Below are 57,327 nucleotides of genomic sequence, written 5' to 3'. Positions count from 1 at the left end.
ATTATGTTAGAGCAACTTTCACAACTCTTTGAATTTCTATGGGGTGGCCCATTATTTTTGTGTGTCATCGGCATTGGTTTTTATTTTACAGTACGCCTCAAATTTTTCCAGATTATTAATTTAAAAGACATTTACCGTAATACAATTGGTACACTTGCCGGAAAAAATAAACAAAACACTACTGGCGAGGTAGCGTCTAAAAAATCCTTAAAATCAATAGAGGTGGCTGCCACTGTGCTATCCGGCTCATTAGGCGCGGGAACGATCGCAGGTGTTGCTGCGGCTATTGCGGTTGGCGGGCCTGGGGCAATTTTCTGGATGTGGATCATTGCGGTCGTGGGTATGATGACCAAAATGGTTGAAGTGACGCTGGCGGTGAAATACCGAAGTAAAGGTGAGAATGGCGAATATTATGGCGGCCCAATGCATTATATTAAGAAAGGGCTCAATAAAAAATGGCATCCCCTGGCAGGATTATATGCGTTTGCATTAATGATTCTGGTTATTACGGATGCCTGTTTTGTGCAAACTAATACGATGGCGGCGGTCATTCACTATACGTTTGACATCCCAACAAGCGTCATCGGAGGATTTATTGTCATCGTAGGCGCGTTGGTTATTTTAAAAGGACTCTCCAGTCTTGGTAAATTCTGTACGATTGCACTTCCACCGATCACCATTGCCTATTTCATTGGTGCCGCTGGTGTAGTGGTATTGAATATCGAGGCTATCCCACAGGTTATAAAAAGTATTTTCTATTATGCCTTTGCCCCTGCGCCAGCAGCCGGTGGCTTTGTCGGGTCAACCATCATGATGGCCATCAGTAAAGGAGCCAGTCGCGGAATATTCACTAACGAAGCCGGCATGGGTACCTCGGCCACAGTACATGCTACTGCCAACGTGGATTACGCTTTCCGTCAGGGAATGTGGGGGGCAGTGGAAGTTTTTTTTGTCTCAATGATTACCTGTAACTTTACTGCATTTGCTGTACTTGCTTCTGGTATGTGGACAGACGCCAGTTATCAAGGTATTCAGATTATCTTTGCCGCCTTAAAAGAAACATGGCATCCGATTATTGTTCAGGTTCTCTGTCTCGGTGTGGCGTTGATTCTGTTTACTTCTTATCTTGGCTCATATATTAAATTTCGCACTTCGATAAACTATATTTTTGGCGATAAGCTAGAACGCATCATTAAATGGCTATATTTTTTGCCGCCACTGATTGCCGTTAATATGGAAATCCCGGTAATCTGGTTAATGGCTGATATTGCTGTCGGTTTTCTGGTTATCCCCAACGTAATTGCTCTGTTCTTGCTGCGTAAAGAATTTATTAGCGAATTCAATTTATTCAGAACGCGTACACAGCGGGACACTAATTCTGAAAAAACAACGCAAATTACGCACGTAAATATGTCGAAGAGTGAAGGGGAAGAATAGTCACCATCGCGGCCAGAACAGGTAAGATGGTCAGGAGAGTAACAAAGCGCCCACTTTCCGGGCGCTTCGCACAGGCATGGTTAACTTGCTTTACGCACCTGCGGGAGATCGAACGCTTTACGCAGCGCGCGCACAAACGCTTTATCATGACAGATCGTTTTACCGGGGCTGTCGGAAAGTTTAGCCACCGGCTTTCCGTTACATTCCACGAGTTTAATCACGATATTGAGCGGTTTTACCTGAGGGATATCGCAGGTCAGGCGGGTACCGATGCCGAAGCTTAACTGCACGCGAGACGCGAAATGGCGATAGAGCTCGACCGCCTTTTGCAGATCAAGGTTATCTGAAAAGACCAGCGTTTTTGTCAGCGGATCAATCCCCAGCTTTTCATAATGGGCAATCGCCTTTTCGCCCCATGCGACAGGGTCTCCTGAGTCGTGGCGTAACCCCTGATAACGGCTGGCGAATTCAATGCCGAAATCGCGTAAAAACGCATCCATTGTAATGCAATCTGTCAATGCGATACCAAGCTGGTCCGGATATTCGTTAAGCCAGGCGGCCAACGCGGCACGCTGGCTAGTCGCCAGGTCCGGACTGATTTGTTGATGCGCCTGGAACCATTCGTGCGCCTGAGTGCCCATCGGCGTCAGCGCCAGGCGACGCGCGAGATCATAGTTGCTGGTGCCGACGAACCATGACTCCTGCTGGAGACGTTTAACTATCGCCTGCTGCACTTCACGAGAGAAACGGCGGCGGGTGCCGAAGTCCATCAGGTGGAAGCGGGACATATCGAGATCGGCGGTTAACGCAGTGAAATCAACCAGCTTACTTTCCAGCGCGTCGAGCGCCTGATCAACGCCCGCGTTTGGCGAGCGGTAGTGATGAACCAGCTCACTGATCACGGCCAGCAGCGGCACTTCCCACATAATGACTTCACGCCACGGGCCGGTTAAGCGAATATGCAGCTTGCCGTTATCGTTGGTGACACAGACTTGATCTGGGTTATAGCGAAACTCGCGTAACCAGTTCAGATAATCCGGTTTAAAAAAGGGCAGGCCGGAGAGCCACTGGAACTCGTCCTCCTGGAGGCGCAGGTGCTGCATCGCGTCCACCTGCTCGCGAATAGCATCGGCATAAATACCCAGCAGGTCGTCGCCACGGCAACGAAACTCAGCCGCTACCTGCACATCATAGTAGTGGTGAAAAACGGCTTGCTGCATATGCAACTTATAAGCATCTGTATCCAGCAACGAGTGCAGAACAGGAGAAGCGAATTGTGTCATAGGTGCGCTGTTGCGTCCTCTCACGGGAGCGTTTAGTACAATAAACAACTAAGAAAACCGCTGGAGTATACCTTGTTTAGCGATTTATTGAACCCCGATCACACCATAAGCTGTCTTTAGGGTCGAGCGCATTTCGTGCCCCATGTTATAAAAATGTAGCAAATAGGCCGTTTGTGCCTGAAAAGATGAACATTCTGCGTAGCGCGATTTGCGCAACAGGAATAGACTGGAGTCGACACTCTACACAAAGATGCGAAAGGTTTTTTATGACACAACAGCCACAAGCCAAATACCGCCATGACTATCGCGCGCCGGATTACCAGATTACTGATATTGACTTGACCTTTGACCTCGATGCCGAAAAAACCGTGGTCACCGCAATAAGCCAGGCTGTTCGTCATGGCGCGCCTGATGCGCCTCTTCGCCTTGATGGGGAAGATTTAACGCTGGTATCTATCCACGTCAACGATGCGCAGTGGACAGCATATAAGGAAGAAGAGGGCGCGCTTATCATCAGCGACCTGCCAGAGCGTTTTACGTTACGCATTGTCAACGAGATAAGTCCGGCGGCGAATACGGCGCTGGAAGGATTGTACCAGTCCGGCGATGCGCTCTGTACCCAGTGTGAAGCGGAGGGCTTCCGCCATATTACCTGGTATCTTGACCGCCCGGACGTACTGGCGCGATTTACCACCAAAATTATTGCGGATAAAAGCAAATATCCGTTCCTGCTTTCCAATGGCAACCGTGTTGCGCAGGGTGAACTGGAGAATGGCCGTCACTGGGTTCAGTGGCAAGATCCGTTCCCGAAACCGTGTTATCTGTTTGCGCTGGTGGCCGGTGATTTTGACGTGCTGCGCGATACCTTTACCACCCGCTCCGGGCGTGAAGTCGCATTAGAACTGTACGTTGACCGTGGCAATCTGGATCGCGCGCCGTGGGCAATGACCTCGCTGAAAAATTCCATGAAATGGGATGAAGCGCGTTTTGGGCTCGAATATGACCTCGACATCTATATGATTGTCGCGGTGGATTTCTTTAATATGGGCGCGATGGAGAATAAAGGTCTCAATATCTTTAACTCCAAATACGTGCTGGCGCGAACCGATACCGCGACGGATAAAGATTATCTCGATATTGAGCGCGTGATAGGCCATGAGTATTTCCACAACTGGACCGGCAACCGCGTCACCTGCCGCGACTGGTTCCAGTTGAGCCTTAAAGAGGGGCTAACCGTGTTCCGCGATCAGGAGTTTAGCTCTGATTTGGGGTCACGCGCGGTGAACCGCATCAGTAACGTGCGTACCATGCGCGGTTTACAATTCGCGGAAGACGCCAGCCCGATGGCGCATCCTATCCGCCCGGATAAAGTAATCGAAATGAATAACTTCTACACCCTCACCGTTTATGAAAAGGGTGCGGAAGTCATTCGCATGATCCACACGTTGCTGGGTGAGGAAAATTTCCAGAAGGGGATGCAGCTTTATTTTGAGCGCCATGACGGCAGCGCCGCGACGTGTGATGACTTCGTACAGGCGATGGAAGATGCTTCTAATGTCGATTTGTCCCATTTCCGCCGCTGGTACAGTCAGTCCGGCACGCCGATTGTAACGGTAAAAGATGATTATAATCCGGAAACCGAGCAGTACACGTTGACCATCAGCCAGCGCACTCCGGCGACGGCGGATCAGGCGGAGAAGCAACCGCTGCATATTCCATTCGCCATCGAACTGTACGATAACGAAGGCAACGTCATTCCGTTGCAAAAAGGCGGTCACCCGGTCAACGCCGTGCTGAACGTCACGCAGGCGGAGCAGACATTTACCTTCGATAATGTTTACTTCCAGCCTGTTCCGGCCTTGCTGTGCGAGTTTTCAGCGCCGGTGAAACTGGAATATAAATGGAGCGATCAGCAGTTGACGTTCCTGATGCGCCATGCGCGCAATGATTTCTCCCGTTGGGATGCGGCGCAAAGCCTGCTGGCCACATACATTAAACTGAATGTGGCGCGTCATCAGCAGGGGCAACCGCTATCGCTTCCGGTGCATGTCGCTGATGCGTTCCGCGCAGTACTGTTGGATGAGAAAATCGATCCGGCGTTGGCCGCAGAAATTTTAACGCTGCCTTCGGCCAATGAAATTGCGGAGTTGTTTGAGGTCATCGACCCAATCGCCATTGCGCAAGTTCGTGAAGCGCTAACGCGTACGCTGGCGGCAGAACTGGCGGATGAGTTCCTTGCTATCTATAACGCCAATCATCTGGATGAGTATCGTGTTGATCACGGCGATATCGGTAAGCGCACGCTGCGCAATGCTTGCCTGCGCTTCCTGGCGTTCGGCGAAACGGAGCTGGCTAATACGCTGGTCAGCAAACAGTATCGCGACGCCAATAATATGACCGATGCGCTGGCGGCCCTGTCTGCTGCGGTGGCGGCGCAGTTGCCGTGCCGCGATACGCTGATGCAGGAGTATGACGATAAGTGGCATCAGGACGGCTTGGTGATGGATAAATGGTTTATCCTGCAATCCACAAGCCCGGCGGAAAATGTACTGGAAACCGTACGCGGCCTGCTCAAACACCGTTCTTTCAGTATGAGCAACCCGAACCGCATCCGTTCATTAATTGGCGCGTTTGCTGGCAGCAACCCGGCGGCGTTCCATGCGCAAGACGGTAGCGGATACCAGTTCCTGGTCGAAATGCTGACCGATCTGAATAGCCGTAACCCGCAGGTAGCATCTCGCCTCATTGAACCGCTGATTCGTCTGAAACGTTATGATGATAAGCGTCAGGAGAAAATGCGCGCGGCGCTGGAGCAGTTAAAAGGGCTGGAGAATCTTTCCGGCGATCTGTACGAGAAGATAACTAAAGCGTTAGCCTGACAGTATCCGTTATAAAGAGGTAAGACATGCCCGGTAAGCGTTAGCGCTGCCGGGCATTTTTTTGCCGGACGATGACGCTCGCTGGCGAAACGTGAAGTGAGAATGAAGGAAAACGATTGCTATTTATTGCCGTAGGTCAATTCCCTTTTGCTTTGTTATCGCCCATAATACGCCCCCGGTTTGCACACCGGGAATCCAGGAGAGTTCATGTACTATCCCTTCGTTCGTAAAGCCCTTTTCCAGCTCGATCCAGAGCGCGCTCATGAATTTACATTTCAACAATTACGCCGCATTACAGGTACGCCGCTGGAAGCGCTGGTGCGCCAGAAAGTACCGACAAAGCCGGTTACCTGCATGGGACTTACCTTTAAAAATCCACTGGGGCTGGCTGCCGGTCTGGATAAAGACGGGGAGTGCATCGACGCGTTAGGCGCGATGGGGTTTGGCTCCCTGGAAATCGGCACCGTGACGCCGCGCCCACAGCCGGGTAACGATAAGCCGCGTCTTTTTCGTCTGGTGGATGCTGAAGGTCTGATCAATCGGATGGGCTTTAATAATCTGGGCGTCGATAACCTGGTCGAGAATGTTAAAAAAGCCCATTTTGATGGTATTCTGGGAATTAACATCGGTAAAAATAAAGATACGCCTGTCGAAAATGGCAAAGATGACTACCTGATTTGTATGGAAAAAGTCTATGCTTATGCGGGTTATATCGCCATTAATATTTCTTCGCCGAATACGCCAGGGCTACGTACGCTCCAGTATGGCGATGCGCTGGACGATCTGTTAACTGCCATTAAAAATAAGCAAAACGATCTTCAGGCGATCCACCATAAATATGTGCCGGTGGCAGTAAAGATCGCGCCGGATCTTTGTGAAGAAGAATTGATCCAGGTTGCCGATAGCCTGCTTCGTCATAATATTGATGGGGTGATTGCGACAAATACCACCCTCGATCGTTCTCTGGTACAAGGAATGAAAAATTGCCAGCAAACGGGGGGATTAAGTGGCCGGCCATTACAATTAAAAAGCACAGAAATTATTCGCCGTTTATCCCAGGAGTTAAAAGGACAATTGCCTATTATCGGCGTCGGCGGCATTGACTCAGTTATCGCCGCGCGCGAGAAGATAGCGGCAGGAGCTACGCTGGTACAAATTTATTCCGGCTTTATTTTTAAAGGCCCGCCATTGATTAAAGAAATCGTAACGCACATCTAAACTTTACCCTTTATCAGACAACCAGGGCTTTATTTCCGGCGCTGGTTGTTTTATATTTCTCCACTGTTGCTTATTTAGACATTTTAGGCTTTTATTATTGGGGTAATAAACGAAGCGGCAAAAGGACAATGCTGTTACGAGTTGCTTAAAAGCGGGAGAGAGGTAATGCGAATTAAACCTGACGATAACTGGCGCTGGTATTATGATGAAGAGCACGATCGTATGATGCTCGATCTCGCCAATGGTATGCTTTTTCGCTCGCGCTTCTCTCGTAAAATGCTTACGCCGGACGCGTTTTGCCCGACCGGTTTTTGTGTGGATGACGCTGCGCTCTATTTTTCCTTTGAAGAAAAATGCCGGGATTTCGAATTAACCAAAGAGCAACGCGCGGAGCTGGTGTTGAATGCGCTGGTGGCGATTCGCTATCTCAAACCGCAGATGCCAAAAAGCTGGCATTTTGTGGCGCATGGCGAAATGTGGACCCCAGGAACGGGCGATGCCGCAAGCGTCTGGTTAAGCGATACGGCGGAACAGGTTAATTTGCTGGTCGTTGAGCCGGGAGAAAATGCCGCGTTGTGTCTGCTGGCCCAGCCGGGCGTGGTGATAGCAGGCCGAACCATGCAGCTTGGCGATGCGATTAAAATTATGAACGACAGGCTGAAACCGCAGGTTCACTGTCACAGTTTCAGCCTTGAACAAGCGGTTTAATTCTCCAGTCGTAACGCGGTCTTAGGCACGCAGCTACAGCTCAGAATCGTACCATCGTCACCCATAGCCGATTTTTTCAGCGGACTTACTTCGCCTTCCAGCAAACGTATCCGGCAGCAACCACAGATACCAGCCCGGCAAGAATACGGAATACGAATTCCCTGATTCTCCAACTGTTCCAGTAGCACCTGTTGATTATTCCCGCAGAAGGTTTGCCCCTGCCAGTCGATGGTTACACTCCCGTCCGGATGTTTCTCTGGCGTAACGCTGTCGTCGAGCGTTGTGGCGCCATAAGCTTTTGCCGGCGCTGTCGCCAGTATCTCCACCTCATCGCCGACGCGAATGACGCCGCTATTGCGGGCAATCAAATTCTGACCGAAATCCACATCGCCATTGTCCTGGGCGGTACGAAAAGCTTGCAGTGTCGCCAGCGGTTCGCCGGAAGGATGTTTTTGCCCCTTTTCAGGGCTGACGGTCGTAAAAATACAGCGGCTACAGGGCTTCACGACGTCAAAAATCACATCGCCAATGCGAAGCACTTTCCAGCTATCTTCCTCCCAGGCCGCTACGCCGGAAACCACTAAGTTTGGGCGAAATTGTTCCATTTGTACGCCTGCCGGACAACGCTGTTGCAGATCGCGCAGCGAGGCTTCGTTGGTCAATAAATACGGGTAGCCATCGGCAAATCCCAGCGGCACCGCGTTATGTCGTTTGACCCGGCGTGTCAACTGCGGCCCAACCCAGCGCAACTGGACATCGCGGGAGAAAAAGCCGCTCAACCATTGATTAATCGCCGTCGGGGCGACGCGAGCGGTAAAATGGTTTCCCCAGACCTCGGTCGGCGCATCCTGCGGGGTGAAATCCGTAAAGCGAACCAGCGCGCTACTGCCGTCTGGCGCGGTCAAATGGAGGCCGTCGTGTAAGGGAGAGGGGGTAAAACGTACCATTTGTGGAAACTGGCGGGCGGTAATAAATGTGCCGTCAGGCTCGGTCACCATGAAGATGCGATCAAAAGCCAGGCCGCTGATATCTGCCAGCGCATGAGTCAGGCCAATGCCGCGCATGGATTTGACCGGATGAATAAAGAGCCGTGATAACGTCGCCACCGTACAGTCCCTCAAATGAAAATAAGCCTTCAACTTTATGACATGGGCGTGAGATTAGCTATAATGCGCAACAATTTTCTTAGCGTAAAAGTGACAATATGAATTCTCTGTTTGCCAGTACGGCCCGCGGGCTGGAAGAGCTGTTAAAAACTGAACTGGAAAAACTGGGCGCCGTAGGGTGTCAGGTTGTTCAGGGTGGGGTCCATTTTCAGGGCGACACGCGGCTTATTTACCAGAGCCTGATGTGGAGCCGCCTGGCCTCGCGTATTATCCTGCCGATGGGTGAGTGCAAGGTCTACAGCGATCTCGATCTTTACCTCGGCGTTCAGGCGATAAACTGGACAGAGATTTTTAATCCTGGCGCGACGTTTGCGGTGCATTTCAGTGGCCTGAACGACACCATCCGTAATAGTCAGTATGGCGCGATGAAAGTTAAAGACGCGATTGTCGATGCGTTTACGCGGAAAAATCTTCCGCGTCCAAATGTGGACCGCGAATCGCCGGACCTCCGTATTAACGTCTGGCTGAATAAAGAAACTGCCAGCATTGCGCTGGATCTCAGTGGTGATGGCCTGCACCTGCGCGGTTATCGCGATCGCACCGGGCTGGCGCCAATTAAAGAGACGCTGGCGGCAGCGATTGTTATGCGTTCCGGCTGGCAACCCGGTACGCCGCTGCTCGACCCTATGTGTGGTTCGGGGACACTGTTGATTGAGGCCGCGATGTGGGCGACCGATCGCGCGCCGGGACTGCACCGTGGTCACTGGGGATTTAGCGGCTGGGCGCAGCATGACGAAACTATCTGGCAGGAAGTGAAAGCCGAAGCGCAGACCCGGGCGCGTAAGGGACTGGCGGAGTATTCCTCTCATTTCTACGGTTCCGACAGCGATGCGCGCGTCATTGAGCGGGCGCGCAGCAACGCCCGTCGCGCCGGTATCGGCGAGCTTATCACCTTTGAAGTGAAAGATGTGGCGCAACTGAGTAATCCATTGCCGAAAGGCCCGTATGGTACGGTGATCAGTAACCCGCCTTACGGCGAACGTCTGGACAGCGAACCGGCGCTGATTGCGTTGCACAGCCTGCTGGGCCGTACCATGAAAAATCAGTTTGGCGGCTGGAACCTGTCGCTGTTCAGCGCTTCGCCCGATCTGCTGGGCAGCCTGCAATTACGTGCCGACAAACAGTTTAAAGCCAAGAATGGCCCGCTGGACTGTGTGCAGAAAAACTATCATATTGCGGAAACCACGGCGGACAGTAAACCGGCGACGGTGGCGGAAGATTACGCTAATCGCCTGCGTAAAAATCTTAAAAAGCTGGAGAAATGGGCGCGCCAGGAAGGGATTGAATGCTATCGCTTGTATGATGCCGACCTGCCGGAATATAACGTGGCGGTAGACCGTTACGGCGACTGGGCGGTGATTCAGGAATATGCGCCGCCGAAAACGGTGGATGCGCAAAAAGCGCGGCAACGTCTGTTCGATATTATTGCGGCAACCTTGTCAGTGCTCGGTATTCCGCCGAATAAACTGGTGTTAAAAACCCGCGAACGGCAAAAAGGAAAAAACCAGTATCAGAAAATGAGCGAGAAGGGCGAGTTCCTTGAGGTCAGCGAATATAATGCGCGCTTATGGGTAAATCTGACGGATTATCTCGACACCGGTCTGTTCCTCGATCACCGTATTGCCCGCAGAATGCTGGGAGAAATGAGCAAAGGCAAAGATTTCCTGAATCTTTTTTCTTATACCGGCAGCGCCAGCGTACATGCGGGTCTGGGCGGCGCGCGCAGCACCACAACGGTGGATATGTCCCGTACCTATCTGGAGTGGGCCGAACGTAATTTGCGTCTGAACGGACTGAGCGGCCGCGCGCATCGCCTGATTCAGGCCGACTGCCTGGGCTGGCTGCGCGAGGCGAATGAACAGTTCGATTTGATCTTTATCGATCCGCCGACGTTCTCTAACTCAAAACGTATGGAAGAGTCGTTTGATGTTCAGCGCGATCATGTCGCGTTAATGAAAGATTTAAAACGCCTGCTGCGTAAAGGCGGCACCATCATGTTCTCAAATAATAAGCGCGGATTCCGTATGGATCTGGAAGGGCTGGCGGAACTGGGGCTTACCGCACAAGAAATTACGCAAAAAACGCTCTCCCCGGATTTTGCCCGTAACCGTCAGATTCATAACTGCTGGCTGATCCGCGCCGCCTGAAAGGAAAAGTAAATGTCATTAATCAGTATGCATGGCGCATGGCTGTCGTTCAGCGACGCGCCGCTTCTCGATAACGCAGAGTTGCATATCGAAGATAACGAACGCGTCTGTCTGGTGGGGCGTAACGGCGCCGGGAAATCCACCTTGATGAAGATCCTCAACCGCGAACAGGGTCTGGACGATGGGCGTATTATTTATGAGCAGGATCTGATCGTCGCGCGTCTGCAACAGGATCCGCCCCGTAATATTGCGGGCAGCGTCTATGACTTTGTCGCCGAAGGTATCGAAGAACAAGCGGAATACCTCAAGCGCTATCATGAGATTTCCCGTCTGGTGATGACCGATCCCAGCGAGAAAAACCTCAATGAAATGGCGCGCGTACAGGAACAGCTCGATCATCATAATCTGTGGCAGCTGGAAAACCGTATTAATGAAGTGCTGGCGCAGCTTGGACTCGATCCTAACGCCGCGCTGTCGTCGCTCTCCGGCGGCTGGCTGCGTAAAGCCGCGCTGGGTCGGGCGCTGGTCAGCAATCCGCGCGTATTGTTACTGGATGAACCGACTAACCATCTGGATATCGAAACTATCGACTGGCTGGAAGGGTTTCTGAAAACCTTTAACGGAACGATTATTTTTATCTCTCACGATCGTTCGTTTATTCGCAATATGGCGACCCGCATTGTCGATCTCGATCGTGGCAAACTGGTCACCTATCCGGGAAATTACGATCAATACCTGCTGGAGAAAGAAGAAGCGCTGCGCGTAGAAGAGTTACAAAACGCGGAATTTGATCGCAAACTGGCGCAGGAAGAAGTCTGGATTCGCCAGGGGATCAAGGCGCGCCGCACCCGTAATGAAGGGCGCGTGCGGGCGTTAAAAGCGATGCGTCGTGAACGCAGCGAGCGCCGGGAAGTGATGGGCACGGCGAAGATGCAGGTCGAAGAGGCGACGCGCTCCGGTAAAATCGTTTTTGAGATGGAAAACGTCGATTACCAGGTAGAAGGAAAACAACTGGTAAAAGATTTCTCCGCTCAGGTACAGCGCGGTGACAAGATTGCGTTAATTGGCCCGAACGGCTGCGGTAAAACCACGCTACTGAAACTGATGCTGGGACAGCTTCAGGCTGACAGCGGGCGCATCCACGTAGGAACGAAGCTGGAAGTCGCCTACTTCGATCAGCATCGCGCCGAACTGGATCCGGAAAAAACCGTGATGGATAACCTGGCGGAAGGCAAGCAAGAGGTGATGGTAAACGGTAAGCCGCGCCATGTACTGGGCTATTTGCAGGACTTCCTGTTTCACCCCAAACGGGCGATGACACCCGTCCGCGCGCTTTCCGGCGGCGAACGTAACCGTCTGTTGCTGGCGCGACTGTTCCTCAAGCCGAGCAATCTTTTAATTCTCGATGAACCAACGAACGATCTTGACGTCGAAACGCTGGAACTATTAGAAGAATTAATTGATGGCTATCAGGGCACGGTACTACTGGTCAGCCACGATCGGCAATTTGTCGATAATACCGTGACGGAATGCTGGATTTTCGAGGGCGGCGGCAAAATCGGACGTTATATCGGCGGCTACCATGATGCGCGTGCGCAGCAAGAGCAGCATCTGGCGACGAAACAGCCGATGGCGAAAAAAAATGAGGAAGTTATTGCCCCTAAAGCAGAAATTGTAAAACGTGGCAGTAGCAAACTAAGCTATAAACTGCAGCGCGAGCTGGAGCAGTTACCCGGTCAGCTTGAAGACCTGGAAGCGAAGCTGGAAGCGCTACAGGCGCAGGTTGCGGATGCGGCCTTTTTTAGCCAACCCCATGGGCAAACGCAAAAAGTTCTGGCCGATTTGAGTCAGGCGGAGCAAGAACTTGAGCAAGCCTTCGAACGTTGGGAGTATCTTGAAGGCCTGAAAAACGGGGCATAACGAAAGGAGCGCCTATGTGTGAACATCACCATGCTGCGAAGCACATATTGTGCCCGCAATGCGACATGCTGGTGGCTTTACCCCGCCTCTCGCATGGGCAAAAAGCAGCATGTCCACGATGCGGCGCAACGTTAACGACCGAGTGGGACGCGCCCCGGCAGCGTCCTACCGCCTATGCGTTAGCGGCACTATTTATGTTGCTGCTTTCTAACCTTTTTCCCTTCGTGAATATGAATGTCGCGGGCGTCACCAGCGAAGTCACGCTTCTGGAAATCCCCGGCGTCATGTTTTCTGAAGATTACGCCAGCCTCGGCACGTTCTTTTTATTATTTGTCCAACTGGTGCCGGCATTTTGCCTGGTGACTATTCTATTACTTGTCAACCGCGCCAGTCTGCCGTTGTCGGTAAAAAAAACGCTGGCAAGGATCTTTTTCCTCCTCAAATCGTGGGGAATGGCAGAAATATTTCTCGCCGGGGTGTTGGTCAGTTTTGTTAAGCTGATGGCTTACGGCGATATCGGCATCGGCAGCAGCTTTATTCCCTGGTGCTTATTTTGTCTCGTTCAACTGCGGGCGTTCCAGTGTGTCGATCGCCGCTGGTTGTGGGATGATATCGCCCCGCAGCCTGCACTGGCGCAGCCGTTAACGCCGGGGATTACCGGTATCCGGCAGTCTTTGCGTTCTTGCGCCTGCTGTACGGCGATCCTGCCTGCGGAGAGTCTCGTCTGTCCGCGTTGCCATACGAAAGGCTATGTCCGGCGTAAAAACAGTTTGCAGTGGACGCTGGCGTTATTATTTACCTCGATCATGCTTTATCTGCCCGCCAATATTTTGCCGATTATGATTACCGACTTACTGGGCTCGAAAATGCCGTCGACCATTCTGGCTGGCGTGATTTTGCTGTGGAGCGAGGGGTCTTATCCGGTGGCGGCGGTTATCTTTCTCGCCAGTATTATGGTGCCGACGCTAAAAATGATCGCCATTGCCTGGCTTTGTTGGGATGCGAAAGGCCACGGTAAGCGCGACAGTGAACGGATGCATTTTATTTATGAAGTAGTGGAGTTTGTGGGGCGCTGGTCAATGATTGATGTCTTTGTCATTGCCGTACTCTCTGCGCTGGTGCGTATGGGAGGGTTAATGAATATTTATCCTGCGATGGGTGCGTTGATGTTTGCTTTAGTCGTCATAATGACAATGTTTTCTGCGATGACCTTTGATCCGCGTCTGTCGTGGGATCGTGAGTACGAACCAGGCCATGAGGAGTCCTGATAGCATGGAACCTAAAAAAGGGGAAGCCAAAGTACAAAAGGTGAAAAATTGGTCGCCTGTCTGGATATTCCCGATTGTTACTGCGCTTATCGGAGCCTGGATTCTGTTTTATCACTACAGCCACCAGGGACCGGAAGTTACCTTAATTACCACCAATGCGGAAGGCATTGAAGGCGGAAAAACGACGATCAAAAGTCGCAGCGTGGATGTCGGCGTGGTTGAAAGCGCGACGCTGACTGACGATCTGACCCATGTACAAATCAAAGCGCGGCTTCATTCCGGTATGGAAAAGTTGCTGCATAAAGACTCGGTATTTTGGGTCGTAAAACCGCAGGTGGGGCGTGAAGGCATCAGCGGGCTTGGGACGCTGCTATCAGGCGCGTATATTGAACTACAACCAGGAAGTAAGGGCAGCCAGCCGGAAAGCTATCAGCTTCTTGACTCACCGCCGTTGGCGCCGCCCGATGCCAAAGGTATTCGTGTGATTCTGGACAGCAAAAAGGCCGGTCAGCTCAGTCCTGGCGATCCCGTTCTGTTCCGGGGCTATCGGGTAGGATCCGTTGAAACCAGCTCTTTCGATCCGCAAAAACGGACAATGAGTTATCAGTTGTTCATTAAGGCGCCAAACGATCGGTTGGTCACCAGTAATGTCCGATTCTGGAAAGATAGCGGTATCGCTGTGGATCTGACATCGGCGGGAATGCGCGTGGAAATGGGATCGTTGACGACGTTGTTTGGCGGCGGCGTGAGTTTTGATGTGCCGGAAGGACTTGAGCAGGGGCAACCCGTCGCCGAAAAAACGGCGTTTAATCTCTACGACGATCAAAAAAGTATTCAGGATTCGCTGTACACCGATCATATCGATTACCTGATGTTCTTTAAAGATTCGGTGCGCGGATTACAACCTGGCGCGCCGCTGGAGTTCCGCGGTATTCGTCTGGGGACGGTAAGCAAAGTGCCTTTCTTTGCGTCTAAAATGCGCCAGGTATTTAACGATGATTACCGTATTCCTGTGCTGGTGCGCATTGAACCGGAGCGTCTGAAAGCGCAACTGGGAGAAAATGCGGATGTTGGCGCGCATTTGACGGAACTGCTTAAGCGCGGTTTACGCGCTTCGCTTAAAACCGGTAACCTGGTGACCGGGGCGCTGTATGTCGATCTGGACTTTTATCCTAAGGAGCCGCCGATTACCGGGCTACGCGAATTTGATGGTTATGAAATTATTCCCACCGTCAGCAGCGGCCTGGCGCAAATTCAACAGCGACTGGTGGAAACGTTGGATAAGATCAACAACCTGCCGCTGAATCCGATGATTGAACAAGCGACCAATACGCTGTCTGAAAGCCAGCGTACTATGCGTCGGCTGCAAACCACGCTGGATAATATGAACAAGATTACCTCCAGTCAGTCGATGCAGCAGCTTCCGGCGGATATGCAAACGACGTTACGCGAACTTAACCGCAGTATGCAAGGCTTCCAGCCTGGATCGGCGGCGTATAACAAAATGGTGGCGGATATGCAGCGTCTCGATCAGGTGCTTCGTGAGTTACAACCGGTGTTGAAAACTCTGAACGAGAAGAGCAACGCGCTGGTATTTGAAGCGAAGGATAAAAAAGATCCTGAGCCTAAGAGGGCGAAACAATGAAAAAATGGCTAGTCGTGATAATGGCGTTCTGGCTGGCGTCATGTAGCTCCGGCGGAGAGAATAAAAGCTATTATCAGCTCCCGATAGCGCAAAGCGGTGTGCAAAGCACCGCAAGCCAGGGCAACCGTCTCTTATGGGTAGAGCAGGTTTCCGTACCTGACTATCTGGCAGGTAACGGCGTGGTGTATCAAACCAGTGATGTTCAGTATGTGATTGCCAATAACAATCTGTGGGCCAGCCCGCTGGACCAGCAATTACGTAACACGCTGGTGGCGAATCTTAGCGCCCGGCTTCCTGGCTGGGTCGTCGCTTCCCAGCCGTTGGGAACCACCCAGGATACGTTAAACGTTACCGTAACCGGATTCCATGGACGCTACGATGGTAAGGTTATCGTCAGCGGGGAGTGGTTATTAAACCACAATGGACAGCTGATTAAGCGGCCTTTCCATATTGAAGCCAGTCAGCAGAAAGATGGCTATGATGAGATGGTCAAAGTACTGGCAAGCGCATGGAGTCAGGAAGCAGCCGCTATCGCAGATGAGATAAAGCGCCTTCCCTGAGATAAAAGTAATGTAAATTTAACCGCTTCAGGTCGTGCGCCTGAGGCGGTTTTTTTATTTTTGACGCCGGAAAAATAGTTGTTATGGCTCACATTTTTTGTACAAATGATTTACCGTATAGCTCACAAATATGACATTGGTGTGAATTTTGCGCATTGACGGGCGATCCATTTAGAGGTATTCGTGTAGTGTGATTGCACATTTTGTAATCACTGTTTTCTTTTCCACCAGATACAAATATGAGGGAAACGAGGCATGAAGAGACAAAAACGAGATCGCCTGGAACGGGCACATCAACGTGGATATCAGGCCGGCATCGCCGGACGATCAAAAGAAATGTGTCCCTATCAGACGCTGAATCAACGGTCATACTGGTTGGGAGGTTGGCGACAAGCCATGGAGGACAGGGCGGTAATGGCCTGATTCTGTCTCTTTAGAAAAAGAAACCTCCGCAGTGCGGAGGTTTCGCCTTTATGGGCTTTGCAAGCATGATACCGATAGCGCGGAATATCAATTCAACACTTAGAACGCGGAAGTATCCTGGAACAAACCGACTTTCAAATCGTGTGCGGTATAGATCAGACGACCATCCACCAGAACCTCACCGTCCGCTAGGCCCATGATCAGGCGACGGTTTACGATACGTTTGAAATGAATACGATAGGTGACTTTCCTGGCTGTCGGCAGAACCTGGCCGGTAAATTTCACTTCGCCCACGCCCAGAGCGCGGCCTTTGCCTTCGCCGCCCAACCAGCCCAGGTAGAATCCCACCAATTGCCACATAGCATCCAGCCCCAGACAACCGGGCATCACCGGATCGCCGATAAAGTGGCATCCGAAGAACCATAGATCCGGATTGATATCCAGCTCGGCTTCGACATAGCCTTTGTCGAAATTGCCGCCCGTTTCGGTCATCTTAACGACGCGGTCCATCATCAGCATGTTCGGCGCAGGGAGTTGCGGCCCTTTAGCGCCAAACAGTTCACCACGACCAGAGGCAAGAAGGTCTTCTTTTGTATAGGATTCGCGTTTATCTACCATGTTTTATGTAAACCTTATTTTATTGAAGCACGCAGGATAGCTAACACGTGTACGCTGAACAAGTCCGATCAGTTCGGAATAAAAGCGTTCAGCCAACGTAATGGCCACGGGAAACGATGACGGCCTTCCTGTTGCGTCGCCTGCGCGATACGCTCCTGGATAGTCTGCATCAACGTCGTTTGACCTTCGCCATCCCACACCAGATTTAACAGTAGCGGTAAGGCGTCGGTCACGTCGTCTACCGCCCAGATAGTGAACTTCTCTTCTTTAACCGCTTGCAGCAGTTCAGATTTAAGACTGAGATGGCGGACATTGGCGGCAGGGATAATCACGCCCTGTTTACCGTTTAATTCCCGCTGTTCGCAGATGGCGAAGAAACCTTCAATTTTTTCGTTTAGCCTACCCACCGGTTGCGCGCGACCAAACTGATCGACCGAGCCGGTAATCGCAATGTTTTGATTCACTGGCACATTGGCCAGCGCGCTGATGAGCGCACATAATTCCGCCATTGAGGCGCTATCGCCATCCACTTCGCTGTAGGACTGCTCAAAGGTTAACGAGGCAGAGAAGGGAATTTGTTGCTCCAGCTGCAACTCCGACATCAGGAAGGCCTGCATAATCATCATTCCCTTAGCGTGGATATTCCCGCCAAGTTCGGCCTTGCGCTCAATATCGTTAAATTCGCCATCGCCAATATGCACAACACAGCTAATTCGCGACGGTTCGCCAAAGGCGCGCGGATGTCCGGGAAACTCAATGACGGAAAGCGCATTGATTTGTCCAACACGTTCGCCTTCGGTTTCAATCAGGATCTGCTCTTGCAGAATCTCATCCTGCATCCGCTCCGCCAGAAAGCCTTCTCGCCATTCGCGTCGGGCAAGCATCAGGCTGAGCGCTTCTGCGCCGCAGGTATCGCCTTCGCATAAAGGCGACGCCTCCTTAAACTGGCGGGCTATCCACAGTGGGCAAAGAGGCAGAGTATCCTGTTCGCCGGTATAGCGCACAGCCTCGCGTATCAGAACGGGCCAGGCGTCCGGTGCCGGGGGCGGCAAATTATCGCGTAAAGCGATACGCGTCACCCATTGACACCACAGGGTCATAGCTTCTGCGTCCGCTATCTGTAAATTGTCTTCAAATTCACTGTAGATAGCCTGTTCCGCGAGCTCCGGTTCCATCTCCTGAAAATCAGCCAGTGATTCACGTTCGCCAACCAGAATCACCTTCAGTTTGAGCGGCATTGATGGCACGGAGACCGGTAATGGACGCGACTCGTCAAAGGCCACCCAGTCAAAACGCTCGCGGCTAACGATGGCTTTCAGACGCATCCATAGTAACGGCTGCGCCAGAAGGGTTCGTAAGGAAATAATCAGCACGCCGCCGTTTGCCTGATGAACCAGTCCCGGCTGCAGGGTAATGTCGCCGTTATACTGCCGCAGGCAACCAAAGAGCTGTTCGGCTTCGACCCAGTCCGCGCTGACGACTTGTGTGACGGTGGCAAAGTTGTCTTGCGCATTCTGCGCGGCGCGGTAATGAACAGTATGCCCGGAAACGTCATAATGTCCGCCGGTTAATTGTCCGGCATCGGTTTGCAGAGCGCGGACGGCATCTGAAAGTAAAGTGAGATACTCTTGCTCTTCAGGCGCTTTAGTCAGCATAAAAGAGGATGATGCCCACGGCTGTATAAGTTGCTCAAGCGCAAATTGCAGTCGTGGCTGAGTATCACTGAGTAAGGTGTCGTTTTCGTCAGTCGCGTGTGGCTGTGCAAATATCTCCTGATAGCTTTCGCTATCCGGAACCAGATCACGCCATGCAAGTTTCGTAATGGTCAAAGTTGAGGTTTTTTAGTCTGTTGTAAAAGGGGGGATTATAGCCTAACCCGTCACGCTGCACACGCGGAAAGCGAATGCAAAGTAATATGAAGACGTGTAACCATTCACAGGTTCGAGATTCTTTTCTTCAGATGGCTAAAAAACTGATATTCTGATAACAGTTACACGGTAACATTGGGATCACAATGAAATATCAACAACTTGAAAATCTTGAAAGCGGTTGGAAATGGAAATATCTGGTGAAAAAGCACCGCGAAGGGGAGCTGATCACCCGCTACGTGGAAGCCAGTGCTGCCCAGGAAGCCGTCAATTTGTTGTTGGCCCTCGAAAATGAACCGGTGCGGGTAAATGTCTGGATAGACAGGCATATGAATCCTGCCTTGCTTAATCGGATGAAACAAACCATTCGGGCAAGACGCAAACGACACTTCAATGCGGAACATCAGCATACGCGCAAAAAATCTATCGATTTAGAGTTTATGGTCTGGCAGCGTCTGGCGGGCCTTGCGCAGCGACGCGGTAAAACATTATCCGAAACGATAGTGCAACTGATAGAAGACGCGGAGCATAAAGAGAAATATGCCACGCAAATGACCACGTTAAAGCAGGATTTACAGGCGTTATTAGGCAAGAAGTAACGCTGAAAGGCGTTGTCACCCAGACCAGAGCAAAAAACCCCGCGACGCGGGGTTTTTTATCAGACGGAAACTTAAGCCTGCGGCTGAGTTACCACGTCTTTAACGCCTTTAACTTCGATCTCTACGCGACGATCCGGAGCCAGGCAATCGATCAGGGCAGCGCGAGGTTTCACGTTGTCACAGGTGTTGCCGGTAACCGGGTTAGATTCGCCCATACCACGTGCGGAGATTTTGTCAGACGGAATACCTTTGGAGATCAGGTAATCAACAACAGACTGAGCACGTTTCTCGGACAGACCCTGGTTGTAAGCGTCAGAACCGATACGGTCAGTGAAGCCCAGAACGACAACGGAACCGTCTTTCGGATCCAGGTTGCTCAGCTGGCTGTACAGCTGATCCAGAGCCTGCTGGCCTTCCGGCTTCAGGGTAGATTTGTTGAAGTTGAACAGTACGTCAGACTTCAGAGTGAAGTGCTTGGTCTGTACTTCCGGAGCCGGTGCCGGTGCCGGAGCTACTACCGGAGCAGCTTCTTGCTGGCCGAAACGGTAGGAAACACCTACGCTCAGCAGGCCGTTGTCCGGACGGGTGCCGATGGTGTTGGCATCACCGATGTTGTTAGTCCACTGGTATTCCAGACGGGTTGCGATTTCAGGGGTGATAGCATACTCGATACCGCCCGCGAATACCGGGGAAACGCCGGTGTCGTGGTCTTTAGTAGACGGGCCGCCAGGGACGTTAGACTTGGTGTCTGCACGCCATACCATACCACCCAGACGGGTATAAACGTCCAGATCGTCAGTGATTGGATAACCCAGTTTAGCGGTCAACTGAACGCCCTGAGCTTTATAAGCGCCATTGATGTTGTCGCCTTTGTACGGCATACGGCCTAACCAGTCGTAGCCCATTTCAAAGCCAACGTACGGGTTAACTTGGTAACCACCAAAAGCACCTGCGCCCAGTTGGTTTTCATGAGTTGGGCCATCATTGTTAATGAAGCCGGTGTCATGGTACTGAGACCAGCCCAGTTTAGCACCAGCGTACCAGGTGTTATCTTTCGGAGCGGCCTGCGCTACGGTAGCGAAACCAGCCAGTGCCACTGCAATCGCGATAGCTGTCTTTTTCATTTTTTGCGCCTCGTTATCATCCAAAATACGCCATGAATATCTCCAACGAGATAACACGGTTAAATCCTTCACCGGGGGATCTGCTCAATAGTTACTCTACCGATATCTACGGCTTATGCTGAGCACCCCTGGCGATGTAAAGTCTACAACGTAGTTGGAAACTTACAAGTGTGAACTCCGTCAGACATGTGAAAAAAACATGACGGATATACACATCATTTAACAGTTTCAGATGATAAATCGTACAGCAAAAATTGCGGAAACCGCTTCTGGCAAGCGTTCTCGCAAAAAAAACGTTAGCACTCAAAGGAGATACGTTCGCGTAAAAAAAAGTCCAGGATAAATCCTAATTTTACTTAATGATACAAATTAGAGTGAATTTTTAGCCCGGAATGCTGTCTCCTGGGTAAAGCGTGCGCACGTACAGGGCGCATGATAAACCCTACCGCATTACCTACCTTCGCTGCTTCAACCAGGCTGGCATGTTCTTCTTCTGTCAGTTCTTCAGTCATCCAACCAATTACCACGCTGTAATTTCCTGTACGCAAAGCGCGGATCATCGACTCCAGCGTATGACGAGGTGCAAGCTGGCTAATTTGCATCACTTTCGTTAATGGCAAACCTGAAGACTGTACCCATTCACGGCTGAGCTTTTGCTGCGGCGTGAGCCAGAGCTGCCAGCGTGATTGTTGGCCTAACTGACGGAGTAAAGGCAAAAGCAGGAGTTGCGCCATCATGGGCTGGTCTTCGTGGTAGACAACTTCACTGACCAGTCCTGCCGCGGCATTTTCCGTAGCGGTGCGCGCAGCGTTGTGGGTAGTGGTAGGAAATGACGAAGAACGATTTGCATAACCTGAAGTGTACATAATCAATCCAGCCCTGTGAGTTACTGTATATTCATACAGTACCCCTGTGGCGATGAAAGATCAACTCTATTTTCGGAAACTGTCTCGCAATTTTTATTCTTAGTGGCGCCAAAAATAAAAATCATCTTGCTCGCGGAGTATAAGTTGCCTATTTTCGTCATTAACGGATCCGTTACTGCAAATCATTCTTTTACTTTATGATTTAAAAGGAATTTTATGAGAGCACTCTCTTATGACAGGATCTATAAATCGCAAGAATATTTGGCCTCTTTGGGGACGATCCAGTATCGATCTTTATTCGGTAGCTATAGTCTGACCGTGGAGGATACCGTCTTTGCGATGGTGGCTAATGGCGAGCTTTATCTCCGCGCCTGTGAAGAAAGCGTACCCTACTGTGTGAAGCATCCTCCCGCCTGGCTCATGTTTATGAAATGTGGACGTCCCGTTATGCTCAACTATTACCGGGTGGATGAAAGCCTGTGGCGCGATCAGCAGCAGCTGGTACGTTTATCGAAGTATTCTCTTGACGCGGCAATGAAGGAAAAACACAGCCGTATTTTACAGCACAGACTCAAAGATCTCCCCAATATGACCTTCCATCTGGAAACATTGCTCAATGAGTCAGGGATAAAGGACGAAAATATGTTACGCATACTGGGCGCGAAAATGTGCTGGCTAAGGTTGCGACAAAGCAATCCCTTGCTGACGGTGAAAGTTTTGTATGCCCTGGAAGGCGCAATTGTCGGCGTACATGAAGCGGCGCTCCCGGCGAGTCGTCGCCAGGAGCTTGCCGACTGGGCTCATTCGCTTACGGCTGGGTAATTAATGTAGAAGTCGGCGGTGAAATTTGCCGTTGCAAGCGTCCAATCTCGGGCAGTAAGGCAATGAGCAAACCAATTTGTTGAACAACCAGAGGTTCTTTGCTGTCCGGACGTGTTTCCAGTGACTGAACTCGCTGCTTTAAACCCTCCAGCGCCTGGTGTACGCGCTGTTCGTCTTCAGGTTGATGATGAAGCGCATCATCAACGTAGCAGACCGCGTCATCCAGAAGCCCCAACACGTCCGGATTGCTGAGTTTTTCGCGGTGCGCGCCGAGGGCGGAGATATAGCTGGTAAAAGTGTGATTGAGGCAAAGCAGCCTGAACGCCGCCTCCCGGGTTTCGGCCGTGACGTCGGGTTCGCTCGACATATTAGAAACTACGGATGCCAGTTCTGCATCGCGGTTGTGCGCGTCGCGTCTGGCAATGCGATAGGCCAGGCGGTTATCCCGTCCCTGGTGATATTGCTCAAGGATCGCGTCAAGGTAGCGGCAATTAGCATCGGTGGCGCGCTGGAGTACCCGGGGAAGGTTGCGAAAGCGCCAGTCCGGCCAAATAAAGCTGACCGCAGCCCAGGCGATAGCGCAGCCAATTAACGTGTCGACGACGCGCGGTAACGCTACCTCAAAGCCTTCGCCCAGGAGGTTAAAGCAGAGTAATACCAGCAGGGTGATGAACATCGTCGCATGGGCATACTGCACATTACGGAATGCGAAGAAAAGCACGCCGGTAATCACCAGCAGAACTAACTGTCCTTCAAGCGAAGGGACAAACCATAAAATCGGCAGGCCGATCGCAACGCCTACCAACGTACCGATAATCCGGAGCGCAAGGCGATGGCGGGTCGCGTTATAGTTAGGCTGGCAAACGAACAGGCTGGTGAGCAATATCCAGTACCCGTGGCGCATCCCGGTAATTTGGATGAGAGCATAACCGATGCACAATACCAGCGACATGCGTACCGCATGGCGAAAGAGAGCGGACTCCGGGGTAAAATTACGGCTCAGACGCAGCCAGATGTCGCTAAACCCGTGCAGGCTATCATCAGCCAACTGGTTTTCTGACTCATTGCGCGGCATTGCCTGGGCCTGCTCCGACTCGATCGTCGCCAATTGCGCATCAATGGCGCGTAGGTTGGTTAATAAGAATCCAAGCGTATTTAACAGCTCTAAAGAAGCGCCGCTGGCGCGCATACGTTCAAGCGCGGCGTCAATGTGGGTAAAGACGCGTTCAAAACGCGGATCATGCTGGTACGGCGTACGCAGTAAGATACAGCGCGCCAGCTGCGTACAGGCCTGCGCCTGCATCGACATCAGACGCTGAAAGCGGAACATGACGTCGCTATGGCGAAAATAATCGCGCAGCGTCTGGTATTGAATATGCGAAGAACTGGCGCGTTCATGAATATCCTGCGCCACAAAATAGTAATGGAGGGTGCGGCGCGTACCGCGTTGACCGCGATCGCCGCGCAGGCGACTCAATAACGACACTTTCGTTTGGTTCAGCGTCGCCATTAACTGCCCGTTCGCTAACGCTAAATCATAGAGCGGCGCCTGGCTTTCATCTTCAATATCAGGATCAAACAGACGTGATTTCAGTTCCAGATAGTGCGCTAACTGTTCGTAACTGCGTGCCAGATTATCCTGCAACGGACGGATCGGAAATAGCAGATGCCCGGTTAGCGTCAGTAGGTTATACCATACTGCGCCTGCCAGCAGGAGCAGTGGTTGCTGATACCAGTGATCGTATAAAGAGGTACCCAGCATCGTATAGATGGCAATGAGTAACGCGCCGAACGCGATGGTGGCATAGCGTTGCCCCAGTCCTCCCAACAAAATAAACCCGCTGGTGGATAACGTTAAGCCCAACGCAAATAGCCACGGCCAGGGAAAGAGCAGCTCCACAGAAGCCGACGCGATAAAAAAGCAAATTAAGGTAATGATTAAATTACGCAAGCGTCCGGCAAGGCGATCGTCGAGATCGGTTAGCGCCGCGGCAACCATACCAAGCGTGAGCGGGATGGTCAGTTTGACGTCGCCCAGCCACCAGGGCAGGGCGGTGGTGCCGCACAGAGCGATAAAAATGCGGATGTAATACAGCCAGGTACTGTTCCAGGTATAACGGCGAATCAACGGACTTAACATAAAGGCTATTTGTCCCGATCATTCAAAACGGCGGCGCGCGTTAGCTTCTCGCGCGGCGCGAGCGGTTTCTACAGAGACGACGCGGCGACCGACAGGCCAAAGCGCAATCGCGGCAATTTTAAAGTTCGCAATACCGACAGGTATCCCGATGATAGTGACACACTGAGCGATACCGGAGGCAATGTGCATCAGGCATAGCCACCAGCCGAAAAAAAGTAACCAGAAAATATTCAGCAAGGTACCGCCAGTATTCATTAATACGCTTTTCGCCGCCGGATTAAGTTCGTCAACGTGAATGGCTTCATTACCGTAAGGGAACAGGGACAGTTTGGTTATCTCCCAGCAGGAGCGGGTCAACGGCAGGGTAAAAATAAGCACAATACTGACAAGCGTCGCCAGCAGCCAGGCCAGCGTAGTGGCAAAGCCGCCCAGTACAAAGTTTAAAATATTCAGAACGGTACGCATAAACCCTCAGTTCATTCCGGTTTTCTATCACTGCGGGCAATTGTAACGTTTTTTTAGACTGGAGCACGTTTTCTCTGGCGGTTACACTGATAAGCACATCTTTACGTCTGGATTCGCTGAGTCATGGAACTGAAAGCAACTTCTCTTGGAAAACGTCTGGCGCAACACCCGTATGATCGTGCCGTGATCCTCAACGCTGGGGTGAAAGTGTCTGGCGACAGGCATGAATATCTTATTCCATTCAATCAGTTATTGGCGATTCACTGTAAGCGTGGGCTGGTATGGGGCGAGCTGGAGTTTGTCCTCCCCGAGGATAAAGTCGTGCGTTTGCACGGTACCGAGTGGTCGGAAACCCAGCAATTCCATCGCTATCTGGACGCGCACTGGCGTCGCTGGAGCCAGGAGATGAGTGATGTCGCCGCGCAGGCATTACAGGAGCAATGGGCGCGTATTAGTGAGCGAACGGGCGAAAACCAATGGCTTACCCGTGAACGCGTTCGGGGGCTGGAACACGAAATTCGCCAGACGTTTGCCGCCTTACCGCTGCCGGTCTCACGTCTGGAGGAGTTTGCTCACTGTCGCGAGATATGGCGTAAGTGTCTGGCATGGTTACAGGATAGCGAGGGAAGTCGGCAGCAGCATAATCAGGCGTATGCCGATGCCATGCTGGAAGCGCATGCCGACTTTTTTACGCAGATAGAATCCTCTCCGCTTAATCCTTCCCAGGCCAGGGCGGTGGTTAACGGCGAATCATCGTTACTGGTACTGGCGGGCGCGGGAAGCGGTAAGACCTCGGTGCTGGTGGCGCGCGCGGGTTGGCTGTTGGCGCGTGGACAAGCCGATGCGGGGCAAATTCTTTTACTGGCGTTTGGTCGCAAGGCGGCAGAAGAGATGGATGAGCGTATCCGCGAGCGCTTACATACGGAAGAGATTACTGCCCGTACGTTCCATTCGCTGGCGCTGTATATTATTCAGCAAGGTAGTAAAAAAGCGCCGGTTGTCAGTAAGCTGGAAAGTGACGCCACCGCGCGGCATCAGCTATTTCTGCGCACCTGGCGTCAGCAGTGTAGCGAGAAAAAAGCGCAGGCCAAAGGCTGGCGTCAGTGGCTGGAAGAGGAGATGCAGTGGGCGGTGCCGGAAGGTAATTTCTGGGACGATGAGACATTGCAGCGGCGTCTGGCCCCTCGCCTGGATCGTTGGGTCAGTTTGATGCGTATGCACGGCGGCGCGCAGGCAGAAATGATCGCTGGCGCGCCAGAGGAGTGCCGCGAGCTGTTTGGCAAACGCATTAAGTTGATGGCGCCGCTGCTGAAGGCCTGGAAAAGCGCATTGAAAGCGGAAAATGCCGTTGATTTCTCCGGGCTGATCCATCAGGCAATGGTGATCCTCGAAAAAGGGCGTTTTATTAGCCCGTGGAAGCATATTCTGGTCGATGAATTTCAGGATATTTCCCCGCAACGGGCGGCGCTGTTAGAGGCGCTACGCAAGCAGAATAGCCAGACTACGCTGTTTGCCGTTGGCGATGACTGGCAGGCGATTTACCGTTTTAGCGGGGCGCAGCTCTCCTTAACGACGGCGTTTCATCAGACGTTCGGCGAGGGCGAGCATTGCCACCTGGACACCACGTACCGTTTTAACAGTCGGATTGGCGATATTGCCAATCGCTTTATACAGCAGAATCCGCACCAGCTTAAAAAACCGTTAAATAGTCTGACCTCAGGCGATAAAAAAGCGGTGACGTTATTGGATGAAAGCCAGTTGGACGCGTTACTGGATAAATTATCCGGCTATGCGAAGGAGGATGAACGTATCCTGGTGCTGGCGCGCTATCACCATCTGAAACCCGCGAGTCTACAAAAAGCGGCGACTCGCTGGCCGAAGTTACAGATAGACTTCATGACTATCCATGCCAGCAAAGGCCAACAGGCCGATTACGTGATTCTTGTCGGATTGCAGGAGGGTAACGACGGTTTCCCCGCCCCGGCGCGAGAATCCATTATGGAAAGTGCGCTTCTTCCTCAGGTTGAGGATTTTCCGGACGCTGAAGAGCGGCGTTTGTTATATGTGGCGTTGACGCGCGCGCGTGCGCGGGTCTGGCTGCTTTTTAATAAAGATAATCCCTCGCGCTTTGTGGAGGCGCTTAAACAGCTGGATGTGCCGGTGGCGAGGAAGCCCTAAAGCGCGGGCGGTACAGCATCCCGCCCGCGTAGCGTTTATTTCAAGCGCTCGGCCAGATAACGCGCATAATCCGGAATAAGAATATCTACAGCGTCATTAAAATGCGGGGACTGGATGATAAAGTCCGCCGTTGAGACGTTAGTGGCGACAGGGATATTCCATACGGTGGCCAGACGCAGTAGCGCTTTGACATCGGGGTCGTGCGGTACCGCGTTAAGCGGGTCCCAGAAGAAAATCAACACGTCGATTTTCCCTTCTGAAATGAGTGCGCCAACCTGCTGGTCGCCGCCCATCGGGCCGCTCAGCATCGCATTAACGTCCATACCGGTTGCGCGCTGGATCAGATTCCCCGTGGTGCCGGTTGCATAAAGAACGTGTTTTTCCAGCAACGGCTGATGGCGTTCCACCCAGTTCATTAACATCTGTTTGCAGTGGTCGTGAGCAACCAACGCGATATGTTTGCGCGTCGGCAAGGTGCGAGTCGTCAGTTCCATAATTCGATTCCGTAGTTAACCTGTCTACAGATTACTGGAAGCGCTTGATGCTGCAAGAGAAAGAGAAAAAAATTGCGCGCTGGGACAACTCATATCAAGAGGGCGGCTGTTTTTCCGCCCATTGCAGAAAATGATGGCGTGTCTGCGGGTCGGCCAGTCGGAACCAATATTTCAGCCGCTGTTCTGTCAGAGTTTGTGATTGCGGCGGTACGGTATCAAGCTCTGAGACGTCGGAAAGTAATGTGCTGTCGTCTGCCATCATCGTGGCGAACTGAGGAAGCGAGGCGCGTTTCGCCGATTTATTATAACGCTCGGTCTCTATTTCATAATCGACCACTTTAGCCGTAGAAGTAATGGCCAGAATATCGAGTTTTACCGGAATGGGCATGGCGTCGCCGTCCAAAAGCGCCAGACGCGGCGCCGCGTTAAAATGCGAGGCTTCGCGCTCGTTTTCCAGCCGCGGGAGCTGGAAATTGACCTGACTTATCAGTTGGGTATCGAAACTTATCACCAGCGGCGGAGAAATATAAAGCCGCTCTTCATTACCGGGCAGGCGGATGGTTTTTTCCACCCGGAAAACGAGTTGATGCGGCCCGTTTTCCAGTTCAATGCTCTCTGCGCCGCGTAATAAAGAGCTGGACACCTTTTTGCCGTCCAGCACCAGCAGATCAACCTCATTAGACAAACGGAGCGTTGTGGCAAAAACAGTCACCGGCAAACAGAGAGCAAGGAAGGTGGCTAGCGCGCCGGTTTTCATAAGGTTCTCCTGTCCAAAGGCCGTCTGGCTAATAATGTATCGAAATTTTTCTTAGATCATGTTTACTAACATATAGACATATTTTGGCGTTTTGCTCTCATACATCGGTATGGGATGAATGGTTGCTATGTCAGGTTTGTCGTACACTTTGCAAAACAGCCAGGAGAAAGATGATGAAAGAGACCGATATTGCTGATGTTTTGACGTCCACTCGCACTATCGCGCTGGTAGGTGCGAGCGATAAACCCGATCGTCCAAGTTATCGGGTAATGAAATACCTGCTTGAACAGGGCTACCATGTGATTCCGGTTGCGCCAAAAGTCGCGGGTAAGACATTGCTGGGGCAACAGGGGTATGCCACGCTGGCGGACATTCCCGAAAAAGTCGATATGGTGGATGTTTTTCGCAACTCTGAAGCTGCATGGGGCGTCGCGCAGGAAGCTATCGCCATCGGCGCAAAAACGCTATGGCTACAGCTTGGCGTGATCAACGAACAGGCGGCGGTGCTGGCGCGGGATGCAGGCATGACCGTGGTGATGGATCGCTGCCCGGCGATTGAGATCCCTCGCCTGGGGCTGGCGAAATAAAAGTTTAAATGGCCGGATATCGCTTTCCGGCCTTTTAAATACAATCAGTTACGTAGTCGCGGCGCCTGAAGCTGCTTGCGAATGGTACGCGCCAGTTCATCCATCGATGGCTGTTCTGGATGCTCGTCCCGCATTTCGCTTCGCAACTGGGCCTCGGCCAGATAAGTATGCACTGGCTGACCATCATCATCTTCCATTACCACGTGGTACCACGGAGCGGCGCGAAGTTCGTCGTTAACCGCCAGTTCATCAGGCGACGGCTCATCAAGCGAATATTCCGGGTCGATATCGACGACCACTCCGAGGTAACCTAACAGGGAATGGCGGACCTGTTGGCCGATACCGAATTTGCTGGCTATCATAGTCACCTCCCGGGAAATAGATACCCTTTATATGAGGATACTATTCCACTTTTCAAGTTACATGACGCGACAGGCAAACCCTTTCAGATACAGCCCTTCCGGGTAGGTGGCGATCACCGGGTGATCGGCGGCCTGACGGAACTGCTCTATAAATTGTACATCACGACCGGCATCTATTGCGGCATCGGCAATGATTTTCTGAAATAAATCGCTGGTCATCAGTCCGGAGCAAGAGAATGTCAGCAGTATGCCGCCCGGATTGAGCAGTTGAATCGCTAACATGTTAATGTCTTTATAGCCCCGGCAGGCGCCCATTAACTGGCTTTTATTTTCAACGAATTTGGGCGGGTCCATGATGATGACGTCGAATTTTTCGCCGTGTTCACGGTAAGCGCGCAGCAACTTAAACACGTCGTCGCGCACGAATTCGGCTTTGCTCAAGTCCAGTTGGTTCAGTTCAACGTTTTGCCTGGCGATATCCAGCGCATCCTGTGAGGTATCCACGCTGACAACCTGGCGACAACCGCCCATTAACGCCGACACGGCAAAACCGCCGGTATAAGAGAAGCAGTTCAGTACCCGCTGATTTTCCACGTAGCGGCGCGTCGCCAGACGACTGTCGCGCTGATCAAGATAATAACCGGTTTTGTGGCCGCCCTGGATATCGACCAGCAATTTCATACCGTGTTCTTCAATTGGCAAAAGCGCAGGCGGCAGTTCGCCAGTGACCGGACCTTGCGTCAGCGCCATCCCTTCTTTTTTCCGCACGGCGACGTCGCTGCGATCGTAAATAGCGCAATCCGGATAGCATGTTTGCAGCGCACTAATTAATGCGGCGCGTTGATATTCGGCCCCGGCGCTGAGCAGTTGCAGCACCAAAAAATGACCAAAACGATCGATAGTGACGCCAGGCAGGCCATCGGACTCACCGGCGATCAGACGATAGCTATCCAGGCCGTCTTTTTTCGCCAGCCAGTCGCGCCACTGCTGCGCCTGGCGCAGGCGGCGGGTGAAAAACGCAATATCAATGGATTCTGCTTTATCAAATGTCCAGACGCGCGCGCGGATCTGGGAGGCTGGTGACCAGGCGCCGCGTGCTAACCACTTTCCCTGATGGTCGACGATATCGATAGTTTCACCGAGGTTGGCTTTGCCTTCCAGACGGGATACGGCGCCGGAAAAGACCCATGGGTGGCGGCGGAGTAAAGATTTTTCTCGCCCTTTGCTGAGGACTAAACGGGGATATTGCGGAAATGTAGATTCAGTCATGCGGAGTAACCTCTCACAAACAGTGACGCGGGCCGGATGATAGTTCCAGCCTGGGACCGTGAAAACGAAATGGCGCGTAGGGTAGCACAGATGAGAGGGGCAATCACCAGCGTATGGTGGTGAGCGTTTCTGCACAAAATAGAATCGTAAAGGCACAGTTTCTTCAGCGGACGCTTTTTATAGTGTTATTTCTTTACATGAAGAAGGAAATACAATGAAAACAGTCTTCTCTTTGACCGCAGCCGCAATGATGGCATTGAGTGGCGGCGTATCTGCCGCGTCGGCGTTTAGCCTCAGTAGCGCGGATATTCCGGCGGATTTTCGTTTAACGCAACAGCACGTCTTTAAAGGATTTGGTTGTAGCGGAGAAAATATTTCGCCGCAGCTGAGCTGGCGCAATCCGCCTGCCGGAACCAAAAGCTACGCTATTACCGTCTTCGATCCTGATGCGCCCACCGGAAGCGGCTGGTGGCACTGGACGATGGTGAATATTCCTGCGCAGATTCACGACCTGCCGACGGGGGCTGATAAAAAAACGTTACCCGCTGGAGTGGTGCAGGGACGGAATGATTTCGGTTATGCTGGTTTTGGCGGCGCCTGTCCGCCGCCGGGCGATAAGCCTCATCGCTATCAGTTTACTGTGTGGGCGCTGAATACGGCAACACTGCCGCTCGACAGTGAGTCGAGTGGCGCGTTGGTAGGGTTTATGCTTAACGCGCATGTGATTGCGAAAGCAAAATTCACGGCCACATACGGAAGATAAAACAGAGGACGGCACGGTGCAGGAGATGCATATTCGACATCAGGATCTTACGACGGCAGAGGTGCGTTCCAGTCATCTGCACCGTTTGCATCGTGTTACGCTTTTTTCCGCCGCTATCTGCCATATTACGCAGGGCAGTAAAGTCATCATTCAGGATGATAGCCGCCTTGTCGCCGGGCCGGGCGAGTTGATTATTATTCCGGCGAACACGCCGCTGGAGATTATTAATCAGCCTGCGCAGAACGGTTTTCGCTCCGACCTGTTGTTACTTTCACCGGAGATTATTGCTCGCTTTAAAACGATGTACGTTCAGGATTATCCACCGGCAAACCTGACATCGCTGTGTACCCCGATGAGCCGTAGCCTGACATTTATGTGGGAGAACGTGTTGGATGCTGTGCGCCAGGGCTTACCTGTCGGGCTACAGGAACATCAGGCGATGGGGTTACTGTTAGCGCTTTTGCATGATGGCGCGGCGGGACCGCTGCTTATTGAACGGCGTTACACCCTCACGGAGCAGGTGCGGCAACTGATTATGCTCTCACCTGCTAAGCTATGGACAGCCCAGGAGATAGCCCGCCGTCTTGCTATGGGAACATCGACGCTGCGTCGGCGTTTGCAGCGCGAATCGCAGAGTTATCGGCAAATTATTGAAGAGGTACGCATGTCCTGCGCGCTTTCTCAACTGCAATCGACGACGCTGCCGATCGGCGAAATAGCGCTACGGTGCGGCTACCTGTCGGGGTCGCGATTTACGGCCAGATTCCGCCAACATTATGGGTGTCTGCCTAGTCAGGTACGTTAAGTATGTCCTGTATGCGTCTTCACCGTTGATTATGAAAGGAGAACCATCATGTCGAACGTCTGCATTATCGCCTGGGTTTATGGTCGCGTTCAGGGCGTCGGATTTCGTTATACCACGCAGCATGAGGCGCAGCGACTGGGGTTAACCGGCTATGCGAAGAATATGGATGACGGAAGCGTAGAAGTGGTGGCCTGTGGCGACGCGGCGCAGGTGGAAAAGCTCATCAAGTGGCTGAAAGAAGGCGGACCGCGCTCTGCTCGTGTGGACAAAATCCTCACTGAACCGCACAGCCCTCGCGAGACGTTAACAGACTTTAGTATTCGGTATTAAATACATTTTACCGGCTTGGGCAGACCGGCGATTTTGGTCGCTTGCTTTGCCGGGCCTTTCGGGAACAGACGATACAGATAGCGGCTATTGCCTTTTTCTTCGCCGAACTTATTCGCCATCGCTTTTACCAGCATTCGGATGGCGGGAGAGGTATTAAACTCCAGGTAAAATTCGCGCACGAAGCGCACGACTTCCCAGTGTTCCGCAGAGAGCTCAATGCCTTCATTGGCGGCGATAGCGACTGCCAACGCTTCACTCCACTGCGTCGTCTCTTTCAGATAGCCTTCGCTATCAGTACTGATTTCTTTACCTTCAAAGATCAACATAACGTTTCACTGCGTAATCAACACGGACGGCAGTGTAGCAAAAAATAAAGCCCTGCATAAGCAGGGCTGGAAGAGGGGAATGTCGATTAGTCGCGGCTGGCGAAGCCCAGAATGCTGAGCAGGCTGACAAAGATGTTGTACAGCGAAACGTACAGGCTGACGGTCGCACGAATATAGTTGGTTTCACCGCCGTGAATGATGTTACTGGTTTCATACAGGATAGCGCCCGAGGAAATCAGGATAAACACCGCGCTAATCGCCAGGTGCAATGCAGGCAGTTGCAGGAAAATATTCGCCACCATACCAATCAGCACGACGACGATCCCGGCCATTAACATACCGCCCAGGAAAGACATATCCTTACGGGTGGTCAAAACGTAAGCGGAGCAGCAGAAAAATACTAACGCGGTACCACCCAGCGCCAGGCCAATCACATCGCCCATGCCTGCTGACAGATAGGCGTTAAGAATCGGGCCCAGGATATACCCGAGGAAGCCGGTAAACGCAAAAGCAGACAGGATACCGACCGGCTTATTGGCGGTTTTATAGGTCAGGAACATCAGCCCATACATACCGACCAGCGTCAGAATCAGGCCGGGGGAGGGCAGCATCAGTACCGTACTGGCTGTCGCGGTAATTGCGGAGAAAGCCAGCGTCAGGCTCAACAGAAAATAGGTGTTGCGCAGTACTTTGTGCGTACTCAGTAGCGAGCTACGATCACGCGATGATGTAATGATACGATCCATTAGTCACTCTCTTATGACAGATGTAATTAATAAAGGAGAATAATAAAAACAGTCACTGTCACCCAGTGGTTTTACCCATCTTTACGCATTCGTTTACGTTTAGTTTCCTTAAGAGATTTCAGGTGATTACCGTCGTTAAAACGGTCTGCTCATGCCTGGCGCTACGCCATAAAACAGGCGGCAGCGCCAACCACGCGTTACCGATAAAAAATTGATAATCACAGCGGTAAAACAGTGGGGACGATCAACACGTATTAAGCCAGTTTTTGTGTTGAAGAAATGGTCAATGTGCCGCTATTTCAGGCAATTAACGAAAATTTGCCTGTTTTTCACGCAAACGAACACATTCGGTCTTTACATGACGCACCGGGATGTTTATAGTGCGCCTCATTCCGGAAGTGTGGCCGAGCGGTTGAAGGCACCGGTCTTGAAAACCGGCGACCCGAAAGGGTTCCAGAGTTCGAATCTCTGCGCTTCCGCCAGATTAAACAAGGGGTTAGCTAAACGCTAACCCCTTTGTTTTTTGGGCGCTTAGAATATAGTTAGAAAATACTGCCAGAACATTTCCCGAAAAAACGGACTACGTGGGTTTTTAGTTTCTTTTCGTTTCCTGATGTGTCTATTTATTGAAGATGTAGACCATTCTGGGAGGTGAAGGATGCCCCATCTCTTTCAGAATAATGTTGGTATTTTCGACAACAGGGCCTCTTGGATGATTTTCTTCTTTATCCTGAAGATGGGTCAGTGCATGTACAACTTCATGAATAAATGAACGTTTTGTGTCAAAAAGTTGTCTTCCTTCGTTACTTTCATAATGTTCGGTATATGAATCATCAGAATCGTCCAGATTGAGACAAATAACTTTCCTGCCTTCTGAAAGTTTGAAGTGTTCCTGAGCCACGGTAGTTTCAAAGGCTTCGCCTGCCCCCAGTAGCCAGCGCTGCTCCACATCATGTAGTTCTTTTTCATATGCGTAATTCATCAGTCTGCGGAATGTTTCGCTTTGGGTATACGCATTTTGAAGTACGGAGGATAGTTCATCGTAGCATTCGTCATAAGTGTCGTCATCAATTTCTGTATCAGGGTCTATTCCACCCGCGCCTGAGATAAGGTACTCCACCACACACTCTGGCTCCAGACGGAATTCACTGTTTATGGCAAGGCTGTCATGAGCAAGGCGTAGCCATGAGGGGTTTGGTGCATGTTCGGGAATATCGGGGAAAACAGGTGTATCTGCGGTATTTAATCCATATGTGGATACTCCGCTTTGAGGTATTAATCTGTAGGTGACCGGAAGCATAACTTCTTATTTCCTGACTACAATTATGAATTATTTAAATTAAACAATAATAGTGTTTTTAGTTAATGTGCCACATACAGATAACGCTATGATTCAGACAAAGCCAACAAGTAATACGCTGAAAATGTTATTTATAATGAAACTTAGGGGCGGGGTTTATTTAATAAAACAAGGGGGCCTCTGTTTGAATACTTCTTGTTTATAAAATCCCTTTATCTCGACTAAAATATCGGATGGGGGAAAAGAGTTCTATCATTGTAATCCGGGAGTGGAGTAGGGGTATGTTGACTACCTGTCAGATCGGCTCCTGTTAATGCTTTCGCTAAAGTTAGAGCTATCTTATCTAATTTCGCACCATTTAGTTTGGTGTCAGTTAAGTCTGAGCCGAATAGAATTGCAGCGGTTAAGTTTACACCGGACATGTTAGCGCAAGTCAGGTCTGCGTGAGTCAGGTTTGCTTTAGTCATGTTTGAACCCATTAGATTTACAGCGTGTAGATTTGCACAACACAAATTTGCACCGACTAAATTTACATTAGATAGATTTGTTTCACGGAAATCTGCATCAGAAGCATCTATGTCTGACAAATCTTCCCCCTGGAAATCTTTATGAGCCAGGTTTACTCCGCGCAGGTTCAGAAAACCATCCTCGGTTATAAGTGAATCAGGCTGTTGTATATTATGTTGACTCATCAGTTTTAACATTCGACATACATTCCAAAATCTCTCGCTATCAACGTTATCCGTTACAGTTTTTCCATTTTTGTTCACTTCAATAATGACCATGGGAGCCGTATTTTCGGATGCTGCTCCACATGACAGACATATAGTACACCCGTTGACATCCTCCAGAAATATTTTATTACCATCGAAGAAAGCATCTTTATTTACATATAATAATGATGTGGTCAGTTTTCCAATTACCTCCTGAAAGCATCTTTCATTGCTTCTTCTTACTCCACCACAGGTAAAAAAATTGACAAACCATTCCAGTATACCGCGTGGTGAAGTTGCACTTTTCATTGCTTCTTTCGTACCGGTACCGGCCGCATGCAAATATCTTAATATATTTTCTGGGGACGCGTTAGTTATTGGCATTTTGATTCCTTCTTATGGAAGTGAGTCGACTCCTTATAGGTGTGAGTCAAGTCACATTTATACAAGGAATAATAAGAAAAGATATAAGGTGATTTTTGTATTTAGAGCTTTGGTTGAGTATGAGTAGGTGTCTGGCATCTGACAAGAGGCGATGATATCTGCCATAACGGTGAAGCAGAAGTAATATCACCCGTGAATAATAAGATTATCCTTGCTATTGACTTCCTTCATTTCCAGCATAGCTTACGCTTCATCATCATTGAATAAACAATCAAGTTTGTTGAGCGAAAATTTACCTAAAGAAAAAATAATAAGCTTTAATATTTTTTGCAGCATTTCAACTTATAGCAGAATAAATGTGCGTAGATGGCGTAAAAACCTGATGAGCAGGAATACTTACACACTAAAAATGCTCCTGCAAACAGAGCAAAATGAGAAAGAGGAACGTTTGCCCCTTACATTTCCACCAAAGATTCTGGTTTTGTCTCTTGTAAAGGGCATACGTATCGCGTTTTATCTCATTAAGAAAGTATGTTGACGTATTAAATTATGCATAATGCTCTTTCAATTGCTTCACGTTTGAAATGAATAATTCAAAACCAGTGAGCGCCTCTTCTTCGGTACTGGTTTGCGGCAAGCGATAAAGCGCCACTAAAGCAGTATTGTCTGCGTCAGCGCCGATAGTGACGGCGCTGGTGTAGTTAAGACGTAAAAAATGCTGCAAAGTCAGGATGTCGTCAGGCAATGGCATAAAGGGACAGCACATTTCCAGTGTATGATCGGATTCATTAAAATAAACCTGTATCCCATCATCAATGATAAGCAGTGGCTCATCTTCTGGCGCATCCAGGCCTAACGCGGCATATAAACGATTTAATAGACTTTCCATATAGTTACCTCAAGACTCAAGATGTGATTAATGAAGAAATGCCTTTTACTGACTGCCAAATATTTTCATCCCCAACTCGTTTTTGATAGGAAAGATTGAGCACCTCTGGCGATAAATTTTTCATTACTTTGTTTCCCGCCCCGCCCGTATTTTGTTTCTGAATCTCCAGGTTACCGCTATTCAGTAATACTTTTTGGAAAATTTTCTGTCCACCGCTATCCGGAAGACTACCAGGCGCACTTAACATATGGGTCTGATGTAAGGAAATGATCTCTCGCTTGATTTCTGAATCCATCATCCCTGTACGATCTTTGCCGCTTTTACAATTCCAGGCGGGTACCGCGTCAATTTCATGGGCTAACATGGCAAGGCGTTGTGCGAGTTTATAGGGTTCGCCGCCATCTTTATGATGTTGGTTATTTTTCCATATATCCTTAATCTGGCGCGCTAATGTATTGACGACCTCATAATTATCCGGGTATTGCGCCAGCCATTCGCCAACCCAGCCACCTGGTCTGGCTTCAGGGCGTAAATCATTGCCTAATAACTGATGTAGCGCCTCGGCATTATAGCTATCCGATGCCTTAAGGCCAAAGCCGAGCTTGAGCGCCAGCTCATTAACACCCACATTAAATGCGGCGACGTCCGGTTTTATTTTTACCGTCTGTAGATCGCCATCTTTATTGCGGATTTTTAAATGAATCATTTTTCCCGGCTGGGTCAACGATTGCCATGCGCGCATTTGGTCCTCGACCATCGTTCCCTCTTTGCCGAAAATATTCGACGCGGTGAGTAACCCGACGGATACCAGTTTCAGGCTTACCGCCTCGCCCGCTAAGGCTTTGTTAAGCAACTCAGGTTTACTAAAAAGTGCCGCAGTTAATACTTCTTTGGCTTTGTTTTCAGCGCCGACGTGACGCAGAAGCGGATCTTTTTCATGATAGGGGGAAAGCACGCCATGACGTATCCCGCAAAAAAGCGTTTTATCTTTACCGTCCTCATGCACACTCACCGTGGACATCCACAAATTATTGGCGTGATGAATATTCTTGGTATCCCAACTGCATACGCCCTTTCCCTCATAAGCACTGGGAAAGATATCTTTTGCGCCGATTTTCATCTCTGCGGCAGGGAGCTGCGTGTTGGTATAGTGATGCCCGTTATGCGTGAGTGTATTTTTTATGGTTTGCCAGGGCTGGTTATTAAGCTGCTTGACCTGAGCATCTCTAAACGCTACTGCCGCAAAGCGATGAGCTTCTTTTGCAGGTAAGCCATCCTGCTGCTGAGTGCGTGCTGCAATAAGTTCGATAAGATTTTTCTTCAATGCTTTTGCCGCGGCTTCTTCTTGTTTTGTTGCTGGCCGGTCCGCTTTAACTTTGGCTAACTCCATTTGGTTTGCCATTGACGTTAGAACCGGGTCTTGTTTACCCAGAACGGTTGCCGCGACGGTAAGAAGATCGCGCTGTAAGTTATAGAGGTTATGCAGCGAGTGGTTAGACGTCTTCTGATGCTGTAGATAATTCCCCCATGTCGCGCCAGGTTCTCGCAGGACAATAATTTCCGGGCGAGCGTCGGGCGCTTTAGCCGGCGCTTTGCCCTGGCCTGAGAGAATCTGCATTCCGTTGTATAAGGTTTTTTGTAGGCTTTTAAAAGCCTCCTGGGTTTTTAGTGAAGCTGAGTGATAGAAGCTCTGTATTTGCATAGCGTTTTTAATATTCCTGAATAGGGGAGTGGGAACATTCAACAGGATTAACAACCCTTTAAAAGGATGTGACTTTTATGCACCAGGAACTTTAAAAAAATGTCCTTTTTAATGAGGAAACGCTTCTGATCAGGCGGGGAGGCATCCTGACGTCCATACGTAGTGGCGATCATGGGGGAGATCGGTACATCAAATGTTCATAAAATCTACAAACTTCACAATTTAGGGCACAACTTTTATTGAAAACCCACCTTCTTGATTCAGATCAAATTCACCGATTTACTCCTGCGTAAAGTAACGGCGTTACATCAAATGTTATACAGGTGTGTGTATGCCAGCAAAGCCCCGGACAAGTAAGACCGTGACGAAGAATATTCGTTTTTCCTATTCCATGCTTGAACAGATAGAATTCGCGTTGAAATCTGAAAAGACGCGGAATTTTTCAGCATGGGTAAAAGAGGCCTGTCGGGAAAAGTTATGTAACACGGGACATAAGCTGTAGTTATCGTCTTATGTAAGAGGGGGCGGCCATTTTGAAAAGAACAACGTGCTTATATACCTCTTGGGTTTTTGCCGCTTTTGTCTCTCTGCTGATATTTGCCTGGAGTGTCATAAACTATCCTCTCTATGAATCCATAATAATTATTGTCTTTTATATCTGGCTAATTCTGGTACCGCTTTATCTTATTGTGTATGAGTGGCTAATAGATTGTCATTAAATTTATGGTTGCGTACTTGAAAAGTGATATTTCATATCTGTACGGTAAGTCATTGTCGTAATAATATTATTGGTCAGGCGACGGGCGAGCGTCTGCGCATTTTGCATCGTTTTATCTTCAAAAATTTGCAGTAAGCGTTGCGCTTCTTTCGGATGCGACGCATATAATCTCAGATAGCTCTGCTCCATCTTATACTGCTGCTTAGCTGTTTGCTGTTCAAATGTTTTCCAGGCGTGTTGCACATCTGGCGCAAACGCATTGTAGTCCTGCATAACCAGCGTTTGCAGCGTGCGGAATGTCCAGTAGGTAGAGTCGTTGCTCGCCCGATCGGTTCCTTTATCATCTCCGGGTTGATAATGACGCATCCCCTGATAATAGGGGAGATAGACGCTAAGAGATGGCATTCCATAGGCGATGTATTCTACGTTGCCGATAGCCTGCGGTAATTTCGGTCTGACCTGTAAAATATGTGACTCCTGGGTACGAAAAACGGATATAGGTCGCCATGGTTCTTGTGGATTATGACTGGCATAAGGGTCGTGCGACGTTCCCTGATAGTGATTGCGTAGCGCGTTTTTTACTGCCGCCACGCTGATCTTCGTTATTGGCGTTAAAAAAACAGGAAATGTTTCCCCTTCGCTAACGACCGTATCCAGATGCGGATTAAACTGGTGTTGTAGCGTCCAGACGCGCGGATAATTATAGGTGGTATCGTTTTTGTTATCCTGCGAATAGGCTTGATGAAAGTCGAATTCGCCGCGGGCCGGATCATATAATCCCTGCTTTTTCGCAAAGCTTACTAACGTTGGTGACGCCATATAATTCGCGTTATCATTCGGATCGTAATGGCGTAAACGTCCCTGATTGGCGGAAACGAAATAGCTATCTGCCGGAAGTCGTACTGCCAGCCATTGATGACCGCTTCCCGTCTCCAGATACCATATCTCTTTGCTATCAATAAACGCGACGCCGAAACCTTCGCCCGCGCCTTTTTGTTCAATAATGTCTCCCAGTAATTTGGCGCCCTGACGCGCCGATTGCGCCACTGGCAGGATCACGGACTCAATGGCGTCTTCCGTGATTCCTGTTTTTGTCACGTAAGGATCGGCAGCCAGCGCCGCTCTGCCGTTATAAATGGTTTCCGTTGCGCTCATTCCGACGCCCGCCGAATTGAAACCGGCTTCACCCATGGCGTTATCGTTAGTATCAAAGTCATGAATCGCCGTATAGCGCATCGCTGTCTCCGGAAGCGGCCAGCTAAAATTGTTGCGATGTGCTTTATACTCGCCTTGTTGATGAAACGCGACGGGATGAATAACCTTATGCTTGGCGTTATTTGCCGAGCCATCTTCGTTGCGCGCGATAATGAAGGAGCCGTCAGCCGAAGCCTGATTGCCTACCAAAAGGGTAGTACAGGCGATGACTTTACCCATACCCAGCAGCGTAACGGCGAATGCAAGATACTTTTTCATAAAGGTTCCCACTGAATAACGCGTTATGGGATGAATTGACCCTGGATTGGAAACCGAGAAAGTGATCGAGCCAGCAATATTCTTTGCCGGCATCCTTTATTTTCTCTTTATTGAGGTTGTATTGATAACCACAGCCCTGTGGCAGGGAAGGGGAACAGAACCTGTACTGACCTTAGCTATCACCGCTATCGGGTAGACGAACCGAAAAGATATTATGTTCATCGGCATAGCGGTAAGATGCCGAACCACCGTGTAATAGAGCAATCGCGTTAACTAACGATAACCCCAGGCCGAAACCGGCAGTGTGGCGGGCATTATCTCCTCGCCAAAAACGCCGGAAAAGCTTATCCGCATCGGCTGGGTGGCTGCCCGGATTAGCGACCCGAATTTCTGCAACGTTATCATCATAAGCGCTTTCAATACGTATCACGGCGTTTTCATCAGAATAACGGATGGCATTCGTCAGCAGGTTTGAGAGCACTCTTTGTAATAATATTTCGTCAGCCCATACCGTTCCCTGACATTGATTTATAAAACAGATGCGCTTCTCCTCGGCAAGGGGGCTAAGATAATCCAGCATATTTTCGACCAGCGCATTGAGCGAAACAGGCTGTTTTTTTACCGCTATATTCTGGTGCTCCGCGCGTGCCAGAAAGAGAATATTTTCTGTCAGTCGCGACAGTCCCTCCAGCTCTTCAATATTATCGACAAGGGCTTGTTGATACTCTTCGGCGCTGCGTTCCTGACTCAGCATCACCTGATTCTTCCCCAGTAAAATATTAACCGGCGTGCGCAGCTCATGCGCCAGATCGTCGGCAAATTGGTTCAGGCGTTCAAAATCGTCGGAAAGCTTCTGGCGCATGGTATTTAGCGCTTGTCCAAGCGGCCTGAGCTCAACGGGTAACGCCTGTTCCGCCAACGGCTGGCGAAGTGTGCCGCTATCTGTCGCCGCGGTGAGTCGGCTGAGCGACGTAATGGCCCGCAGCCCGTTTCTGATGACTAATGGACTGAGCGCCGAACAGACGAGGATCGCGATAAGGCTAATCAGCAAACTGTTGCGGCGATATTGCGTCAGCATTTGCCGCCTTTCCGTCGCCAGCCTGGCAATAGTAAGGGTCAGCGGGTCATCGCCGCTTCTGGCGTTTACTCGTACCGCGGTAAGTTCCGTGCCTTGTACCGCCTGGCGAAATAAGGTTTCGCGGGTGATGTTTTTAGCCAGCGGAATCTCGTTAAAGCGTTGGTCGGGGATGCCGCTATGATTAATCGCAACATTGTGGCCTGTTGCTGAATGGATCAATAAGATATCCTGCTTCGTATCCACCATCCGATTGAAATAGAGCGGCAGATTTTCCGGCCTGGCGCCATCCAGTAACAGTTGCTGCATTTGCGCCGCCCGATTTATTAGCGTCATATCATCACGATACGTTAATTCTTTGCTCAGCGCGTTATAGAGCGTCCAGCTAATGCCGGTACAGGCGAGGATAAGGATGGCGATAAAAGAAATTGTCAGGCGCAGCGTCATTGATAACTTAACCATTCTGCGACGTTTCCGCCTGTAATCGATAACCCATCCCCCGGACGGTCATAATGAGCTTCTTTTCAAATGGATCGTCTACTTTGGCGCGCAGCCGACGAATCGCGACATCAACGGTGTTGGTTTCACTATCAAAGTTAATTCCCCAAACTTCGCTGGCGATCGCGGTTCGGGGCACGATTTCTCCTGCCCGGGACGCCAGTAACCAGAGGAGCAGGAATTCTTTGCGGGTCAGGGAAATCGGTTTGCCATTTCGTGACACCGATTGCTTTGTGGCATCCATGTCCAGACCATTGATCGTCAGTCGGGTAAAGACCGGGACATGCTGTCTGAGTTGAGCTCTCACCCGGGCCAGCAGTTCGGCGAAGGAAAAAGGCTTAACAAGGTAATCATTAGCGCCCGCCTCAAGACCTTTGACGCGATCCTCAACCGAGTCGCGCGCCGTCAGGCAAATAACAGGGGACTGATGCGCAGTGCGTAACGCGCGTAAAACCTGCCATCCATCAAGCCCCGGCAGCATAATATCAAGAATAATCAATGAATAATGTTCCTGAAGGGCGAGGTGTAATCCGTCTCGTCCATCACAGGCATAATCAACCACATAGCCTGCTTCCGTGAGTCCCTGACGTACCCACTCAATGGTTTTCTGGTTATCTTCAATCAATAAAATCTTCATCGACGCAGTATGCCATAGGCTTGTTAGCGAATCCGTAAATCTCCAACAAGATGACATAATTGTCATGTCCGTGTAAGGTTAATCCTGGACGCGCCTGATATATTTTCCTGCATCAATACCGTAAAGGAGTGAAGCATGAAACGATATATACTGGCTACCGCGATAGCGTCTCTTGTTGCAGCCCCGGCAATGGCGCTGGCCGCTGGCAACAATATTCTCAGCGTACATATTCTCGATCAGCAAACAGGCAAACCGGCGCCCGGCGTGGAGGTGGTACTGGAGCAGAAAAAGGATAACGGATGGACGCAATTAAACACCGGGCATACCGACCAGGACGGACGTATTAAAGCACTGTGGCCCGAAAAAGCTGCCGCGCCGGGGGATTATCGCGTTATTTTTAAAACCGGCCAGTATTTTGAAAGTAAAAAACTGGATACGTTTTTCCCGGAGATTCCCGTCGAGTTTCATATCAGCAAAACGAATGAGCACTATCATGTGCCGCTGTTATTAAGTCAGTATGGTTATTCAACCTATCGCGGGAGCTAATTTAGAGCCCATCCCATTAGGGCTATTTTACTTGCTATTTTGGTCCTGGGCAGTGCTCGCCAAAACGCGTTAGCGTTTTGAACGCCGCTTGCGGCGGCCCGAAGGGCGAGCGTAGCGAGTCAAACCTCACGTACTACGTGTACGCTCCGGTTTTTGCGCGCTGTCCGTGTCCAAACTGGCTGCGCCAATAACGCCTGGTGGGATAGGCTCTTAGATTGTATTAATCGCCGCGATTTATGGCGAGCAAACATCGCGGCGGGAATAAAAATCTTCAGCGTATCGACTCTTCTCCCACAAGCGGTGGTTATCCCGCTTGTGGGCATGAGTGACGGTTAAACAGGCGCTTCCATCTCAAGTCTGACCGGATGAAAACGGCGTTTGAAATAAATCAGGCCATGCCCATCCTGGCTAAGAATAATATTTTTGATCGCCACCAGATACACCAGATGCGTGCCAATGGTTTGTACCTCGCTGATCTCGCCTTCAAGACCGGCCAGCGCGCCGTTAAGTACCGGCTGGCCCAGCGGCCCGTTTTGCCAACATGGCTGGTGAAAACGCTCTTCCATCGCCATCCCCGTCATACCGGCAAAGTGGCGCGCCATCAGCTCCTGCTCATGGTTAAGTACATTAATGCACAGCTTGCCGTTGCCCTGAAAGACGGGGTTCATGGCGCTATTGGCATTAATACATACCATCACGGAGGGCGGCGTATCGGTGACGGAACAGACCGCTGTTGCGGTGATACCGCAGCGTCCGGCGTGACCCGCCGTGGTTACGATGTTGACCGCTGCCGCCAGACTTGCCATCGCATCGCGAAAACGCAGACGTTGTTCATCTACTTGCATGAGAACCTCCTGCCGCGTTATTTCAGCAGCTTATCCAGTTGATTGATGTCGTCGTTATTGTGCAAATGCGAAACCGTCCAGCCATTCTGATCGTATTCGGAGAGGCAGCGATCGACCATTGCCATCATCTTATCCATATTGCCGGAGCTCTGGGCCTGACGCAGGCACTGCAGACGAATTTCATCCTGGCTGCCCGAGTAGTTAATCTCGTACAGCTCATGGCGACCGCCAAACTCGCTGCCGATGGCATCCCACATCAATTTAAGAATTTTGATACGTTCAACATGGTCCATTCCGTTAGAGCCGCGTACGTATTTCGCCAGGTACTGGTCGATTTGCGGATTATTCAGATCGCGGGCGCTGGAAGGCAGGTAAATCAGGCCGCTGGTAACGTTACGTTCAATAATATTTTTAATTTTCGCGTAGGCCATTGGGGCCATCACACGATAGGTTTGCAGCGCGGCGTGGTCCGGTAGCCAGGCGCCGTTTACCCACGGGGTTGCTTCGGAACACATAGAATCGCTCAATGCCCAGAACATATTGCGCCAGGCCACGACTTCGCCGAGATCGGACTGCACGCCCCGGAACTCTACGGTACCCGTACATTCGAGCGATTTTTTCAGCAGCGCGGTAATGAAATCAAGTTTAACCGCCAGACGAACACAGGCTTGCAGTGGATACATACGGGCAAAGCCGCCTTCCATCGTCCAGCGACGGCAACGATCGAAATCACGGTAAATCAACACGTTTTCCCACGGGATCAACACCTTGTCCATCACTAGAATGGCATCGTTTTCATCAAAGCGGCTGGAGAGTGGATAATCAAACGGCGAGCCCGTCGCGCCCGCGACCATTTCATACGAGGCGCGCGAAATAAGTTTTACGCCTTCGGCATCCATTGGCGCGACAAACATCAGAGCGAAATCCGGGTTTTCGCCCATCACCTGGGCTGAGCCGAAACCAATCATGTTGTAGTGAGTCAGGGCGGAGTTAGTGGCGACAACTTTCGCCCCGCTGACAATAATCCCGGCGTCCGTCTCTTTCTCCAGCTTGATATAGACGTCTTTCACTTCGTCGGCAGGTTTGTGGCGGTCAATGGGCGGGTTGACGATAGCATGGTTAAAGTACAGGCCGGTCTCCTGAATGCGGGTGTACCAGTTGCGGGCGTTCTGCTCAAACTGGCCGTAGAAGGCTGGGTTAGCGCCCAGAGCGCAGCCAAAGGCGGCTTTGTAATCCGGTGTGCGTCCCATCCAGCCGTAACTCAGGCGTGACCACTCGGCGATAGCATCACGCTGTTGGCGCAGATCGTCTGCGCTTTTCGCCACGCGGAAAAATTTATGCGTATAACCGCCGCTGCCGGTATCGGTATTCCAGCACAGGGTATCTTGCATCGACGGTTTATGTAATGCGTCATACAGTTGTGCGACAGAGGCTGCGGCATTGCGGAATGCCGGGTGTGTCGTAACATCTTTAACGCGTTCGCCGTAAATATAAATTTCCCGCCCGTCCTGCAGGCTTTTTAAATACTCTTCGCCCGTTAACGGACGCTTGTTATCAGTACGAAAATCTTCAGGTTTCATTGCGGCCTCTTCCTCATTAATCGGAATGTTTTGTTAATAATATGTTTCTTATTTGTTGTTTAATTGAATAGGCAGAAGCGTAAACTGTGAAGAGACTTTCAGGACAACGGCGGGTACTTTTCAGATGAACGTCGAAGAAGAAGAGTAAAATGCGATCGCCGTCAACGTTGTAAGCGGGAGGGGATTCCCGTGTCGGCGGCGTGGGAAGGTAAGAATACTATGCTTCCGCTTCGCTATCAGGATGCTGGCGTCCCAGGGCAATAAGATCGTCCAGCAGCAGCATCAATTGCTGTGTTTTTTCGGGCGTGAAATCGGCCTCAATTTTTCGATAAGCCTCTTCTACCTGGCTTCGGGCACGGGCGTACAACGTTTGTCCCTGCTCCGTCAACATGACATATAACTTACGCTGATCGTTAACCGGCTTGAGTCGCAACACCAGTCCGTCTCGCTCCATGCGCGTCAATATTCCGGTCAGACTTGGACGCAAAATGCAGGTACGAAAGGCCAGCTCGTGAAAATCCATAGAGGGGCTATCGGCCAGGATTCGCACAATGCGCCATTGCTGGTCGGTCAGATTGTGGCTTTTAACGATGGGGCGGAAATAGGTCATTGCCGCTTCGCGCGCCTGAAGCAATGCGATGGTTAATGAATCATGCATAAGCGTTTCTCTTTTGCAGAATTATTAATACCTGAATAATTCGTGTTTACCGATGTGAGCTATGACATCTGTTTTATGTCCAAAGTTTAACAGAAACAAGGGGTTTTATTTAACTCTTTGATATGTATGTATTTAATAATAAATTTGTGAAAATATTGTTAATCACATCACAAATACTTTACTTCAGCTTGCTAAATGTACAGCGAAAGCATAAATCTAATCATTAATATATTAATGAAATCACAGCCCGTTAAATCGGCCTGAGGAGTTTATGTATGAAGGGTACTGTTTTCGCCGTTGCGTTAAACCATCGCAGCCAGCTTGATGCCTGGCAAGAGGCTTTCTCTCAGCCTCCCTATAATGCGCCGCCTAAAACCGCAGTGTGGTTCATCAAGCCGCGTAATACGGTGATTCGTCACGGCGAACCCATTCCTTATCCGCAGGGAGAAAAGGTACTGAGCGGCGCGACAGTGGCGCTCATTGTGGGGAAAACCGCCAGCCGGATACGCCCTGAAGCGGCGGCGGACTATATCGCCGGGTATGCGCTGGCTAACGAGGTCAGCCTGCCGGAAGAGAGCTTTTATCGCCCGGCGATTAAAGCGAAATGTCGCGATGGCTTTTGCCCGCTGGGTGAAATGGCGCCGCTGAGTGATGTGGATAACCTCACCATTATCACGGAAATCAACGGACGAGAAGCGGACCACTGGAATACTGCCGATTTACAGCGTAGCGCCGCACAACTGCTTAGCGCGTTAAGTGAGTTCGCTACGCTTAACCCTGGCGATGCGATCTTACTCGGTACGCCGCAGAATCGCGTTGCGCTGCGTCCCGGCGATCGGGTGCGTATTCTGGCGAAAGGTTTACCCGCTCTGGAAAATCCGGTTGTCGCAGAAGATGAATTCGCCCGCCACCAGACGTTTACGTGGCCGCTGTCAGCGACGGGAACGCTATTTGCGCTGGGGTTGAACTACGCCGATCACGCCAGCGAGCTGGCATTTACGCCGCCGAAAGAGCCGCTGGTATTTATCAAAGCGCCAAACACCTTTACCGAACATCACCAAACGTCGGTGCGCCCGAACAACGTCGAATATATGCACTATGAAGCCGAACTGGTCGTGGTGATTGGCAAAACGGCGCGTAAGGTGAGCGAAGCCGAAGCCATGGAGTATGTGGCCGGTTACACCGTCTGTAACGACTACGCGATCCGCGACTATCTGGAAAACTACTACCGTCCGAATCTGCGGGTAAAAAGCCGCGACGGCCTGACGCCGATAGGCCCGTGGATTGTGGATAAAGAGGCGGTTTCTGATCCGCACAACCTGACGTTACGCACCTTTGTCAACGGTGAGCTGCGCCAGGAAGGGACGACCGCCGATCTGATCTTCAGCATCCCGTTCCTGATTTCTTATCTGAGCGAATTTATGACGTTGCAACCGGGCGACATGATTGCCACCGGTACGCCGAAAGGGCTGTCCGATGTGGTGCCGGGGGATGAAGTTGTCGTTGAAGTAGAAGGCGTGGGTCGCCTGGTTAACCGAATCGTCAGTGAGGAGAGCGCAAAATGAAGAAAATAAATCATTGGATTAACGGCAAAAACGTTGCAGGTAACGACTACTTCCAGACCACTAACCCGGCGACCGGTGATGTGCTGGCGGAAGTAGCCTCCGGCGGTGAAGCAGAAGTGAACCAGGCTGTCGCGGCGGCAAAAGAGGCGTTCCCGAAATGGGCCAACCTGCCGATGAAAGAGCGCGCGCGCCTGATGCGCCGCCTTGGGGACCTGATTGACCAGCATGTGCCGGAAATCGCGGCGATGGAAACCGCCGACACCGGCCTGCCTATTCACCAGACTAAAAACGTGCTGATCCCGCGCGCCTCGCATAACTTCGAATTCTTCGCCGAAGTGTGCCAGCAGATGAACGGCAAGACCTACCCGGTTGACGATAAAATGCTCAATTATACGCTGGTGCAGCCCGTCGGCGTCTGCGCGCTGGTGTCGCCGTGGAACGTGCCGTTTATGACCGCGACCTGGAAAGTCGCGCCGTGCCTGGCGCTGGGTAACACCGCGGTGCTCAAAATGTCCGAGCTGTCGCCGTTGACTGCCGACAGGCTGGGCGAGCTGGCGCTGGAGGCAGGAATTCCGGCAGGCGTGCTGAACGTGGTGCAGGGCTACGGCGCGACGGCGGGCGATGCGCTGGTACGCCACCATGACGTGCGTGCGGTGTCGTTTACCGGCGGTACCGCCACCGGTCGCAATATCATGAAAAATGCCGGCCTGAAAAAATACTCGATGGAGCTGGGCGGCAAATCGCCGGTGCTGATTTTTGAAGACGCCGACATTGAGCGCGCGCTGGACGCCGCGCTGTTCACCATCTTCTCGATCAACGGCGAACGCTGCACCGCCGGGTCGCGCATCTTTATCCAGCAGAGCATTTACCCTGAGTTCGTGAAGCGCTTTGCCGAACGCGCGAATCGCCTGCGTGTCGGCGATCCGACGGACCCGAACACCCAGGTCGGCGCGCTGATTAGCCAACAGCACTGGGAAAAAGTCTCTGGCTATATTCGCCTCGGCATTGAAGAGGGCGCAACGCTGCTGGCGGGCGGTGCGGAAAAACCCACTGACCTGCCTGCGCATCTGAAAGGCGGTAACTTCCTGCGCCCAACCGTGCTGGCCGATGTCGACAACCGTATGCGCGTCGCGCAGGAAGAGATCTTTGGGCCAGTCGCCTGTCTGCTGCCATTCAAAGACGAAGCGGAAGGGTTACGTTTGGCGAACGACGTGGAATACGGTCTGGCCTCTTATATCTGGACCCAGGACGTGAGCAAAGTGTTGCGCCTGGCGCGTGGGATTGAAGCCGGCATGGTCTTCGTCAACACCCAGAACGTCCGCGACCTGCGTCAGCCGTTCGGTGGCGTGAAAGCCTCCGGTACCGGGCGCGAAGGCGGCGAATATAGCTTCGAAGTGTTTGCGGAAATGAAAAACGTCTGCATCTCAATGGGCGACCATCCTATCCCAAAATGGGGAGTTTGATATGGGCAAGTTAGCGTTAGCAGCAAAAATTACCCACGTGCCGTCGATGTATCTTTCTGAACTGCCAGGAAAAAATCACGGTTGTCGTCAGGCAGCCATTGATGGGCATATTGAAATTGGCAAGCGTTGCCGCGAAATGGGCGTTGACACCATTATCGTATTCGACACCCACTGGCTGGTGAATAGCGCTTACCACATTAATTGTGCCGACCATTTCCAGGGCGTCTATACCAGCAACGAATTGCCGCACTTTATTCGCGACATGACCTATGACTATGACGGTAATCCGGAACTCGGCCATCTGATCGCCGACGAGGCAGTCAAACTGGGCGTGCGCGCTAAAGCGCATAACATCCCGAGCCTGAAGCTGGAGTATGGCACGCTGGTGCCGATGCGCTACATGAACAGCGACAAGCACTTCAAAGTGGTCTCCATCTCGGCGTTCTGTACTGTGCATGACTTTGCCGACAGTCGCAGACTGGGCGAAGCCATTCTCAAGGCGATTGAGAAATATGACGGTACCGTAGCGGTATTCGCCAGTGGTTCTCTGTCGCACCGTTTTATTGACGACCAACGGGCGGAAGAGGGGATGAACAGCTACACCCGCGAGTTCGATCATCAAATGGACGAGCGCGTGGTCAAGCTGTGGCGCGAAGGCAAATTCAAGGAGTTTTGCACCATGTTGCCGGAGTACGCCGACTACTGCTACGGCGAAGGCAACATGCACGACACGGTCATGCTGCTGGGAATGCTGGGTTGGGACAAATACGACGGCAAGGTGGAGTTCATCACCGACCTGTTCGCCAGCTCCGGTACCGGCCAGGTAAACGCTGTTTTCCCGCTGCCTGCGTAAGGGGTGTTTATGCCGCACTTTATTGCTGAATGTACTGAAAATATTCGCGAGCAGGCTGATTTACCAAGCCTGTTCAGCAAAGTAAACGAGGCGCTGGCCGCCAGCGGGATTTTCCCCATCGGTGGTATCCGCAGTCGCGCCCACTGGCTGGGTACCTGGCAGATGGCTGACGGTAAGCATGATTACGCGTTTGTGCATATGACGCTGAAAATCGGCGCCGGGCGCAGCCTGGAGAGCCGTCAGGAAGTCGGCGAAATGCTGTTTGGGCTGATTAAAGCCCACTTCGCCGACCTGATGGAGAACCGCTATCTGGCGCTGTCGTTTGAGATTGCCGAGTTACATCCAACGCTCAATTACAAACAAAACAACGTACACGCGTTATTTAAATAGCACACTCTTTCGCCCGGTGGCGCTGCGCTGACCGGGCCTACAAAAAAACGATGCACGAAGCAGTACCGAACCGTAGGCCGGGTAAGACGCACCCGCGTCGCCACCCGGCGCAGCAGCACCGAATGAGGTAACAGGAAGCAACTATGCTCGATAAACAGACCCATACCCTGATCGCTCAGCGACTTAATCAGGCTGAAAAACAGCGTGAACAGATTCGCGCAGTGTCGCTGGATTATCCCAACATCACTATTGAAGATGCCTATGCCGTACAGCGTGAATGGGTCAATATCAAGATTGCCGAAGGGCGCACGCTCAAAGGCCACAAAATCGGCCTGACCTCAAAAGCGATGCAGGCCAGCTCGCAAATCAGCGAACCGGATTACGGCGCGCTGCTTGACGATATGTTCTTCCATGACGGCGGCGATATCCCCACCGACCGTTTTATCGTCCCGCGTATTGAAGTGGAGCTGGCGTTCGTGCTGGCGAAACCGCTGCGCGGCCCCTACTGCACGCTGTTCGACGTCTACAACGCCACGGATTATGTGATTCCGGCGCTGGAACTGATTGACGCCCGCAGCCACAACATCGACCCGGAAACCCAGCGCCCGCGCAAAGTGTTCGACACCATTTCCGACAACGCCGCCAACGCCGGGGTGATCCTCGGTGGTCGCCCCATCAAACCAGACGAGCTGGATCTGCGCTGGATCTCCGCGCTGCTCTATCGCAACGGCGTGATCGAAGAGACCGGCGTCGCCGCAGGCGTGCTGAATCATCCGGCCAACGGCGTGGCGTGGCTGGCGAACAAGCTTGCCCCCTACGATGTCCAGCTTGAAGCCGGGCAGATCATCCTCGGCGGCTCGTTCACCCGCCCGGTGCCGGCGCGCAAGGGCGACACCTTCCATGTCGATTACGGCAACATGGGCGCGATCAGTTGCCGGTTTGTGTAAGGAAAAAACGATGAAAAATGCTTTCAAAGACGCGTTAAAAGCGGGGCGTCCGCAAATCGGTTTGTGGCTGGGGCTTGCCAACAGTTACAGCGCTGAACTGTTAGCGGGCGCCGGCTTCGACTGGCTACTGATCGACGGTGAACACGCGCCAAACAACGTGCAGACGGTGTTGACCCAGTTGCAGGCGATTGCGCCTTATCCCAGCCAGCCGGTGGTGCGTCCGTCATGGAACGATCCGGTACAGATTAAGCAACTGCTCGACGTCGGCGCGCAAACGCTGCTGATACCGATGGTGCAGAATGCCGATGAAGCGCGAAACGCCGTGGCGGCTACGCGTTATCCGCCTGCCGGTATTCGCGGCGTGGGCAGTGCGCTGGCGCGGGCATCGCGCTGGAATCGCATCCCGGACTATCTCCACCAGGCCAACGACGCCATGTGCGTACTGGTGCAGATTGAAACGCGTGAGGCGATGAGCAATCTGGCGTCAATTCTCGACGTGGATGGCATTGACGGCGTGTTTATTGGTCCGGCGGACCTCAGCGCCGATATGGGCTTTGCCGGCAATCCGCAGCACCCGGAAGTGCAGGCGGCGATTGAGAACGCCATCGTGCAGATACGCGCGGCGGGGAAAGCGCCGGGGATTCTGATGGCCAATGAAGCACTGGCGAAACGTTATCTGGAACTGGGGGCGCTATTTGTCGCCGTCGGCGTTGACACCACGCTGCTGGCGCGCGGAGCGGAGGCGCTGGCGGCGCGCTTTGGCGCAGAAAAAAAACTGTCCGGTGCGTCCGGCGTCTATTAAGCCTGGCCCGGTAAGCGTAGCGCTACCGGGCAACCGTAGTACCCTACAAAAATTCCCATCAGAGGAAAAAAAATGAGCGACACATCATCTGCACTTCCGGAAAGCCCCGAGTCTGTCAGTTCGCACAACGCGCTCAGCACGGGTCAACAAACCGTCATAAATAAACTGTTCCGCCGACTGATCGTATTTTTATTCGTGTTGTTTATCTTCTCGTTTTTAGACCGTATCAACATCGGTTTTGCCGGGTTGACGATGGGGCAGGATCTGGGGTTAAGCGCCACCATGTTTGGTCTTGCCACGACGCTGTTTTACGCCACCTACGTCATTTTCGGCATTCCCAGCAACGTGATGTTGAGCATCGTCGGTGCCCGCCGCTGGATTGCGACCATTATGGTGCTATGGGGCATTGCATCTACCGCTACGATGTTCGCGGTGGGACCGAAAAGCCTGTATGTGCTGCGAATGCTGGTGGGCATTACCGAAGCGGGCTTTTTGCCAGGAATATTGCTCTATTTAACCTACTGGTTCCCGGCATTTTTCCGCGCCCGCGCCAATGCATTATTTATGATTGCCATGCCAGCCACTACCGCGTTGGGGTCGATTGTCTCCGGCTATATTTTATCGCTGGACGGCATATTCAATCTGCATGGATGGCAGTGGTTATTCCTGCTGGAGGGATTTCCGTCAGTTTTGTTAGGCATTATGGTCTGGTTTTACCTGGATGATACCCCGGCAAAAGCCAAATGGCTGACGGCAGAGGATAAAAAATGTTTGCAGGAGATGATGGATAATGACCGCCTGACGCTGGTTCAGCCGGAGGGGGCCATCAGCCATAACGCCATGCAGCAGCGTAGTCTGTGGCGCGAAGTATTCACGCCAATTGTACTGATGTATACGCTGGCCTATTTTTGCCTTACCAATACGCTTAGCGCCATTAGTATCTGGACGCCGCAAATCCTGAAAAGTTTTAATGAAGGCAGCAGCAATATCACCATCGGCCTGCTGGCGGCGATCCCGCAGATTTGTACTATTCTGGGCATGATTTACTGGAGCCGCCATTCGGACAAGCATCAGGAGCGTAAACATCACACGGCGTTGCCGTTCCTGTTTGCCGCCGCGGGCTGGCTGCTGGCGTCGGCGACCGACCATAACCTGATCCAGCTCCTGGGGATCGTGATGGCATCCACGGGTTCCTTTAGCGCGATGGCGATCTTCTGGACCACGCCGGATCAGTCGATCAGTTTACGCGCCAGGGCGATAGGCATTGCGGTCATCAATGCCACCGGCAATATTGGCTCCGCGCTCAGCCCGTTTATGATTGGCTGGCTAAAAGATATCACCGGTAGCTTCAATAGCGGCCTCTGGTTTGTCGCTTCTCTGTTAGTCGTCGGCGCCGCCATTATCTGGCTTATTCCCATGAAAGCATCGCGTCCGCGCGCCACCCCTTGAGGAGAAACTATGTGCCAACGTGCGATCGCCAATATTGATATCAGCAAAGAGTATGACGAAAGCATGGGCAGTAACGATGTGCATTATCAGTCGTTTGCTCGTATGGCGGATTTCTTTGGTCGTGATATGCAGGCGCATCGCCACGACCAGTTTTTTCAAATGCACTTTCTTGATACCGGGCAGATTGAGCTACAGCTCGACGATCATCGCTATTCGGTGCAGGCGCCGCTATTTGTGCTTACGCCGCCCTCGGTGCCGCATGCTTTTATTACCGAATCGGATAGCGATGGCCATGTTCTGACGGTACGCGAAGAGCTGGTTTGGCCGCTGCTGGAAGTGCTTTATCCCGGCACCAGAGAGGCCTTTGGCCTGCCGGGAATCTGCCTGTCGCTGGCGGATAAACCCAACGAGCTGGCGGCGCTCAAACATTACTGGCAGCTAATTGAGCGGGAGTCCACGGAACAACTGGCTGGCTGCGAACATACCCTGGTGCTACTGGCGCAGGCGGTATTTACCTTGCTGTTGCGTAATGCGAAGCTGGACGATCACGCCGCAACCGGGATGCGCGGTGAACTGAAACTTTTTCAGCGCTTTACCCTGTTAATTGACAACCACTTCCATCAGCACTGGACGGTGCCCGATTATGCCTGCGAGCTGCATATTACCGAATCTCGTTTGACCGATATTTGCCGACGTTTTGCTAATCGCCCGCCTAAACGCCTGATTTTTGATCGGCAATTACGCGAGGCGAAACGACTGCTGCTTTTTTCCGACAATGCTGTCAACGAGATCGCCTGGCAATTAGGTTTTAAAGATCCGGCTTATTTCGCCCGTTTCTTTAATCGCCTTGCTGGCTGTTCTCCTTCGCAGTTTCGCCAACGTGAAGTTCCCTCTTTTCTCAACTAAGAAGAGTAAAAACATGATGAAAAAAAGCGTCGCTATGCTGGCGGTTTGTATGCTGGCGCAAAGCCACCTTGTCATTGCTGCCGGTACTCCTGCGCCTCAAGAGATCAACATTGTTTTACTGGGCACCAAAGGCGGGCCTTCTTTGCTCAATACAGCCAGACTACCGCAAGCGACGGCGCTCACTATCGGCGATAAAATATGGCTGATAGATGCCGGCTACGGCGCCAGTCTGCAACTGGTGAAAAACGGCATTCCACTGCGCAACATCAATACTATTTTGCTCACCCATCTGCACAGCGACCACATACTGGATTATCCTTCCTTGCTGATGAATGCCTGGGCAAGTGGTCTGAAAGACCATACCATACAGGTGTATGGCCCGCCGGGAACCCAGGCGATGACGAAGGCTAGCTGGAAGGTCTTTGACAGGGATATCACGCTACGCATGGAAGAAGAGGGGAAACCCGATCCGCGCAACCTGGTTAAGGCGACCGATATTGGTCAGGGCGTCATCTATAAAGATGAACTGGTTACAATAAGCGCGCTGAAAGTGCCTCATTCCCCTTTCCCGGACGGTGAAGCGTTTGCTTACCGTTTTGATACCCAGGGTAAGCGAATCGTCTTCTCTGGCGATACGTCCTGGTTTCCGCCGCTTGCAACGTTTGCCCAAGGGGCGGATATCCTGGTACATGAGGCGGTACATGTCCCCTCGGTAGCAAAACTGGCTAATAGTATTGGCAACGGAAAAACGCTGGCTGAAGCGATTGCGTCGCATCACACCACGATTGAAGATGTCGGTAAGATTGCTCGCGAGGCCCACGTGAAAAAACTGGTGTTAAGTCATCTGGTGCCTGCGACGGTTGCGGATGACGTCTGGCAACAGGAAGCCATGAAAAATTACCCGGGCCCTGTCATTGTCGGTCATGACAATATGACGATAAGCGTACCGTAAGTATCAGAGCAGGGATAAACCCACGGGCTGACATGATGTCAGCCCGTTATGCTTTTGGCGATCAGCATGACGCGCAGAGCTTTTGTCTAAAACATTATTTTTTCTAAACACTACTTGCTGATTTTTATGCACAATAAAGGTAAGATGATTGCTCTGGTGAAATATCACTAAATAAGAATGTCACGGATGGAATTTATACAGTGTTAAAAGCAATGCGTTTCTTTGTCTGCCGGCCATCAGTAATATCCTCTGTACCGGCTCCTCGTTGCCAAAGTGAAGGTTAGATTAAACGAATCAAAAAATATCCGAACTGTACAATTTTTATATCAAACATATTTAACTGCAAAATACTGCAAACGTGCGCGAATACACTTAATCAGTAGTATGGCTAATGCATACTTTATTTCCTAAACTTTCTTATTATCTATTTGAATATTTCTGGTTAAACCAAATGGACAAACGGATACCAGACACTCGAAAGGATAACTGCAGGCTTCTGGTTTAGGATTGCAGTTACCAGGACAGTGGCTATTTTCTTTAAGCGATTTCCATAGAACAGGATTAAACCTGGTAACGTTGTAAACAGTAACGGGATAAAGTTTATCGTTTATTAAGACCCCCTTATTAAAGGGGATGATAATGCTACCTGGAGGCATGTAAACATCTGCCTGATACCATAAGGTCAATCTAAGATTTTTTAGGCTATGTATGCATGAGAACGACACTCCGGTAGAGGGACTTATAACTGTATCAACGACCTTCCATTCCATTACAGAAACCTTTTAAGTGAAATAGTCAATGGTGTAAATTACATTTTCCGTAAGCCTATTCAGGATAGATGAAAATCTGAGAAACATAACTCGTTGAAAACGATCGTTTTTTATTGACCACTCTATTTATATTGATTTTTTAATAAGTTATTTATTTTATGCTCTTATTTTGTTTACATTCTATTACATTTTTGTATTTTAGGCGTGGTGTAAATATTGGGCGGTAGTGGATGTTATAACGCTCAATTATTAAACTGTAAGTGACTGTTGTATTTCTTATTTATAAATACCGCAACCTGTAAGCGCAGCGGTACATTTTACCCGGCATTGACAGGGAGAAGGTACGTATCAACCAGAGAGTACAAAACAGTGAAAGAATATATTCTTCAGGCAATAAATGATCGCTAACGTGTAAAAATAACCGACGTATCTAAAAAAT

55 protein-coding genes and 1 tRNA gene are annotated in these 57,327 nt (G+C 51.1%); 30 read left to right on the top strand and 26 right to left on the bottom strand.

All coding sequences use genetic code 11. The features are described 5' to 3' along the window. Positions 1–3 precede the first annotated feature (3 nt). Positions 4–1,437, top strand: coding sequence for an alanine/glycine:cation symporter family protein (locus ACLJNW_RS06475; protein WP_001524705.1), 1,434 nt, complete (start codon positions 4–6; stop codon positions 1,435–1,437). A gap of 80 nt (positions 1,438–1,517) precedes the next feature. Here the strand turns inward: ACLJNW_RS06475 and pncB are convergent, their stop codons facing one another. After that, entirely contained in the window at positions 1,518–2,720 is a 1,203-nt protein-coding gene (pncB, locus tag ACLJNW_RS06470) for a nicotinate phosphoribosyltransferase (RefSeq protein WP_000191413.1), read from the bottom strand. A gap of 266 nt (positions 2,721–2,986) precedes the next feature. On the opposite strand from pncB, the gene pepN reads away from it, so the two are divergent. The 3 genes from pepN to zapC all read left to right on the top strand — a co-directional run bounded on the left by pepN (position 2,987) and on the right by zapC (position 7,525). Next, entirely contained in the window at positions 2,987–5,599 is a 2,613-nt protein-coding gene (gene pepN / locus ACLJNW_RS06465) for an aminopeptidase N (RefSeq protein ID WP_000193787.1), read from the top strand. Between the two features lie 207 nt (positions 5,600–5,806). Next, a complete protein-coding gene (gene pyrD, locus ACLJNW_RS06460; RefSeq protein ID WP_000291723.1) occupies positions 5,807–6,817 on the top strand; it encodes a quinone-dependent dihydroorotate dehydrogenase in 1,011 nt (336 codons plus the stop codon). A 165-nt stretch (positions 6,818–6,982) separates the two neighbouring features. Continuing rightward, positions 6,983–7,525 carry a cell division protein ZapC gene (gene zapC, locus ACLJNW_RS06455; RefSeq protein WP_001220671.1) on the top strand — a complete coding sequence of 181 codons (543 nt, stop codon included), beginning with the start codon at positions 6,983–6,985 and terminating at the stop codon, positions 7,523–7,525. On the opposite strand, the gene ACLJNW_RS06450 is transcribed toward zapC, so the two are convergent. After that, a complete protein-coding gene (locus ACLJNW_RS06450) occupies positions 7,522–8,631 on the bottom strand; it encodes a YcbX family protein (protein ID WP_000224072.1) in 1,110 nt (369 codons plus the stop codon). The two genes, zapC and ACLJNW_RS06450, sit on opposite strands and share 4 nt — an antisense overlap. 98 nt (positions 8,632–8,729) lie before the next feature. Here ACLJNW_RS06450 and rlmKL point away from each other — a divergent pair, with 98 nt between their 5' ends. From rlmKL to rmf, 6 genes are all read left to right on the top strand, one after another. Then, a complete protein-coding gene (gene rlmKL, locus ACLJNW_RS06445) occupies positions 8,730–10,838 on the top strand; it encodes a bifunctional 23S rRNA (guanine(2069)-N(7))-methyltransferase RlmK/23S rRNA (guanine(2445)-N(2))-methyltransferase RlmL (protein ID WP_001086485.1) in 2,109 nt (702 codons plus the stop codon). Positions 10,839–10,850: 12 nt separating this feature from the next. Beyond that, a complete protein-coding gene (locus tag ACLJNW_RS06440) occupies positions 10,851–12,758 on the top strand; it encodes an ABC transporter ATP-binding protein (RefSeq protein ID WP_024154818.1) in 1,908 nt (635 codons plus the stop codon). A 14-nt stretch (positions 12,759–12,772) separates the two neighbouring features. Then, positions 12,773–14,026 (top strand): membrane integrity-associated transporter subunit PqiA, encoded by a 1,254-nt coding sequence (pqiA, locus tag ACLJNW_RS06435; protein ID WP_000333152.1) that lies wholly within the window; start codon positions 12,773–12,775, stop codon positions 14,024–14,026. A 4-nt stretch (positions 14,027–14,030) separates the two neighbouring features. Further along, entirely contained in the window at positions 14,031–15,671 is a 1,641-nt protein-coding gene (gene pqiB / locus ACLJNW_RS06430; RefSeq protein WP_000433414.1) for an intermembrane transport protein PqiB, read from the top strand. Then, a complete protein-coding gene (gene pqiC, locus ACLJNW_RS06425) occupies positions 15,668–16,231 on the top strand; it encodes a membrane integrity-associated transporter subunit PqiC (RefSeq protein WP_000759136.1) in 564 nt (187 codons plus the stop codon). Before pqiB ends, pqiC begins: the two co-directional genes overlap by 4 nt. A gap of 255 nt (positions 16,232–16,486) precedes the next feature. After that, entirely contained in the window at positions 16,487–16,654 is a 168-nt protein-coding gene (gene rmf, locus ACLJNW_RS06420; protein WP_001537784.1) for a ribosome modulation factor, read from the top strand. Between the two features lie 99 nt (positions 16,655–16,753). Here the strand turns inward: rmf and fabA are convergent, their stop codons facing one another. Beyond that, the gene (fabA, locus tag ACLJNW_RS06415) at positions 16,754–17,272 is read right to left on the bottom strand and encodes a bifunctional 3-hydroxydecanoyl-ACP dehydratase/trans-2-decenoyl-ACP isomerase (protein WP_000227928.1); all 519 of its coding nucleotides are present in this window, start codon (positions 17,270–17,272) and stop codon (positions 16,754–16,756) included. Between the two features lie 68 nt (positions 17,273–17,340). Next, complete coding sequence (locus tag ACLJNW_RS06410) at positions 17,341–19,101, bottom strand: Lon protease family protein (RefSeq protein ID WP_023204727.1); 1,761 nt, start codon at positions 19,099–19,101, stop codon at positions 17,341–17,343. Between the two features lie 185 nt (positions 19,102–19,286). Between ACLJNW_RS06410 and matP the strand changes: the two genes are divergently transcribed. Beyond that, the gene (matP, locus tag ACLJNW_RS06405) at positions 19,287–19,739 is read left to right on the top strand and encodes a macrodomain Ter protein MatP (RefSeq protein WP_000877172.1); all 453 of its coding nucleotides are present in this window, start codon (positions 19,287–19,289) and stop codon (positions 19,737–19,739) included. A 71-nt stretch (positions 19,740–19,810) separates the two neighbouring features. Here matP and ompA read toward each other — a convergent pair whose 3' ends face one another. Together ompA and sulA are read right to left on the bottom strand one after the other, a co-directional pair. Then, positions 19,811–20,863, bottom strand: coding sequence for a porin OmpA (gene ompA, locus ACLJNW_RS06400; protein ID WP_001670727.1), 1,053 nt, complete (start codon positions 20,861–20,863; stop codon positions 19,811–19,813). A 356-nt stretch (positions 20,864–21,219) separates the two neighbouring features. Next, positions 21,220–21,729 (bottom strand): SOS-induced cell division inhibitor SulA, encoded by a 510-nt coding sequence (sulA, locus tag ACLJNW_RS06395; RefSeq protein WP_000288732.1) that lies wholly within the window; start codon positions 21,727–21,729, stop codon positions 21,220–21,222. A 216-nt stretch (positions 21,730–21,945) separates the two neighbouring features. On the opposite strand from sulA, the gene ACLJNW_RS06390 reads away from it, so the two are divergent. Further along, positions 21,946–22,551 carry a TfoX/Sxy family DNA transformation protein gene (locus tag ACLJNW_RS06390; protein WP_001202375.1) on the top strand — a complete coding sequence of 202 codons (606 nt, stop codon included), beginning with the start codon at positions 21,946–21,948 and terminating at the stop codon, positions 22,549–22,551. On the opposite strand, the gene yccS is transcribed toward ACLJNW_RS06390, so the two are convergent. Next, on the bottom strand, positions 22,538–24,691 hold the full coding sequence (gene yccS / locus ACLJNW_RS06385; protein WP_000950876.1) for a YccS family putative transporter: 2,154 nt from the start codon (positions 24,689–24,691) through the stop codon (positions 22,538–22,540). The genes ACLJNW_RS06390 and yccS overlap by 14 nt on opposite strands. Positions 24,692–24,709: 18 nt before the next feature. Continuing rightward, on the bottom strand, positions 24,710–25,156 hold the full coding sequence (locus tag ACLJNW_RS06380) for a YccF domain-containing protein (protein WP_001261222.1): 447 nt from the start codon (positions 25,154–25,156) through the stop codon (positions 24,710–24,712). Positions 25,157–25,279: 123 nt separating this feature from the next. On the opposite strand from ACLJNW_RS06380, the gene helD reads away from it, so the two are divergent. Continuing rightward, positions 25,280–27,334 (top strand): DNA helicase IV, encoded by a 2,055-nt coding sequence (gene helD / locus ACLJNW_RS06375; protein WP_001748328.1) that lies wholly within the window; start codon positions 25,280–25,282, stop codon positions 27,332–27,334. 35 nt (positions 27,335–27,369) lie between these two features. Here helD and mgsA read toward each other — a convergent pair whose 3' ends face one another. Both mgsA and ACLJNW_RS06365 read right to left on the bottom strand, forming a co-directional pair. Further along, positions 27,370–27,828, bottom strand: a complete 459-nt coding sequence (gene mgsA, locus ACLJNW_RS06370) for a methylglyoxal synthase (protein ID WP_000424187.1) — start codon at positions 27,826–27,828, stop codon at positions 27,370–27,372. Between the two features lie 94 nt (positions 27,829–27,922). Further along, positions 27,923–28,585, bottom strand: coding sequence for a DUF2057 family protein (locus tag ACLJNW_RS06365; RefSeq protein ID WP_000847719.1), 663 nt, complete (start codon positions 28,583–28,585; stop codon positions 27,923–27,925). A 173-nt stretch (positions 28,586–28,758) separates the two neighbouring features. On the opposite strand from ACLJNW_RS06365, the gene ACLJNW_RS06360 reads away from it, so the two are divergent. Further along, positions 28,759–29,172 carry a CoA-binding protein gene (locus ACLJNW_RS06360; RefSeq protein WP_001537782.1) on the top strand — a complete coding sequence of 138 codons (414 nt, stop codon included), beginning with the start codon at positions 28,759–28,761 and terminating at the stop codon, positions 29,170–29,172. A gap of 44 nt (positions 29,173–29,216) precedes the next feature. On the opposite strand, the gene hspQ is transcribed toward ACLJNW_RS06360, so the two are convergent. Together hspQ and rlmI are read right to left on the bottom strand one after the other, a co-directional pair. Continuing rightward, positions 29,217–29,534, bottom strand: coding sequence for a heat shock protein HspQ (gene hspQ, locus ACLJNW_RS06355; RefSeq protein ID WP_000561983.1), 318 nt, complete (start codon positions 29,532–29,534; stop codon positions 29,217–29,219). A 57-nt stretch (positions 29,535–29,591) separates the two neighbouring features. Then, positions 29,592–30,803 (bottom strand): 23S rRNA (cytosine(1962)-C(5))-methyltransferase RlmI, encoded by a 1,212-nt coding sequence (rlmI, locus tag ACLJNW_RS06350; protein ID WP_000140480.1) that lies wholly within the window; start codon positions 30,801–30,803, stop codon positions 29,592–29,594. Positions 30,804–31,017: 214 nt separating this feature from the next. Here rlmI and ACLJNW_RS06345 point away from each other — a divergent pair, with 214 nt between their 5' ends. From ACLJNW_RS06345 to yccX, 3 genes are read left to right on the top strand one after another with little or no spacing between them, the layout of a single operon-like run. Then, on the top strand, positions 31,018–31,566 hold the full coding sequence (locus ACLJNW_RS06345; protein ID WP_000859416.1) for a YbhB/YbcL family Raf kinase inhibitor-like protein: 549 nt from the start codon (positions 31,018–31,020) through the stop codon (positions 31,564–31,566). Positions 31,567–31,591: 25 nt separating this feature from the next. Continuing rightward, entirely contained in the window at positions 31,592–32,371 is a 780-nt protein-coding gene (locus ACLJNW_RS06340; RefSeq protein ID WP_000548080.1) for an AraC family transcriptional regulator, read from the top strand. A gap of 48 nt (positions 32,372–32,419) precedes the next feature. Further along, positions 32,420–32,701 carry an acylphosphatase gene (gene yccX, locus ACLJNW_RS06335; protein ID WP_000072882.1) on the top strand — a complete coding sequence of 94 codons (282 nt, stop codon included), beginning with the start codon at positions 32,420–32,422 and terminating at the stop codon, positions 32,699–32,701. Here yccX and tusE read toward each other — a convergent pair. Together tusE and yccA are read right to left on the bottom strand one after the other, a co-directional pair. Beyond that, positions 32,698–33,027 carry a sulfurtransferase TusE gene (tusE, locus tag ACLJNW_RS06330; protein ID WP_000904446.1) on the bottom strand — a complete coding sequence of 110 codons (330 nt, stop codon included), beginning with the start codon at positions 33,025–33,027 and terminating at the stop codon, positions 32,698–32,700. The genes yccX and tusE overlap by 4 nt on opposite strands. Before the next feature lie 86 nt (positions 33,028–33,113). After that, the gene (yccA, locus tag ACLJNW_RS06325; RefSeq protein ID WP_000374046.1) at positions 33,114–33,773 is read right to left on the bottom strand and encodes an FtsH protease modulator YccA; all 660 of its coding nucleotides are present in this window, start codon (positions 33,771–33,773) and stop codon (positions 33,114–33,116) included. A gap of 394 nt (positions 33,774–34,167) precedes the next feature. Here yccA and ACLJNW_RS06320 point away from each other — a divergent pair. After that, positions 34,168–34,255: transfer RNA gene (locus ACLJNW_RS06320), tRNA-Ser, on the top strand. Between the two features lie 137 nt (positions 34,256–34,392). On the opposite strand, the gene pipA is transcribed toward ACLJNW_RS06320, so the two are convergent. Further along, positions 34,393–35,073: a type III secretion system effector protease PipA gene (pipA, locus tag ACLJNW_RS06315; protein WP_024154817.1), complete on the bottom strand. Its 681-nt coding sequence runs from the start codon at positions 35,071–35,073 to the stop codon at positions 34,393–34,395. Between the two features lie 221 nt (positions 35,074–35,294). Continuing rightward, positions 35,295–36,170 (bottom strand): SPI-2 type III secretion system effector PipB, encoded by an 876-nt coding sequence (gene pipB, locus ACLJNW_RS06310; RefSeq protein ID WP_001524476.1) that lies wholly within the window; start codon positions 36,168–36,170, stop codon positions 35,295–35,297. 217 nt (positions 36,171–36,387) lie between these two features. On the opposite strand from pipB, the gene ACLJNW_RS06305 reads away from it, so the two are divergent. Continuing rightward, positions 36,388–36,708, top strand: a complete 321-nt coding sequence (locus ACLJNW_RS06305; protein ID WP_077910386.1) for a hypothetical protein — start codon at positions 36,388–36,390, stop codon at positions 36,706–36,708. Positions 36,709–36,717: 9 nt separating this feature from the next. Here ACLJNW_RS06305 and sigE read toward each other — a convergent pair whose 3' ends face one another. Both sigE and sopB read right to left on the bottom strand, forming a co-directional pair. Further along, positions 36,718–37,059, bottom strand: coding sequence for a type III secretion system chaperone SigE (gene sigE / locus ACLJNW_RS06300; protein ID WP_000444721.1), 342 nt, complete (start codon positions 37,057–37,059; stop codon positions 36,718–36,720). 16 nt (positions 37,060–37,075) lie between these two features. Beyond that, positions 37,076–38,761 carry an SPI-1 type III secretion system effector inositol phosphate phosphatase SopB gene (gene sopB / locus ACLJNW_RS06295; RefSeq protein WP_001166950.1) on the bottom strand — a complete coding sequence of 562 codons (1,686 nt, stop codon included), beginning with the start codon at positions 38,759–38,761 and terminating at the stop codon, positions 37,076–37,078. Between the two features lie 331 nt (positions 38,762–39,092). Here sopB and ACLJNW_RS06290 point away from each other — a divergent pair, with 331 nt between their 5' ends. Further along, entirely contained in the window at positions 39,093–39,263 is a 171-nt protein-coding gene (locus ACLJNW_RS06290) for a YlcI/YnfO family protein (protein ID WP_001111006.1), read from the top strand. On the opposite strand, the gene ACLJNW_RS06285 is transcribed toward ACLJNW_RS06290, so the two are convergent. From ACLJNW_RS06285 to hprR, 4 genes are all read right to left on the bottom strand, one after another. Further along, entirely contained in the window at positions 39,264–39,374 is a 111-nt protein-coding gene (locus ACLJNW_RS06285) for a hypothetical protein (RefSeq protein ID WP_000174813.1), read from the bottom strand. 108 nt (positions 39,375–39,482) lie between these two features. Further along, complete coding sequence (locus ACLJNW_RS06280) at positions 39,483–40,952, bottom strand: C69 family dipeptidase (RefSeq protein WP_024154815.1); 1,470 nt, start codon at positions 40,950–40,952, stop codon at positions 39,483–39,485. Between the two features lie 172 nt (positions 40,953–41,124). Next, entirely contained in the window at positions 41,125–42,489 is a 1,365-nt protein-coding gene (locus tag ACLJNW_RS06275; protein WP_000240029.1) for a heavy metal sensor histidine kinase, read from the bottom strand. After that, positions 42,482–43,162, bottom strand: coding sequence for a response regulator transcription factor HprR (gene hprR, locus ACLJNW_RS06270; protein WP_000698207.1), 681 nt, complete (start codon positions 43,160–43,162; stop codon positions 42,482–42,484). The genes ACLJNW_RS06275 and hprR overlap by 8 nt, the downstream gene beginning before the upstream one ends. Positions 43,163–43,297: 135 nt before the next feature. Between hprR and hiuH the strand changes: the two genes are divergently transcribed. Then, positions 43,298–43,708, top strand: coding sequence for a hydroxyisourate hydrolase (gene hiuH / locus ACLJNW_RS06265; RefSeq protein WP_000833182.1), 411 nt, complete (start codon positions 43,298–43,300; stop codon positions 43,706–43,708). Between the two features lie 332 nt (positions 43,709–44,040). Here the strand turns inward: hiuH and ACLJNW_RS06260 are convergent, their stop codons facing one another. From ACLJNW_RS06260 to hpaR, 3 genes are all read right to left on the bottom strand, one after another. Then, positions 44,041–44,553: a 4-hydroxyphenylacetate 3-monooxygenase reductase subunit gene (locus ACLJNW_RS06260; protein WP_001195551.1), complete on the bottom strand. Its 513-nt coding sequence runs from the start codon at positions 44,551–44,553 to the stop codon at positions 44,041–44,043. A gap of 17 nt (positions 44,554–44,570) precedes the next feature. Beyond that, a complete protein-coding gene (hpaB, locus tag ACLJNW_RS06255) occupies positions 44,571–46,133 on the bottom strand; it encodes a 4-hydroxyphenylacetate 3-monooxygenase, oxygenase component (RefSeq protein ID WP_024154814.1) in 1,563 nt (520 codons plus the stop codon). Between the two features lie 217 nt (positions 46,134–46,350). Next, positions 46,351–46,791: a homoprotocatechuate degradation operon regulator HpaR gene (gene hpaR, locus ACLJNW_RS06250; RefSeq protein WP_000543922.1), complete on the bottom strand. Its 441-nt coding sequence runs from the start codon at positions 46,789–46,791 to the stop codon at positions 46,351–46,353. A 275-nt stretch (positions 46,792–47,066) separates the two neighbouring features. On the opposite strand from hpaR, the gene hpaG reads away from it, so the two are divergent. The 9 genes from hpaG to ACLJNW_RS06205 all read left to right on the top strand — a co-directional run bounded on the left by hpaG (position 47,067) and on the right by ACLJNW_RS06205 (position 56,118). Next, entirely contained in the window at positions 47,067–48,356 is a 1,290-nt protein-coding gene (hpaG, locus tag ACLJNW_RS06245; protein ID WP_000679210.1) for a 4-hydroxyphenylacetate degradation bifunctional isomerase/decarboxylase, read from the top strand. Then, positions 48,353–49,819, top strand: coding sequence for a 5-carboxymethyl-2-hydroxymuconate semialdehyde dehydrogenase (gene hpaE / locus ACLJNW_RS06240; protein WP_000723524.1), 1,467 nt, complete (start codon positions 48,353–48,355; stop codon positions 49,817–49,819). Before hpaG ends, hpaE begins: the two co-directional genes overlap by 4 nt. 1 nt (position 49,820) lies before the next feature. Next, a complete protein-coding gene (gene hpaD, locus ACLJNW_RS06235) occupies positions 49,821–50,672 on the top strand; it encodes a 3,4-dihydroxyphenylacetate 2,3-dioxygenase (RefSeq protein ID WP_000516978.1) in 852 nt (283 codons plus the stop codon). Between the two features lie 9 nt (positions 50,673–50,681). Continuing rightward, entirely contained in the window at positions 50,682–51,062 is a 381-nt protein-coding gene (locus ACLJNW_RS06230; protein WP_023204324.1) for a 5-carboxymethyl-2-hydroxymuconate Delta-isomerase, read from the top strand. A gap of 143 nt (positions 51,063–51,205) precedes the next feature. Further along, positions 51,206–52,009, top strand: coding sequence for a 2-oxo-hept-4-ene-1,7-dioate hydratase (hpaH, locus tag ACLJNW_RS06225; RefSeq protein WP_000884799.1), 804 nt, complete (start codon positions 51,206–51,208; stop codon positions 52,007–52,009). Between the two features lie 10 nt (positions 52,010–52,019). Next, positions 52,020–52,811, top strand: a complete 792-nt coding sequence (gene hpaI / locus ACLJNW_RS06220; RefSeq protein ID WP_000785061.1) for a 4-hydroxy-2-oxoheptanedioate aldolase — start codon at positions 52,020–52,022, stop codon at positions 52,809–52,811. 72 nt (positions 52,812–52,883) lie between these two features. Further along, entirely contained in the window at positions 52,884–54,260 is a 1,377-nt protein-coding gene (gene hpaX / locus ACLJNW_RS06215) for a 4-hydroxyphenylacetate permease (protein WP_001285803.1), read from the top strand. A gap of 9 nt (positions 54,261–54,269) precedes the next feature. Beyond that, the gene (hpaA, locus tag ACLJNW_RS06210; RefSeq protein ID WP_000336602.1) at positions 54,270–55,166 is read left to right on the top strand and encodes a 4-hydroxyphenylacetate catabolism regulatory protein HpaA; all 897 of its coding nucleotides are present in this window, start codon (positions 54,270–54,272) and stop codon (positions 55,164–55,166) included. A gap of 13 nt (positions 55,167–55,179) precedes the next feature. Next, positions 55,180–56,118, top strand: a complete 939-nt coding sequence (locus ACLJNW_RS06205; RefSeq protein WP_023204326.1) for an MBL fold metallo-hydrolase — start codon at positions 55,180–55,182, stop codon at positions 56,116–56,118. Positions 56,119–56,525: 407 nt separating this feature from the next. On the opposite strand, the gene ACLJNW_RS06200 is transcribed toward ACLJNW_RS06205, so the two are convergent. Next, on the bottom strand, positions 56,526–56,888 hold the full coding sequence (locus ACLJNW_RS06200) for an anti-adapter protein IraM (RefSeq protein ID WP_001537781.1): 363 nt from the start codon (positions 56,886–56,888) through the stop codon (positions 56,526–56,528). Positions 56,889–57,327: the final 439 nt, after the last annotated feature.

Source organism: Salmonella sp. SAL4457 (assembly GCF_046548235.1).
GTDB classification, from domain to species: domain Bacteria; phylum Pseudomonadota; class Gammaproteobacteria; order Enterobacterales; family Enterobacteriaceae; genus Salmonella; species Salmonella enterica.
This window is presented reverse-complemented; position numbering and strand designations above follow the sequence as displayed.

Coding starts and splice junctions, on each gene's coding strand:
- zapC (WP_001220671.1), top strand. CDS start 6,983: ATGCGAATTAAACCTGACGATAACTGGCGCTGGTATTATGATGAAGAG.
- rlmI (WP_000140480.1), bottom strand. CDS start 30,803: ATGACTGAATCTACATTTCCGCAATATCCCCGTTTAGTCCTCAGCAAA.
- ACLJNW_RS06360 (WP_001537782.1), top strand. CDS start 28,759: ATGAAAGAGACCGATATTGCTGATGTTTTGACGTCCACTCGCACTATC.
- ACLJNW_RS06260 (WP_001195551.1), bottom strand. CDS start 44,553: ATGCAAGTAGATGAACAACGTCTGCGTTTTCGCGATGCGATGGCAAGT.
- yccA (WP_000374046.1), bottom strand. CDS start 33,773: ATGGATCGTATCATTACATCATCGCGTGATCGTAGCTCGCTACTGAGT.
- hpaH (WP_000884799.1), top strand. CDS start 51,206: ATGCTCGATAAACAGACCCATACCCTGATCGCTCAGCGACTTAATCAG.
- pipB (WP_001524476.1), bottom strand. CDS start 36,170: ATGCCAATAACTAACGCGTCCCCAGAAAATATATTAAGATATTTGCAT.
- hpaG (WP_000679210.1), top strand. CDS start 47,067: ATGAAGGGTACTGTTTTCGCCGTTGCGTTAAACCATCGCAGCCAGCTT.
- pqiB (WP_000433414.1), top strand. CDS start 14,031: ATGGAACCTAAAAAAGGGGAAGCCAAAGTACAAAAGGTGAAAAATTGG.
- yccS (WP_000950876.1), bottom strand. CDS start 24,691: ATGTTAAGTCCGTTGATTCGCCGTTATACCTGGAACAGTACCTGGCTG.
- hpaR (WP_000543922.1), bottom strand. CDS start 46,791: ATGCATGATTCATTAACCATCGCATTGCTTCAGGCGCGCGAAGCGGCA.
- ACLJNW_RS06390 (WP_001202375.1), top strand. CDS start 21,946: ATGAGAGCACTCTCTTATGACAGGATCTATAAATCGCAAGAATATTTG.
- rlmKL (WP_001086485.1), top strand. CDS start 8,730: ATGAATTCTCTGTTTGCCAGTACGGCCCGCGGGCTGGAAGAGCTGTTA.
- ACLJNW_RS06475 (WP_001524705.1), top strand. CDS start 4: ATGTTAGAGCAACTTTCACAACTCTTTGAATTTCTATGGGGTGGCCCA.
- pqiA (WP_000333152.1), top strand. CDS start 12,773: ATGTGTGAACATCACCATGCTGCGAAGCACATATTGTGCCCGCAATGC.
- matP (WP_000877172.1), top strand. CDS start 19,287: ATGAAATATCAACAACTTGAAAATCTTGAAAGCGGTTGGAAATGGAAA.
- pqiC (WP_000759136.1), top strand. CDS start 15,668: ATGAAAAAATGGCTAGTCGTGATAATGGCGTTCTGGCTGGCGTCATGT.
- pepN (WP_000193787.1), top strand. CDS start 2,987: ATGACACAACAGCCACAAGCCAAATACCGCCATGACTATCGCGCGCCG.
- ACLJNW_RS06280 (WP_024154815.1), bottom strand. CDS start 40,952: ATGAAAAAGTATCTTGCATTCGCCGTTACGCTGCTGGGTATGGGTAAA.
- hiuH (WP_000833182.1), top strand. CDS start 43,298: ATGAAACGATATATACTGGCTACCGCGATAGCGTCTCTTGTTGCAGCC.
- hpaE (WP_000723524.1), top strand. CDS start 48,353: ATGAAGAAAATAAATCATTGGATTAACGGCAAAAACGTTGCAGGTAAC.
- mgsA (WP_000424187.1), bottom strand. CDS start 27,828: ATGGAACTGACGACTCGCACCTTGCCGACGCGCAAACATATCGCGTTG.
- rmf (WP_001537784.1), top strand. CDS start 16,487: ATGAAGAGACAAAAACGAGATCGCCTGGAACGGGCACATCAACGTGGA.
- ACLJNW_RS06380 (WP_001261222.1), bottom strand. CDS start 25,156: ATGCGTACCGTTCTGAATATTTTAAACTTTGTACTGGGCGGCTTTGCC.
- sulA (WP_000288732.1), bottom strand. CDS start 21,729: ATGTACACTTCAGGTTATGCAAATCGTTCTTCGTCATTTCCTACCACT.
- hpaD (WP_000516978.1), top strand. CDS start 49,821: ATGGGCAAGTTAGCGTTAGCAGCAAAAATTACCCACGTGCCGTCGATG.
- helD (WP_001748328.1), top strand. CDS start 25,280: ATGGAACTGAAAGCAACTTCTCTTGGAAAACGTCTGGCGCAACACCCG.
- ACLJNW_RS06230 (WP_023204324.1), top strand. CDS start 50,682: ATGCCGCACTTTATTGCTGAATGTACTGAAAATATTCGCGAGCAGGCT.
- ACLJNW_RS06365 (WP_000847719.1), bottom strand. CDS start 28,585: ATGAAAACCGGCGCGCTAGCCACCTTCCTTGCTCTCTGTTTGCCGGTG.
- ACLJNW_RS06200 (WP_001537781.1), bottom strand. CDS start 56,888: ATGGAATGGAAGGTCGTTGATACAGTTATAAGTCCCTCTACCGGAGTG.
- hpaB (WP_024154814.1), bottom strand. CDS start 46,133: ATGAAACCTGAAGATTTTCGTACTGATAACAAGCGTCCGTTAACGGGC.
- ompA (WP_001670727.1), bottom strand. CDS start 20,863: ATGAAAAAGACAGCTATCGCGATTGCAGTGGCACTGGCTGGTTTCGCT.
- hprR (WP_000698207.1), bottom strand. CDS start 43,162: ATGAAGATTTTATTGATTGAAGATAACCAGAAAACCATTGAGTGGGTA.
- hpaA (WP_000336602.1), top strand. CDS start 54,270: ATGTGCCAACGTGCGATCGCCAATATTGATATCAGCAAAGAGTATGAC.
- pncB (WP_000191413.1), bottom strand. CDS start 2,720: ATGACACAATTCGCTTCTCCTGTTCTGCACTCGTTGCTGGATACAGAT.
- sigE (WP_000444721.1), bottom strand. CDS start 37,059: ATGGAAAGTCTATTAAATCGTTTATATGCCGCGTTAGGCCTGGATGCG.
- ACLJNW_RS06275 (WP_000240029.1), bottom strand. CDS start 42,489: ATGGTTAAGTTATCAATGACGCTGCGCCTGACAATTTCTTTTATCGCC.
- ACLJNW_RS06290 (WP_001111006.1), top strand. CDS start 39,093: ATGCCAGCAAAGCCCCGGACAAGTAAGACCGTGACGAAGAATATTCGT.
- ACLJNW_RS06205 (WP_023204326.1), top strand. CDS start 55,180: ATGATGAAAAAAAGCGTCGCTATGCTGGCGGTTTGTATGCTGGCGCAA.
- pyrD (WP_000291723.1), top strand. CDS start 5,807: ATGTACTATCCCTTCGTTCGTAAAGCCCTTTTCCAGCTCGATCCAGAG.
- ACLJNW_RS06440 (WP_024154818.1), top strand. CDS start 10,851: ATGTCATTAATCAGTATGCATGGCGCATGGCTGTCGTTCAGCGACGCG.
- hspQ (WP_000561983.1), bottom strand. CDS start 29,534: ATGATAGCCAGCAAATTCGGTATCGGCCAACAGGTCCGCCATTCCCTG.
- pipA (WP_024154817.1), bottom strand. CDS start 35,073: ATGCTTCCGGTCACCTACAGATTAATACCTCAAAGCGGAGTATCCACA.
- ACLJNW_RS06285 (WP_000174813.1), bottom strand. CDS start 39,374: ATGACACTCCAGGCAAATATCAGCAGAGAGACAAAAGCGGCAAAAACC.
- fabA (WP_000227928.1), bottom strand. CDS start 17,272: ATGGTAGATAAACGCGAATCCTATACAAAAGAAGACCTTCTTGCCTCT.
- ACLJNW_RS06345 (WP_000859416.1), top strand. CDS start 31,018: ATGAAAACAGTCTTCTCTTTGACCGCAGCCGCAATGATGGCATTGAGT.
- ACLJNW_RS06340 (WP_000548080.1), top strand. CDS start 31,592: ATGCATATTCGACATCAGGATCTTACGACGGCAGAGGTGCGTTCCAGT.
- hpaI (WP_000785061.1), top strand. CDS start 52,020: ATGAAAAATGCTTTCAAAGACGCGTTAAAAGCGGGGCGTCCGCAAATC.
- tusE (WP_000904446.1), bottom strand. CDS start 33,027: ATGTTGATCTTTGAAGGTAAAGAAATCAGTACTGATAGCGAAGGCTAT.
- yccX (WP_000072882.1), top strand. CDS start 32,420: ATGTCGAACGTCTGCATTATCGCCTGGGTTTATGGTCGCGTTCAGGGC.
- sopB (WP_001166950.1), bottom strand. CDS start 38,761: ATGCAAATACAGAGCTTCTATCACTCAGCTTCACTAAAAACCCAGGAG.
- hpaX (WP_001285803.1), top strand. CDS start 52,884: ATGAGCGACACATCATCTGCACTTCCGGAAAGCCCCGAGTCTGTCAGT.